The organism is Streptomyces sp. NPDC048664 (assembly GCF_040650555.1).
GTDB lineage: Bacteria > Actinomycetota > Actinomycetes > Streptomycetales > Streptomycetaceae > Streptomyces.
On the sequence record NZ_JBEZHK010000009.1, the window covers coordinates 170304 to 227051 of the forward strand.

Here is a 56748-nt window from a genome sequence, read left to right on the forward strand (position 1 = left end):
GCATATGCCGCGGCAGCGTGTGCCGTGTACCGCGCCGCCCCGGCGGCCCGGCCCCGGCCCGGGTGTTCCCTGGACAGCCCGGTCAGTACGAGAACCTCGCAGCCCGTCCCCCGCAGTCCCGTCACTTTGCACGTATCGAATGCCCTCCGGCCTCCGGCGGCCGTCAGCCTCCGGCTCGAACGGCCCGGACACCACCCGGATGTCATTCGACCAGCACGCAGCTCAAGGAGAGTCTTCGAGCGATGGCCGGTCCAGCGTTCCGCGCCGCCGCCGTCCGGGTGCGCGTCCCCGCCACCAGCGCCAACCTCGGCCCGGGCTTCGACGCCCTCGGCCTCGCGCTGGGGCTCTACGACGACGTCGTGGTCAGGGTGGCCGACTCCGGTCTGCACATCGACATCGCGGGGGAGGGCGACACGACACTCCCGCGCGACGAGAGCCACCTTCTCGTACGGTCCCTGCGCGCCGCCTTCGACGTGCTGGGCGGCCAGCCGCGCGGCCTGGAGATCGTGTGCGCCAACCGCATCCCGCACGGACGCGGCCTCGGCTCCTCCTCCGCCGCCATCTGCGCCGGAATCGTCGCCGCCCGCGCCGTGACCATAGGCGGCGAGAGCCGGATGGACGACGCGGCGCTGCTGGAACTCGCCACCGAGATCGAGGGCCATCCGGACAACGTCGCGGCCTGCCTCCTCGGCGGTTTCACCCTCTCCTGGATGGAGCGGGGCGCCGCCCGTGCGCTCCGTGTGGACCCCGCCGATTCCATCGTTCCGGTGGTTTTCGTGCCCGGGAAGCCGGTCCTGACCGAGACGGCGCGTGGACTGCTCCCGCGCGCCGTGCCGCACGTCGACGCCGCCGTCAACGCCGGGCGCGCCGCCCTGCTGGTGCAGGCGCTGACCCGGCACCCGGAACTGCTGCTGCCGGCCACCGAGGACCGCCTCCACCAGGAGTACCGCGCCCCGGCGATGCCGGAGAGCGCCGCGCTGGTGGAGCGTCTGCGCGGGGACGGGATCCCCGCCGTGATCTCCGGCGCGGGGCCCACGGTCCTGGCGCTGGCCGACCACCACAGCGCCGACAAGGTGGCCGATCTGGCGGGTGAGGGCTGGGCGGCCAACCGGCTCGACCTCGACGCCCAGGGAGCGTGCGTGCTGCCGCTCGCGCCCTGACACACGGTTGCCGGATTTCGAGAGGGGGAATGTTTGTTGGATCCGGTAGTGTTAATCTCAAGTCTGCACCCGGCCCCGCCATGGCGAGGTGCTTCACGTCCCCGTCCGGGACAACCAATTCTTCCGGGAGCCTCCCAAGCCGCATTGTGTTTCGTATCTCGTACCTGAGCAGTACGTCGTACGCGGACACTGTGCGGGTTGCAGAGCACGCTCCGGAATCGGCGTGACCGAGCCGCCTGACACATCACCACGTGCCACGGCTCCGGGAATCGTCAGTCACCAGATATCTCTTCCGCCGCTTTGGCGGACCACCGCCCCGGCTCGGTCCACACGCAACGGGACCGTAAGCCGGACAGCACAACCGGTCGCCGAGCCAGACAGGCCGACGTCCGCTCCAGGGAAGGACCCTTCGTGAGCGACACCACCGATCTGATGGGCGCACGTGTCGAGGAGACCGCTGCCGCGCCCGCCACGGACGCCGGCGCGCCTGCCACCGGTGCCGGCTCCCGGCGGCGCCGTGGTACCGGCCTTGAGGGCATGGTGCTGGCAGAGCTGCAGCAGGTCGCCTCGGGCCTCGGCATCAGGGGCACGGCGCGGATGCGCAAGAGCCAGCTGATCGAGGTCATCAAGGAGGCGCAGGCCGGCTCCTCGGGCGGCGCCGCACCGGCCAAGGACGAGGCCGGCGAGGCCAAGCCCAAGCGCCGTGCCACCTCCCGGGCCCGCACCGGTGACGATGCCGCGGCCGCGACCAAGGCCGACAAGGCGGTCGAACAGCCCGCGTCCCAGCAGCAGATCGAGATCCCCGGCCAGGGTGCCGGGGACGACAGCCCGACCGAGCGCCGTCGCCGCCGTGCCACCGCGGAGGCCGGCAGCCCCGAGGCCACCGCCGAGAGCAAGGGCGAGTCGAAGAGCGAGGCGAAGGCCGCGACGCAGGGCCAGGACCAGGCGCAGGGTGACGCCGAGGGCGGCGAGGGCCGCCGTCGCGACCGCCGCGACCGTGGCCGCGACCGCGACCGCCGGGGCGGCAAGGGCGACGAGCAGCAGGGCCAGGGCGGACAGCAGCGCCAGCAGCAGGGCCAGGGCCAGAGCCAGGGCGGCGGACGCCAGGACCGGCAGGACCGCCAGGACGACGACGACTTCGAGGGTGGCCGCCGGGGCCGTCGCGGGCGCTACCGCGACCGCCGGGGCCGTCGCGGCCGCGACGAGATCGCCCCCGAGCCGCAGGTCGCCGAGGACGACGTCCTGATCCCGGTCGCGGGCATCCTGGACATCCTCGACAACTACGCGTTCATCCGCACCTCGGGCTACCTGCCCGGCCCCAACGACGTGTACGTCTCCCTCGCCCAGGTCCGCAAGAACGGCCTGCGCAAGGGCGACCACGTCACCGGTGCGGTCCGCCAGCCGAAGGAGGGCGAGCGCCGCGAGAAGTTCAACGCCCTCGTCCGGCTGGACTCCGTCAACGGCATGGCGCCCGAACACGGCCGCGGCCGCCCGGAGTTCAACAAGCTGACGCCGCTCTACCCGCAGGACCGGCTCCGGCTGGAGACCGACCCGGGCGTGCTGACGACCCGCATCATCGACCTCGTGTCGCCGATCGGCAAGGGCCAGCGCGGTCTGATCGTGGCCCCGCCGAAGACCGGCAAGACCATGATCATGCAGGCCATCGCCAACGCGATCACGCACAACAACCCCGAGTGCCACCTGATGGTCGTCCTTGTCGACGAGCGTCCGGAAGAGGTCACCGACATGCAGCGGTCGGTCAAGGGCGAGGTCATCTCCTCGACCTTCGACCGCCCGGCCGAGGACCACACCACGGTCGCCGAGCTCGCCATCGAGCGGGCCAAGCGACTGGTGGAGCTGGGCCACGACGTCGTCGTGCTGCTGGACTCCATCACGCGTCTGGGCCGTGCCTACAACCTCGCCGCGCCCGCCTCCGGCCGCATCCTGTCCGGTGGTGTCGACTCGACGGCGCTGTACCCGCCGAAGCGCTTCTTCGGTGCGGCGCGCAACATCGAGGACGGCGGTTCGCTGACCATCCTCGCCACCGCGCTGGTGGACACCGGGTCCCGCATGGACGAGGTGATCTTCGAGGAGTTCAAGGGCACCGGCAACATGGAGCTCAAGCTCGACCGCAAGCTCGCCGACAAGCGGATCTTCCCCGCGGTGGACGTCGACGCGTCCGGCACGCGCAAGGAGGAGATCCTGCTCGGCAACGAGGAGCTCGCCGTCGTGTGGAAGCTGCGCCGGGTGCTGCACGCGCTGGACCAGCAGCAGGCCATCGAGCTGCTGCTCGACAAGATGAAGCAGACGAAGTCGAACGTCGAGTTCCTGATGCAGATCCAGAAGACGACGCCGACGCCGGGCAACGGGGACTGAGGTTCCCTCTCACCGCGAAAGGGCCGCTCCCGTAGGGGGCGGCCCTTTCGGCGTCCGCGGCGGCCCCGCGCCCCGGGGCGAGACCTTGGCCACAGGGGGTGGGCTTCATGGGGGCTCGGGGTGGGGGGAAAGTGCAGGTGGGTTCGGGGAGTGACCGTTTGTGGCGGTTTGGTTGCGCACCGCGGGGTTTGCATTGTGCAACCCTGGCTCCGGTTTCACCGTCTGAACGGACGGAGTGACCATGGACGCGGGGGGTACCCGCAGCGATGGACGAGAACTGAGGAGCACATGCCTGCCGACAGCACACCGGACGCCGGCATAGCCGACGAGGCCACGACGGGCGGCTCGGGCCGCCGAGCCAAGGGCTGCCGCCGCAAGCCCCCGAGCAAGGGGCGCAGAGCCGTCCGTGTCGCGGCCTGGACCGCCGCGGGCGTCGTCGTGCTCGGCGGCACCGGTGTCGGCTACCTGTACTTCAAGCTCAACGGCAACATCCACAGCGTCGACATCGACCAGGCGCTCGGCGCCCACCGGCCCACGAAGGCCGACAACGGATCCGAGAACATCCTGGTCCTCGGCTCGGACAGCCGCAGCGGCGGCAACAAGAAGCTGGGCGGAGGCACCGACGACGGCAGCGCCCGCTCCGACACGGCGATGGTCGTGCACCTCTACAAGGGCCACAAGCGGGCCAGTGTGGTCTCCATCCCGCGCGACACCCTCATCGACCGTCCCGAGTGCACGGATGCAAAGGGCGCGCAGCACCCGGCCCAGAGCCAGGTGATGTTCAACTCCGCCTACTCCACGGGCGGCGCCGCCTGTGCCGTGAAGACCGTCGAGTCGATGACCGGCGTCCGCATGGACCACTACCTCGAAGTCGACTTCAGCGGGTTCAAGCAGCTCATCGACGACCTCGGCGGGGTCCGGGTGACCACCACCAAGGACATCGACGACCCGAACAGCCATCTGAACCTGAAGTCCGGCGCGCACACGCTCGACGGCACCCAGGCGCTCGGCCTGGTCCGCACCCGGCACGGGGTGGGCGACGGCTCCGACCTCGGCCGGATCCAGCTCCAGCAGGCCTTCATCAAGGCCCTGGTCCACCAGGTCGAGCAGGTCGGCGTGCTGAGCAGCCCCACCAAGCTGTACGACCTCGCCGACACCGCCACCAAGTCCGTCACCACCGACTCCGACCTGGCCTCCGTCAAGGACCTGGCGTCGTTCGCGGGCGGCCTCAAGGGCATCAAGCCGTCCCACATGAACATGGTGACCATGCCGGTCGAGTACGACCCGTCCGACCCCAACCGCGTCATCGTCCAGCAGGAGAAGTCCCGGCTCGTCTGGAACGCCCTCAAGGACGACAGGCCGATCCCGGCGAGTGCCGTCAAGGGCGCCGCGACGGGCGAGGCCAAGGGCGTGGTGGAGACGTCCTGACCGGGCCGGCGGGGGCCCGGCGACGGCGTCGGGAATAGTTCACCCGTGCCCCCCGTTTTGGGGGATACGGCCAGTCCTGGCAGACTGGTACGTCGGCTCCGGTTCACGCGCCCGCATCCCGCGGCTGCGACCCGGCGCCCTCCCGAAATCTAGGAGACACCTTGAAGCGCGACATCCACCCCGAGTACGTCGAGACGCAGGTCAGCTGCACCTGTGGCGCGTCGTTCACCACCCGTAGCACCATCGACTCCGGCACCATCCGTGCCGAGGTCTGCTCCGAGTGCCACCCGTTCTACACGGGCAAGCAGAAGATCCTCGACACCGGTGGCCGTGTGGCCCGCTTCGAGGCCCGCTTCGGCAAGGCTGCCGCTGCCAAGAAGTAGCGAGCCCACAGCGCCGGTCCCCGGTGCTCCCCCTTCACGCACCGAAGCGGGGACACCGGGACCGGCGCTTTGCGGTGCAGCCACTTTTCGTCGTACATACGTCCTCATGCCCCGGCCGGGCGGGGGACATCCCATGGGAGCCGGAGATGTTCGAGGCGGTCGAGGAACTGATCGGTGAGCACGCCGATCTGGAGAAGAAGCTCGCGGACCCGTCGGTCCACGCCGACCAGGCCAACGCGCGCAAGCTGAACAAGCGCTACGCCGAGCTCAGCCCGATCGTCGCGACCTACCGCTCCTGGAAGCAGGCCGGCGACGACATCGAGACCGCCCGCGAACTGGCCGCCGACGACCCGGACTTCGCCGCCGAGGTCAAGGACCTGGAGAAGGAGCGCGAGGCGCTCACCGAGAAGCTGCGCCTCCTGCTGGTCCCGCGCGACCCCAGCGACGACAAGGACGTCATCCTGGAGGTCAAGGCGGGCGCGGGCGGCGACGAGTCGGCCCTGTTCGCCGGCGACCTGCTGCGCATGTACCTGCGCTACGCCGAGCGGGTCGGCTGGAAGACCGAGATCATCGACTCCACCGAGTCCGAGCTCGGCGGCTACAAGGACGTCCAGGTCGCCGTGAAGACCCGCGGCACGACCGAGCCCGGCCAGGGCGTGTGGGCGCGCCTGAAGTACGAGGGCGGCGTGCACCGGGTGCAGCGCGTGCCCGCGACGGAGTCCCAGGGCCGTATCCACACCTCCGCTGCCGGCGTGCTCGTCACGCCCGAGGCGGAGGAGGTCGACGTCGAGATCAACCCGAACGACCTGCGCATCGACGTCTACCGCTCCTCGGGCCCCGGCGGCCAGTCCGTCAACACGACCGACTCCGCGGTGCGCATCACGCACGTCCCGACCGGTGTCGTCGCCTCCTGCCAGAACGAGAAGAGCCAGCTGCAGAACAAGCAGCAGGCGATGCGTATCCTGCGCTCCAGGCTGCTGGCCGCGGCGCAGGAGGAGGCGGAGAAGGAGGCCGCCGACGCCCGGCGCAGCCAGGTCCGCACGGTGGACCGCTCCGAGAAGATCCGGACCTACAACTTCCCGGAGAACCGCATCTCCGACCACCGCGTCGGCTTCAAGGCCTACAACCTGGACCAGGTCCTCGACGGCGACCTCGACGCCGTGATCCAGGCCTGCGTCGACGCGGACTCGGCCGCCAAACTCGCGGCCGCGTAAGTCACGTGCCCGACGGGGCACGAACGGCACGAACCGCACAGACACAATCGGAGGACCAGCGTGCAGCAGAACATCGGGGGGCGCCCCCCGAGCTCCCGCAGCGTGCTGCTCGCGGAGGTGGCCCAGGCCACCCAGCGGCTGGCCGACGCCGGTGTGCCCTCGCCGCGCAACGACGCGGAGGAGCTCGCCGCGTTCGTGCACGGCGTCAAGCGGGGCCAGCTGCACACCGTGCGGGACGCCGACTTCGACGCCCGCTACTGGGAGGTCGTCGCCCGCCGCGAGGCACGCGAACCGCTCCAGCACATCACCGGACGCGCCTACTTCCGCTATCTGGAGCTGGAGGTGGGCCCCGGGGTGTTCGTACCGCGCCCGGAGACCGAGTCGGTCGTCGGCTGGGCGATAGACGCGGTGCGCGCGATGGACGTCGTGGAGCCGCTGATCGTCGACCTGTGCACGGGCTCGGGCGCCATCGCGCTCGCCCTGGCGCAGGAGGTGCCGCGCTCCCGCGTGCACGCCGTGGAGCTGTCCGAGGACGCCCTGCGCTGGACCCGCCGGAACATGGACGGCTCCCGGGTCGACCTGCGCCAGGGAGACGCCCTCATGGCCTTCCCCGACCTGGACGGCCAGGTCGACCTGGTGATCTCCAATCCGCCGTACATCCCGCTGACCGAGTGGGAGTACGTCGCTCCCGAGGCCCGGGACCACGACCCGGAGCTGGCCCTGTTCTCCGGCGAGGACGGCCTGGAGCTCATCCGGGGCCTGGAGCGCACCGCGCACCGGCTGCTGCGCCCCGGCGGTGTCGTCGTGGTCGAGCACGCCGACACCCAGGGCGGCCAGGTGCCCTGGATCTTCACCGAGGAGCGGGGCTGGGCCGACGCGGCCGACCACCCCGACCTGAACAACCGCCCGCGCTTCGCCACCGCCCGCAAGGCGTTGCCGTGAGCAGCCCGAAGAGCCGCGTTCCGCAGCGGTACACCGAGCATCACCCCAGGCAGTGCACGCAGCAGTACAGGTACGAGGAGGCCAGCTGAAGATGGCACGGCGATACGACACCAACGACGCGACCGACCGTGTGACCGGTCTGCGCGAAGCCGCCTCCGCCGTCCGCCGTGGCGAACTCGTGGTGCTGCCGACCGACACCGTGTACGGCATCGGCGCCGACGCGTTCTCCTCGGAGGCCGTGGCCGACCTGCTCGCCGCCAAGGGCCGGGGCCGCAACATGCCCACGCCCGTCCTCATCGGCTCCCCGAACACCCTGCACGGCCTGGTCACGGACTTCTCCGAGATGGCCTGGGAGCTGGTCGACGCGTTCTGGCCTGGCGCCCTCACCCTCGTCGCACGGCACCAGCCGTCCCTCCAGTGGGACCTCGGGGACACCCGGGGCACCGTCGCCGTGCGGATGCCGTTGCACCCGGTCGCCATCGAGCTGCTGAACGAGTTCGGCCCGATGGCCGTCTCCTCCGCGAACCTCACCGGGCACCCGGCGCCGGAGGACTGCGACGCCGCGCAGGAGATGCTCGGCGACTCCGTCTCCGTCTACCTCGACGGCGGCCCGACCCCCGGCAACGTGCCGTCCTCGATCGTGGACGTCACCGGCAAGGTGCCGGTCCTGCTGCGCCAGGGCGCCCTGTCCGCCGAGGAGCTGCGCAAGGTCGTGCCCGATCTTGAGGTGGCCAGTTGACAGCCCCTGACGCCTCCCGGCTCTCGCAGGGGGGACCCCCATGCGCGGCATAGGCAGCGGGGACCGGACGGGCTTCCCGGTGGTCTCCGGGACGCCGGCCCCGGGCGGTGACACCTTCCGCATCCTCCATGTCAGCACCGGCAACGTGTGCCGCTCGCCCATCACCGAGCGGCTGACCCGGCATGCCCTGGCGGACCGGCTCGGCGACCCGCTGTGGGGCGGGCTGATCGTGGAGAGCGCGGGCACCTGGGGGCACGAGGGCGCGCCCATGGAGGCGAACGCGGAGGCGGTCCTCGCCGACTTCGGCGCGGACGCGTCCGGCTTCACCGGACGGGAACTCCTGGACGAGCACGTCATCCGCGCCGACCTGGTGCTGACCGCGACCCGCGACCACCGCGCCCAGGTCGTCTCCATGGGCCACTCGGCGGGTCTGCGCACCTTCACCCTGAAGGAGTTCACCCGGCTGGTGCGCGCCATAGACCCCGCCACGCTGCCCCCGCTGGAGGACGGCGTGGTCGCCCGCGCCCGGGCCCTGGTGCGGGCCGCCGCGGCGCTGCGCGGCTGGCTGCTGGCGCCGACGGCCGAGGCCGACGAGGTGTTCGACCCCTACGGGGCGCCGCTGACGTTCTTCCGTTCGATCGGGGGCGAGATCCACCAGGCGCTCGATCCGGTGGTCACTGCGCTGACCGGCGTACCCGCCCGCACCTGAGTTCCGGGCGGCGCACGGGCGGCGGGCCTACATTGGACGTACGTTCCCCGACGCCCGGAGCCCACCATGGCGGTCACCCCTACCCTCGACGAGGCCGGCGTACTGAGCCGGCAGGACCCGGAGCTGGCCGAGATCCTGCTCGGTGAACTCGACCGGCAGTCCACGACCCTCCAGCTGATCGCCGCCGAGAACTTCACCTCGCCGGCCGTGCTCGCCGCCCTCGGCTCCCCGCTCGCCAACAAGTACGCGGAGGGCTATCCCGGCGCCCGCTACCACGGCGGGTGCGAGATCGTGGACGTCGCCGAGCGTCTCGCGGTGGACCGGGCCAAGGCGCTGTTCGGCGCCGAGCACGCGAATGTGCAGTCGCACTCGGGTTCGTCCGCGGTGCTCGCCGCGTACGCCGTGCTGCTCAGGCCGGGCGACACGGTGCTGGCCCTCGGCCTGCCGCACGGCGGCCATCTCACGCACGGTTCGCCCGCCAACTTCTCCGGCCGCTGGTTCGACTTCGTCGGCTACGGGGTGGAGGCGGACTGCGGGCTCATCGACCACGAGCAGGTGCGCGCCATGGCCCGCACGCACCGGCCCAAGGCCATCGTGTGCGGCTCCATCGCCTATCCGCGCCACATCGACTACGCCTTCTTCCGCGAGGTGGCCGACGAGGTGGGCGCCTATCTCATCGCGGACGCGGCGCATCCGATGGGGCTGGTGGCCGGGGGAGCGGCACCGAGTCCGGTGCCGTACGCGGACATCGTGTGCGCCACCACCCACAAGGTGCTGCGCGGTCCGCGCGGCGGCATGATCCTGTGCGGCGGTGAACTGGCGGAGCGGGTGGACCGGGCCGTCTTCCCGTTCACCCAGGGCGGCGCCCAGATGCACAGCATCGCCGCTAAGGCCGTCGCGTTCGGCGAGGCGGCGACGGACGGCTTCGCCCGCTACACGCGCCAGGTGGTGGCCAACGCCCGCCGGCTCGCCGCGGCCTTCGGGGCGGCGGGGATGACGGTCGTCACCGGTGGCACGGACACCCATCTGCTGGTCGTCGACCCGGCACCGCTGGGTGTGGACGGCCGTGTCGCCCGCGGTCTGCTCGCGGCGGCCGGCATGGTCCTGGACACCTGCGCGCTGCCGCACGGCGACGCCCGGGGCCTGCGCCTGGGGACGGCGGCGGTGACCACGCAGGGCATGGCGGAGATGGAGATGGAGTACATCGCCGCCCTGGTCACGGCCGTGCTGCGCGGGGAGACGGAGGCGAGGACGGCGCGTGCGGAGGTGCGGGAGCTCACCGGGAGATTTCCGCCGTATCCCCTGTACACGCAGGGAGGGTAGCGCCGGGCCCCACCGTGCGGGGAACCAAGATGGCTACCCGTACGTCTTCATCCGTATGCGGGCGAAGCTAGGGTATGGGGCTATGGATGCCCAGCGAGACCTGTGGGGAAGCCTGTGCGTGAATACCTGCTGACGCTCTGCGTCACGGCCGCGGTGACGTACCTGCTGACAGGGCCGGTACGCAAGTTCGCGATCGTGGCCGGAGCCATGCCGGAGATCCGGGCCCGTGACGTGCATCGGGAACCGACTCCCCGGCTCGGCGGTATCGCCATGTTCTTCGGCCTGTGCGCGGGACTGCTGGTCGCCGACCACCTCAAGAACCTCAACGAGGTCTTCGCGAACTCCAACGAGCCGCGGGCCCTGCTGTCGGGGGCCGCGCTGATCTGGCTGATCGGTGTCCTCGACGACAAGTTCGAGATCGACGCCCTGATCAAGCTGGGCGGCCAGATGATCGCCGCGGGTGTGATGGTCATGCAGGGTCTGACGATCCTGTGGCTGCCGATCCCCGGCATCGGCACGGTTCTGCTCACCCCGTGGCAGGGCACCCTGCTGACGGTGGCGCTGGTCGTCATCACCATCAACGCGGTGAACTTCGTGGACGGCCTCGACGGGCTCGCCGCCGGGATGGTGTGCATCGCCTCGGGCGCGTTCTTCATGTACGCCTACCGGATCTGGTACGGCTACGGGCTCGAACCCGCGGCTCCCGCGACCCTGTTCTCGGCGATCCTGCTGGGCATGTGCCTGGGCTTCCTGCCGCACAACATGCATCCCGCGCGGATCTTCATGGGCGACTCGGGGTCGATGCTGATCGGGCTCGTCCTCGCCGCCGGCGCCATCTCGATCACGGGTCAGCTCGACCCGGACGCGATGAACCTCTTCTCGGGTTCGGAGCGTGCGACGGTCCACCAGACCGTCCCCGTCTACATCCCGCTGCTGCTTCCGCTGACGATCATCGCGGTCCCGGCCGCGGACTTCTTCCTCGCCATCCTGCGCCGCACCTGGCGCGGGCAGTCGCCGTTCGCGGCGGACCGCGGGCATCTGCACCACCGGCTCCTGGAGATCGGCCACTCGCACAGCCGGGCCGTGCTGATCATGTACTTCTGGTCGGCGCTCATCGCCTTCGGCACCCTCGCGTACTCCGTGAACTCGGCGCCCCTGCTGATCGTGCTCGGCGTCGTGGCCCTGAGCGCCGTCGGCCTCGTCCTGCTCCTGCTGCCGAGGTTCACCCCGCGCGCCCCGCGCTGGGCGGAGGCGTTCGTGCCGCCCCGCTACCGCCGCGGCGGCGTGGCCCGGTCCCTCGCGCGGGACGCGCACGAGGGCGTGGACGCGGAGGCGACCGAACGGGACCGGGAACCGGAGCCGGGGCAGCGCACCCCGGTCACCAGTGGTGCGCCGGCCGGCCCGGTGTCGCCCGCTGTCACCCGGGCCTCGGGGGTCAACGGCGCGACCGCTCTCGGGGCGCGCGCCCGTCTGGACCGGCGCGGAGCCGAGTCCTCGCGCTGAGGCGCAAGGTAAGAATCCGATCGTGGTGCCACCCACGCCCTGGGGTGCAAAGCGCCCTAATACCAGACAAGGCACCCGACGAAACGCACAGACGCGCACCGTCACTCTCATGTGTGACGGCACGCACACCCTCTAGGTAAAGACCGCATCAAATAGTTTGTGATACGGTTCACGAGAACCCCGGGGATAGAGCCGAGGAACCTCAGTGCGAGGATCTCTCGGCGGAGGATCTCGCTCCGCCCGGGACTACGCTCGTCCATGACGACACCCTGCCCCCTTGTGAAAGCGGAGTTGCCGCCATGCCGTCCAATGACGCCCGGAACCTTCTGCAGACCGCTGTGCCCACAGCTGCCGCCGGCGCGCTCGCCGTCGCCGTCTGCGGTGTGGTCGCGGGGGGCAAAGGGGCGCTCGGCGCGACCGTCGGCGTGGTGCTGGCCGTCCTGTTCATGGGGATCGGCCTGTATGTCCTGCAGTGGACGGCAAAAACGCTCCCGCAGTTGTTCCAGGCCATGGGGCTGATGCTGTACGTCGCCCAGCTCCTGCTGCTCCTGATCTTCGTGGCCCTCTTCAAGGACACCTCTCTCTTCAACCCGAAGTCGTTCGCGGTGACGCTCGTCGTCGCGACGGTCGTGTGGATGGCCGCGCAGGCACGTGCGCACATGAAGGCCAAGATCTTCTACATCGACCCCGACTCCGGCAAGAGCGGGACGCCCGAGAAGACAGGGTCCGCGTCGTGAGGGGTAGGGCCGGGATAAAGGCGTGTGAGAGATCCTGCTATCGTCCGGTGCCAACTGCGGCATCGCGGGCGCGGGCATCCGAGCTGACGCCTGCTCAAGCGCGAGGCTTGGTGCCCCCCAGCCGCCCCCACATCCGTATCACCAGTCCAGTGCCGACCCGCGGCTGCGCGCCGCGCCGACACAACGAGGTTGCCGTACCCATGCGTCACGCCGAAGGAGCCCGCGGTGAGTGCTGACCAGACCCAGCTCGCCTTTGACTGGAGCTGCCGCATCCTGTCCGACAACGGGTGTGGCTTTCCGGCTCCGGGCCTGCACTCCTTCCTCTTCAAGCCGCTCGCCACGGTGGGCGGGTTCGAGTTCAACAAGGTGATGCTGCTCGCGCTCATCACCACGGCGCTGGTCGTCACCTTCTTCTGGGCGGCGTTCGGCAATGCCAAGGTGGTCCCGGGCAAGCTCCAGCTCGCGGCCGAGGCCGGCTACGACTTCGTGCGCCGCGGCATCGTCTACGAGACGCTGGGCAAGAAGGAGGGCGAGAAGTACGTCCCGCTCGCGGTCTCGCTGTTCTTCTTCATCTGGATCATGAACATCTGGTCCGTGATCCCGCTGGCCCAGTTCCCGGTGTCCTCGGTCATCGCGTTCCCGGCCGTCCTCGCGGCGATCGTCTGGATCCTGTGGGTCTCGCTGACCTTCAAGCGGCACGGCTTCGTCGGCTTCTTCAAGAACGTCACGGGCTACGACAAGTCGCTCGGTGCCGTGCTGCCGCTGGTCATGGTCATCGAGTTCTTCTCGAACCTGTTCGTCCGCCCGTTCACGCACGCGGTGCGACTGTTCGCCAACATGTTCGCCGGTCACCTGATGCTGGTGATGTTCACCGTCGCCTCCTGGTACCTGATGAACAGCTACATGATCCCGGCCGCGGGCGTCTCGTTCGTGATGACCATGATCATGATCCTCTTCGAGCTCTTCGTGCAGGCCGTCCAGGCGTACGTCTTCGTGCTGCTGACCTGCTCGTACATCCAGGGCGCTCTCGCCGAGCACCACTGAGGCCCTGCACCACCCGCCCCGCAAACTCCCTGACGTCCGGTGGCCAACCCCCACCGGTCCATGAAAGAGAAGGAAGATCCGGCATGTCCGCTCTTGAGACCCTCGCCGCTGCCACCGGTGTCCACGGCTCCGTCGGCTCCATCGGTTACGGCCTCGCCGCCATCGGCCCCGGCGTCGGCGTCGGCATCATCTTCGGCAACGGCACCCAGGCGCTGGCCCGTCAGCCCGAGGCCGCCGGCCTGATCCGTGCCAACCAGATCCTGGGCTTCGCCTTCTGTGAGGCGCTCGCCCTCATCGGCATCGTCATGCCGTTCGTGTTCGGTAAGTAATCACCCCTTACCAACACGTATCGACGAAAGGCACTGATGTGATCGCCAACCTGGTACAGCTGGCGGCCGAGGAGACCGAGCAGAACCCGCTCGTTCCGGCCGGCCCCGAGCTGCTCGTCGGCACCATCGCCTTCGCCATCGTGTTCTTCTTCTTCTGGAAGAAGCTGCTCCCGAACATCAACAAGGTTCTGGAGGAGCGCCGCGCGGCGATCGAAGGCGGTATCGAAGAGGCCGACGCCATGAAGGTCGAGGCCCAGAGCGTGCTGGAGCAGTACAAGGCTCAGCTCGCCGAGGCCCGGCACGAGGCCGCACGGCTGCGCCAGGAGGCGCAGGAGCAGGGCGCCACTCTCATCGCCGAGATGCGGGCCGAGGGCCAGCGTCAGCGCGAGGAGATCGTGGCCGCCGGCCACACGCAGATCGAGGCCGACCGCAAGGCCGCCGCTCAGGCGCTGCGGCAGGACGTCGGCACCCTGGCCACGGAGCTGGCCGGCAAGCTGGTCGGTGAGTCCCTGGAGGACCACGCCCGCCAGAGCCGCGTCATCGACCGCTTCCTCGACGAGCTCGAGGAGAAGGCCGAGGCCGCGCGATGAACGGAGCGAGCCGCGAGGCCCTGGCAGCCGCCGTGGAGCGTCTGGACGCGCTGACGGACTCGACGTCCGTGAACGCGGCGCAGCTCGCCGACGAGCTGGCCGCCGTCACCGCGCTGCTCGACCGTGAGGCGTCGCTGCGCCGGGTCCTGACCGACCCGGCGCAGTCCGGGGAGGCCAAGGCCGCCCTGGTCCAGCGTCTGCTCGGCACCCAGGTCGGCGGTCAGACCGTGGACCTGGTCGCCGGCTCGGTGCGCTCGCGCTGGTCGCGGTCCCGCGACCTGGTGGACGCCCTGGAAGAGCTGGCGAACCTGGCCGACCTCACGGCGGCGCAGAAGGCGAACGCGCTGGACGACGTCGAGGACGAGCTGTTCCGGTTCGCCCGGATCGTCGCCTCGGACACCGGACTGCGCGCGGCGCTGACCGACCGTGCCGCGGGCGCCTCGGCCAAGGCCGAGCTGCTGCACCGGCTCCTCGGCACCCGTGCCAACGCGACGACCGAGCGTCTGGTCACGCGCCTGGTGACGGCGCCGCGGGGACGTAGCCTGGAAGCGGGACTCGAGTCCCTGTCCAAGCTCGCGGCCGCGCGCCGCGACCGCATGGTCGCCGTCGTCACCTCGGCCGTTCCGCTCAGTGACGGGCAGAAGCGGCGCCTCGGTGCCGCCCTGGCCAAGCTGTACGGCCGCCAGATGCACCTCAACCTCGACGTGGACCCCGAGGTCGTCGGCGGGATGCGGGTGCAGGTCGGTGACGAGGTCATCAACGGCTCGGTCGCGGACCGCCTTGAGGACGCGCACCGCCGCATGGCGAGCTAGCAGCAACTCCATACGTAGTACTACGGCCCGCGTTGGGCCGTGCAGAGGATTCACCTCGTTACATGGGGGGAGTCCCCCATCCCCCCAAGTGAAACTTCGGGCCCAACAAGGAGAGCAGGGAACCCAGATGGCGGAGCTCACGATCCGGCCGGAGGAGATCCGGGACGCGCTGGAGAACTTTGTCCAGTCGTACAAGCCGGACGCGGCCTCGCGCGAGGAGGTCGGTACGGTCACCCTTGCCGGCGACGGCATCGCGAAGGTCGAGGGTCTGCCCTCGGCCATGGCCAACGAACTGCTGAAGTTCGAGGACGGCACCCTCGGCCTCGCCCTCAACCTCGAGGAGCGCGAGATCGGTGCCATCGTCCTCGGTGAGTTCAGCGGCATCGAGGAGGGCCAGCCGGTGCACCGCACCGGTGAGGTGCTGTCCGTCGCCGTCGGCGAGGGCTACCTCGGCCGTGTCGTCGACCCGCTCGGCAACCCGATCGACGGCCTCGGCGAGATCGAGACGTCCGGCCGCCGCGCCCTTGAGCTGCAGGCTCCCACGGTCATGCAGCGCAAGTCGGTGCACGAGCCGATGGAGACGGGCTACAAGGCCGTCGACGCGATGACCCCGATCGGCCGCGGCCAGCGTCAGCTGATCATCGGCGACCGCCAGACCGGCAAGACCGCCCTGGCCGTCGACACGATCATCAACCAGCGCGACAACTGGCGCACCGGCGACCCGAAGAAGCAGGTCCGCTGCATCTACGTCGCCGTCGGCCAGAAGGGCTCCACCATCGCGTCGGTCCGCCGCGCGCTGGAGGAGAACGGCGCGCTGGAGTACACGACCATCGTCGCCGCCCCGGCGTCCGACCCGGCCGGCTTCAAGTACCTGGCGCCGTACACCGGTTCGGCCATCGGCCAGCAGTGGATGTACGAGGGCAAGCACGTCCTCATCATCTTCGACGACCTCTCGAAGCAGGCCGACGCCTACCGCGCCGTGTCCCTGCTGCTGCGCCGCCCGCCGGGCCGTGAGGCCTACCCGGGTGACGTCTTCTACCTGCACTCCCGTCTGCTGGAGCGCTGCGCCAAGCTCTCCGACGAGATGGGCGCGGGCTCGATGACCGGCCTGCCGATCGTGGAGACCAAGGCCAACGACGTCTCGGCGTTCATCCCGACCAACGTCATCTCCATCACCGACGGCCAGTGCTTCCTGGAGTCGGACCTCTTCAACGCCGGTCAGCGCCCCGCGCTGAACGTCGGTATCTCCGTCTCCCGGGTCGGTGGTTCCGCGCAGCACAAGGCGATGAAGCAGGTCTCCGGCCGTCTGCGTGTGGACCTCGCCCAGTTCCGTGAGCTGGAGGCGTTCGCCGCCTTCGGTTCCGACCTCGACGCCGCGTCGAAGTCGCAGCTGGACCGCGGTCAGCGCATGGTCGAGCTGCTGAAGCAGAACCAGTACGAGCCGATGTCGACCGAGAACCAGGTCGTCTCCGTCTGGGCCGGCACCACCGGCAAGATGGACGAGGTGCCGGTCGTGGACATCCGCCGCTTCGAGCGTGAGCTCCTGGAGTACCTGGGTCGGTCGCACCAGGGCCTCATGACCTCCATCAAGGAGGGCGGCAAGATGTCCGACGACACCCTCACGGCCGTCGCCGACGCCATCACCGAGTTCAAGAAGCAGTTCGAGACCTCGGACGGCAAGCTGCTCGGCGAGGACGTTCCTGCCGCTGCCGCCAAGTGACGTAAGGAAGGGACCTGACTCATGGGAGCCCAGCTCCGGGTCTACAAGCGTCGCATCCGATCCGTCACCGCGACCAAGAAGATCACGAAGGCGATGGAGATGATCGCCGCCTCGCGCGTCGTCAAGGCGCAGCGCAAGGTGGCGGCCTCCATGCCCTACGCGACCGAGCTCACGCGCGCGGTCACGGCGGTCGGCACCGGCTCGAACACCAAGCACCCGCTGACCACCCAGGCCGAGACGGTCACCCGGTCCGCCGTACTGCTCCTGACGAGCGACCGCGGTCTGGCCGGCGCCTTCAACTCCAACGCGATCAAGGCGGCGGAGCAGCTGACCGAGCGGCTGGAGCGCGAGGGCAAGCAGGTCGACACGTACATCGTCGGCCGTCGTGGAGTGGCCCACTACAACTTCCGTGAGCGCACGATCGCGGAATCGTGGACCGGCTTCACGGACGAGCCCACGTACGCGGACGCCAAGCAGGTCGCGGCTCCGCTCATCGAGGCCATCGAGAAGGAGACGGGACAGGGCGGCGTGGACGAACTCCACATCGTCTACACCGAGTTCGTCTCGATGATGACGCAGACGGCGCTCGGCGACCGACTGCTGCCGCTCAGCCTCGAGGAGGTGGCGCAGGAGACGTCCGGCAAGGACGAGATCCTGCCGCTGTACGACTTCGAGCCGTCGGCGGAGGACGTCCTCGACGCCCTGCTGCCGCGCTACGTGGAGAGCCGTATCTACAACGCGCTGCTCCAGTCGGCCGCTTCGAAGCACGCCGCCACGCGGCGCGCGATGAAGTCGGCCACTGACAACGCGGGCGAGCTGATCAACACGCTCTCCCGTCTCGCGAACGCGGCCCGCCAGGCCGAAATCACCCAGGAAATCAGCGAGATCGTCGGTGGCGCGAGCGCCCTGGCCGACGCGACCGCGGGGAGTGACCGATAATGACCACCACTGTTGAGACCGCGGCGGCCACGGGCCGCGTCGCCCGGGTCATCGGCCCGGTCGTCGACGTGGAGTTCCCCGTCGACGCGATGCCGGACATCTACAACGCCCTGCACGTCGAGGTCGCCGACCCGGCGAACGCGGGCGAGCGGAAGACGCTGACCCTGGAGGTCGCCCAGCACCTGGGTGACGGCCTGGTCCGCACCATCTCGATGCAGCCCACCGACGGTCTGGTCCGCCAGGCCGCCGTCACCGACACGGGTACGGGCATCACCGTCCCGGTCGGCGACTTCACCAAGGGCAAGGTGTTCAACACCCTCGGTGAGGTGCTGAACGTCGACGAGAAGTACGAGGGCGAGCGCTGGTCCATCCACCGCAAGGCCCCGCGCTTCGACGAGCTCGAGTCGAAGACCGAGATGTTCGAGACCGGCGTCAAGGTCATCGACCTGCTGACCCCGTACGTCAAGGGCGGCAAGATCGGTCTGTTCGGTGGTGCCGGCGTCGGCAAGACGGTGCTCATCCAGGAGATGATCTACCGCGTCGCCAACAACCACGACGGTGTCTCCGTGTTCGCCGGTGTCGGCGAGCGCACCCGTGAGGGCAACGACCTCATCGAGGAGATGGCCGACTCGGGCGTCATCGACAAGACCGCGCTGGTCTTCGGTCAGATGGACGAGCCCCCGGGCACCCGTCTGCGCGTGGCCCTCGCGGGTCTGACGATGGCGGAGTACTTCCGCGACGTCCAGAAGCAGGACGTGCTGTTCTTCATCGACAACATCTTCCGCTTCACGCAGGCCGGTTCCGAGGTCTCCACCCTGCTCGGCCGCATGCCCTCCGCGGTGGGCTACCAGCCGAACCTGGCCGACGAGATGGGCCTCCTCCAGGAGCGCATCACCTCGACCCGCGGTCACTCGATCACCTCGATGCAGGCGATCTACGTCCCCGCGGACGACCTGACCGACCCGGCCCCGGCCACCACGTTCGCCCACCTCGACGCGACGACGGTTCTCTCCCGTCCGATCTCCGAGAAGGGCATCTACCCGGCCGTGGACCCGCTGGACTCCACGTCCCGCATCCTGGACCCGCGCTACATCGCGGCGGATCACTACAACGCGGCCATGCGCGTCAAGACGATCCTCCAGAAGTACAAGGACCTCCAGGACATCATCGCGATCCTCGGTATCGACGAGCTCGGCGAGGAGGACAAGCTCGTCGTCCACCGTGCCCGTCGCGTGGAGCGCTTCCTGTCCCAGAACACCCACGTCGCCAAGCAGTTCACCGGCGTCGACGGGTCGGACGTCCCGCTGGACGAGTCGATCACGGCCTTCAACGCGATCATCGACGGCGAGTACGACCACTTCCCGGAGCAGGCGTTCTTCATGTGCGGTGGTATCGAGGACCTGAAGCAGAACGCGAAGGAACTGGGCGTCTCCTGACGCCGGTGCCATGACGGCGTGAGCGGAGGGGGACGAGACCGAGCCCGACGAGGGCCCGCGTCCCGTCCCCCTCTCCACACCGCCGCGCCCCCGCGGAGGGCAGACCTCCGCATCCCGGCCGACAGGCTGGGCGGGCCCGGGGCACATCGGTGCCCCGAGCCCTACTAGACTTATGACCCAACACCCGGCACAACCGCCGGGTGGTGACCCGAGGAGCCACCCTTGGCTGCTGAGCTGCACGTCGAGCTGGTCGCCGCCGACCGCCAGGTCTGGTCCGGCGAGGCCACCCTGGTCGTCGCGCGCACCACGTCCGGCGACATCGGCGTCATGCCCGGTCACCAGCCGCTGCTCGGTGTGCTGGAGTCGGGCCCGGTGACCATCCGTACGAGCGAGGGCGGGACGGTCGTCGCCGCTGTGCACGGCGGTTTCATCTCGTTCGCGGACAACAAGCTGTCGCTGCTGGCCGAGATCGCCGAGCTGTCGGACGAGATCGACGTCCAACGCGCGGAGCGGGCACTTGAGCGGGCGAAGTCGGAGGCCGACGCCTCCGCGGAGCGCCGCGCGGATGTCCGACTGCGTGCGGTGGCGTCGAGCTGACCAGAGCACGTACGCACATGACGTGACCCTCAGCCGCGGCTGGACCGGAGCGATCCGGACCAGCCGCGGCTGAGGCGAATCCGGATGTTTTTTCCGTTCCGTTACCTAGGAGACGAGGAGGTCGGTGCCGATGGTCCTCGCCCTGACTGTGTGCGGAATCGTCGTCGTGCTCGCGGCGGTGGCCCTGTTCGTCTTCGGCCTCAGGCGCCGGCTCATCCAGCGCTCCGGCGGCACCTTCGACTGCAGCCTGCGCTGGGACGTGACGGAGAGCGCCGACGCCGGCGGCAAGGGATGGAGCTACGGGGTCGCCCGCTACAACGGCGACCGCGTCGAGTGGTACCGGGTCTTCTCCTACGCCCCGCGCCCGCGCCGCCAGCTGGAGCGCTCGGCCATCGAGGTGTCGGGGCGGCGCGAGGCCGAGGGTGAGGAGGAGCTGGCGCTGCTCTCCGACGCGGTGATCCTCACCTGCCGGCACCGGGGCACGCGCCTGGAACTCGCCATGAGCGAGGACGCGCTGACCGGCTTCCTCGCCTGGCTGGAGGCGGCCCCGCCCGGCCAGCGGGTGAACGTGGCGTAGCCGCGCTCACCCGCCGAACGGACGTCGCCCACGGCGACACTCCCAGCCCTTAGGACAGGCCGCCGCTCAGGGCGCTCACCAGCTCGCCGTTGCCGGTGTCGCCGCTGAACTCCCAGAAGAAGGCGCCGCCCAGCCCCTGGCTCCTGGCCCACGCCATCTTCGTACCGATGGTGGCCGGGGTGTCGTAGGACCACCAGTTGCTTCCGCAGTGCGCGTACGCCGTGCCGGCGACGGTACCGGTGACCGGGCAGGACGTCTTGAGGACCTTGTAGTCCTCGATGCCCGGCTCGTAGGTGCCCGGTGCCGCGCCCGTGGCCGTGCCGCCGGGGGCGTCCTGGGTGACGCCGGTCCAGCCGCGGCCGTAGAAGCCGATTCCGATGAGCAGCTTGTTCGCGGGCACGCCCTGCGCCTTGTACCGGGCGATCGCGTCGGCGGTGGTGAAGCCGGCGGTCGGGATGCCGCTGTAGGAGGTGAGGGGGGAGTGCGGGGCCGTGGGGCCCTGCGGGCTGAAGGCGCCGAAGAAGTCGTACGTCATCACGTTGTACCAGTCGACGTAGCTCGCGGCCCCCGCGTAGTCGGTGGCGTCGATCTTGCCGCCGGCCGAGCCGTCGGCCGTGGTGGCGGCGGTGACCAGGAAGTGCGCGCCGAACTTGGCGCGCAGCGCGGCCATCAGGTTCTTGAAGGCGGCCGGGCCGCTGCTGTCGCAGGACAGGCCGCAGGCGTTGGGGTACTCCCAGTCGATGTCGATGCCGTCGAAGACGTCGGCCCAGCGGGAGTCCTTCACCAGGTCGTAGCAGGACTGGGCGAAGGCGGCGGGGTTCTTCGCGGCCTCACCGAAGCCACCGGACCAGGTCCAGCCGCCGAAGGACCACAGCACCTTGATGTTCGGGTATGCGGCCTTCAGCTCGCGCAGCTGGTTGAAGTTGCCGCGCAGCGGCTGGTCCCAGGTGTCGGCGACCCCGCTGACGGACTGGTCGGCGGTGAACGCCTTGTCGTAGTCGGCGTAGGAGTCGCCTATCGCGCACTTGCCGCCGGTCACGTTGCCGAAGGCGTAGTTGATGTGGGTGATCTTGGCGGCGGACCCGGACGTCACCACGTTCTTGACGTTGTAGCCCCGGCCGTAGATGCCCCACTCGGTGAAGTAGCCCAGCTTGACGGCGCCCGGGGACGTCGGCGGGGGCGTGGTCCCGCCCGTGGTGTGCACCGTGACGGCGCCGCTCGCCGGGCCCCGCTGGCCGGCGGTGTCCCTGGCCTGGACGGTGTACGAGTAGTCGGTGCCCGCGCTCAGCGCGGTGTCCGTGTACGAGGCCGACGTGACGGTGGCGACCTTGGCGCCGTCGCGCAGGACGTCGTAGTCCGTGACGCCCTTGTCGTCGCTCGCCGCGCTCCAGGACAGCTTCACGGAGGTGTCCGTGACGTCGGAGGCGGTCGGGGTGCCCGGGGCGGAGGGCGGGTTGTCGCCGGGCACCGTGGTGCCGCCGTCGCAGCTGCCGCCGTTGAGCGTGCAGTTGCCGGGCGAGCCGGAACCGGTGCCGTTGAACCCGAACGAGACGGAGGCGCCCGGGGCGAGCGTGCCGTTGTAGGACTTGTTCCTGGCCGTCCAGTGGGTGCCGGAGTGCGTCACGTCGGCGTCCCAGGCCGAGGTGACGGAGGTGCCGGACGGGAAGTCCCACTCGATGGTCCAGGAACCGAGCGCGGTGGAGCCGGAGTTGGTGACCGTCCACCTGCCCTCGAAGCCGGTTCCCCAGTCCTGGGTCTTGGCGTAGGTGGCGGTGGCGGCCGTGGCGGCGTGCGCCGGTGCGGCGAGGCCCACCAGTGAGGCGAGCGGGAGGAACAGGGCCGCGAGCGCGGCCGCGGCTCTGACGACGAAGCGCATGAGGCGCCTCCTTCGCGTGGGGGTGAAGGGGGAGTCGTGAGGGGCATGACTGAGCCTCCACGCCCACTCGCGGTGCCGCGAGAATAGAAAGGTCTGGACCAAGGGTCAAGAGGTCTGGACCAGAGTTCTCGCGTCGCGATTCGAGCCCAACTCCTCTGCCCGGTAACCGGGTTGATCGCCCCGCCGTGCACGCTCAGGAAGGGGCCGTACCCTGACCCGCACGAACCGGACCCGGGAGGGCGGATGGACGAGGCGGAGCGCGGCGGCGCGGTGCTCGTGGTGGACGACGACGCGGCCATCCGCCGCTCCCTGGAGCGGGGGCTGCGGCTGAGCGGCTTCCGGGTGCGGACCGCCGACAGCGGCCCGCAGGCGCTGGCCGCGATCGGGCGGACACCCCCGGACGTGCTCGTCCTCGACGTGTCGATGCCCGGCATGAGCGGCATCGACGTGTGCGCGCGGCTGCGTGCGGACGGCCAGGACCTGCCCGTGCTCATGCTGTCCGCCCTGGACGAGACCGCCGACCGCATAGCCGGGCTCCAGGCGGGCGGCGACGACTACCTGGTCAAGCCGTTCGCCCTGACCGAACTGGTGCTGCGGCTGCGCGCCCTGCTGCGCCGCAGACCGCCGGTGGACCGTCAGGTGCTGCGCGTGGCCGACCTCGTGATCGACCCGGCGGCCCGCACCGTCCACCGGGCGGGCCGACCGCTGGAGCTGACCCGGCGGGAGTTCGAACTCCTCGAGGTCCTCGCCCGCAACGCGGGGCTCGTCCTGACCCGCGACCAGCTGCTGGAGCGCGTGTGGGGCTACGACTTCGACGTACGCACCGACGCCGTCGACACCTTCGTCAGCTATCTGCGGCGCAAGCTGGAGACGGACGGCGCGACGCGCCTCGTGCACACCGTGCGCGGGGTGGGCTTCGTCCTGCGGGAGCCGTGATGAGACTGTCCACCCGGATAGGCCTTGCCGTCGGCCTCACCGTCCCGCTGCTCGTCCTCGCCTCCGGCTGGCTGCTGCTGCGCCTGGTCGCCCGCGACCTGCACCAGGAGGAGGACGCCCATCTGCGCCGGCAGGCCGCCGCCGTGCTCCCGGACGCCCGGTCCGTGCTGCGCGCCGCCGCCGCGAACCGGCCCGACGCCGAGGACAACCGGGAGCGGAAGCTCTACAGCGCGGCGCTCGACGTCGGCGTCCGCGTCGAGGGGCCGGTCGGGACCTTCCAGGGCGGGCCCCAGCCCCCCGCCACCGTCACCCTGCCCGCCCGGGCCCCCGCGCCCGTGACCGTGCGGGCCGCCGGACACGGCTGGCGGTCCCTGTCCCAGGACCTGTCCCTCAAGGTGAAGGGGTCCCGTGTCACGGGCACGCTCTGGGTCTTCCAGCCCGACACCGCCGACCGCACCCAGGTCGCGCTGGTACGCCGCCGCGTCGTCATGACCGCCCTGCTCGCCGCGCCCCTGTCCGGCCTGCTGGCCTGGGGCATGGCGACGGGCGCCACCGGCCCCCTGCGCCGCCTGGGGCGCCGCACCGCGGGCCTGGACCCGCGCACCAGCGCCGCCAGGCCGCTCCACGAGCCCACCGGCGTCCACGAGGTGGACGAGCTCGCGGCCACCCTCCACACGGTCCTCGCCCGCTACGACGAGCAGGCCGCCCGCACCGCGGAGGCCCTGGAGACGGCCCGCTCGTTCTCCGCCGCCGCCTCGCACGAACTGCGCACCCCGCTGATGAGCATCGGCACCAACCTCGACATCCTCGGCGACCATCCCGACCTGCCCGACCCGGACCGCGCGGAGGTGCTCACCGACCTGCGGCGCGAACACGCCCGGCTGCTCGGTCTGCTGGTGATGCTGCGGGACCTGGGCCGGGGCGACCTGGTCGAGGCGGAGGCCTTCGGCCGGGTCGACGTGGCCGAGACGGCGGACGCGGCCGTGGGCGAGGCCCGGCGCCGCGACCCGGGCGCCCGCGTCGCGCTGTACGCGGAACCGGGACTCGTCGTGCACGGCTGGGAGCCGGGACTACGGCTGCTCCTGGACAACCTCCTCGGCAACGCGCTGGCGCACGGACGCGACGCCCGGGGGCGGGCGGAGGTGGCGGTCGGGGTGCGGGGCACGGGCACCGAGGTGCGGATCGTCGTGGCCGACCGGGGCGCGGGGGTCGGGCCCGAGGCGCGTGCCTGGATCTTCGACCGGTTCCGGCGGGGCCCGGGCAGCGCGGGGTCGGGGCTCGGGCTGACCCTGGTCGCCCAGCAGGCGGCCCTGCACGGAGGGAGCGTCACGGTGGCGGACGGCCCGGACGGGGTGGGGGCGTGCTTCGAGGTACGGCTGCCCCGCTCCGGGGGGACGCTGCCGGACCGCAGGGACTGGCTGATCGCGACAGTAGGGGCGAACCGGTCACAAGGTTCCCACAAAGACGGTTCCTAGCCTGCGGAGGCGACGGACGGTCAGCAGGGCTGTCCAGGAACGGAGGATGCCCGGATGAACGCACGACGAGGACGGCGCGCCCTGTTCGCGAGCCTGGCCACGGCCGCGGTACTGGCGGCGGGCACCGGAGCGGCGGCGGCGGACGGCACGACCGCGACCGCCACCGGCACGCCGGCCGCGACCCCCACGGCCGGGCCCAAGGGCGACGGGGCGAAGGCGCTGTGCAAGCGGGTGCCGAAGATCGACCGGAGGATCGCCCGGGCGCTGAAGCGGCTCGACGCGGGTGTCACGGTGAAGGGCTCGGTCGCCCGGCTCCAGCAGCGCGTGGACAACGCGAAGCGGGAGGGCCACACCGAGATCGCCACCTTCCTCCAGGACCGGCTGACGCACCGCACGTCGCTGGTGACGACGCTTCAGCAGCGGCAGAAGGACCTGGCGGGCGTCAAGACGTGGTGCGCCGCGAACGACAACGGCAAGGACGGCAAGGACGGGAAGGAGGCGGGCTGATGCGCCGGTGGCGGTTCGTGCGGACGGCCGTTCCCGCGGTGGTCCTCCTGACGGGACTCACCGCGGGCTGCGGCCACGGCCACGCGGCGGCGGGCACCCCGTCGTCGTCCGCCACCCCGGCCTCGGCCGGCTCCGCCTCGGGGGCCGGTGACCTCGCCCGGATGCGGAAGGCGGTGGACGCCGCCGAGTCGGCCGCCGCCGCGGCGGACAGCGACGCCGCGCAGGACGACGACGCGCCCCGGAACGGCGGTCGCTGAGTCCAGGGCGCCGGGCCCCCGGAAAGGGGGCCCGGGGGCGGGGGAGCGCTGTCTCAGCGCTCCCCGCCCGGCACCCACAGCACGTCCCCGGTCTCCTTGTTGGCGTACCGGGCGAGGATGAACAGCAGGTCGGACAGCCGGTTCAGATAGGTGGCGGTGAGCGGGTTCATGACGTCGGCGTGCGCCTCCAGGGCGGCCCAGGTCGAGCGCTCGGCCCGGCGCACGACGGTGCACGCCTGGTGCAGCAGCGCGGCGCCGGGGGTGCCGCCGGGCAGGATGAACGAACGCAGCTTCTCCAGTTCCGCGAGGAAGCGGTCGCAGTCGGCCTCCAGCCGGTCGACGTAGAACTGCTCGACCCGCAGCGGCGGGAACTCGGGGTTCTCGGCCACCGGCGTCGACAGGTCCGCACCCACGTCGAACAGGTCGTTCTGCACCCGGGTGAGGACCTTGACCACCGGATCCCCGAGGGCGCCCAGCGCGATGGCGGTGCCCAGCACCGCGTTCGCCTCGTTGGCGTCGGCGTACGCGGCGATCCTCAGGTCGGTCTTCGGCACCCGGCTCATGTCGCCGAGGTGCGTCGTGCCCTTGTCGCCGGTCCGCGTGTAGATGCGCGTCAGATTGACCATGCGACCAGCGTAGTTAGCTCCGGGCCGTCCCGAAACGCACACGTGTCGACCGTCACGGTGAGCGTCGCGGCACCGAGGGAACGTTGGGCACGAAGGCCCCCAACTGCGCCGTCCGGGGCCGTGAGTGTTCGGTGGGCATGTGATGTCCGTCATGTGAGACGTGACGCGCGTTACTAACCGGCCACAGGGCCGCTCGCGGGCGTTAGGGTCCGGCCGAGAGGCATAACGTAGCGCGTCAGGGGAGTCGCACAGTGGCACGGAAGCTTGCCGTCATCGGAGCCGGACTCATGGGTTCGGGCATCGCCCAGGTATCGGCGCAGGCGGGCTGGGACGTCGTCCTGCGCGACGTCACCGACGCGGCGCTGACCCGGGGCACGGACGCCATCAAGGCCTCGTACGACAAGTTCGTGAGCAAGGGCCGGATGGAGGCCGGGGACGCGGAGGCGGCGCTCGCCCGGATCACCGCGACCACCGACCTCGACGCCGCCGCGGACGCGGACATCGTCGTCGAGGCCGTCTTCGAGAAGCTGGAGGTCAAGCACGAGATCTTCCGGGCGCTCGACAAGGTCGTCCGCGAGGACGCCGTGCTCGCGTCCAACACGTCCGCCATCCCGATCACGAAGATCGCGGCGGCCACCGCGCACCCCGAGCGGGTCGTCGGCGTGCACTTCTTCTCGCCGGTGCCGATGATGCAGCTGGTGGAGCTCGTGCGCGGCTACAAGACCAGCGACCAGACCCTGGCCACCGCCCGCGAGTTCGCCGAGTCGGTCGGCAAGACCTGCATCGTCGTCAACCGCGACGTGGCCGGCTTCGTGACGACCCGCCTCATCTCGGCGCTGGTCGTGGAGGCGACCAAGCTGTACGAGTCGGGTGTGGCCACCGCCGAGGACATCGACCTCGCCTGCAAGCTCGGCTTCGGCCACGCGATGGGACCGCTGGCCACGGCCGACCTCACGGGCGTCGACATCCTGCTGCACGCCACCGGGAACATCTACACCGAGTCCCAGGACGAGAAGTTCGCTCCGCCGGAGCTGATGCGCCGGATGGTGGACGCCGGTGACTTCGGGCGCAAGAGCGGGCAGGGCTTCTACACGTACTGACACCGTTCGCGCGGAACACGGCGGAACTCGGCGCGACACGTACGGCAATCGAAGCGGAACACGTAAGGGAACGGAAACCGCACGAGCCCCAGGGGATTCACCCCCTGGGGTGAATTCGGTATCGGTTCGCTCACGGACGGCAACCAGATCGCCCCCTGGGCAGTCAGAGGTTGCACAACCTCAACGCGGGGCACGACCGACGCACTCTCGGGGAGCACATATGTACATCAGGGGCGACCACGCCGAGCTGGTCGTCGGGGGCCGCCTCGACGTCCGCAGCGCGGCGGACGCCCGTACCGTCCTGCACACCGCCGTCGACGGTGGCGTGGGCGACCTGGTGCTGGACCTGTCCGCGCTGGACTCCTGGGACGCCACCGGACTCGGGGTGATCATGGGGGCCCACCGGCGGGCGGGCCGCTGCGGTCGGCGCCTGGTGCTGCGCGACGTGCCGGCGCAGATGCAGCGCCTGCTGGTCGCCACCCGGCTGCACCGGATCCTCGCCATCGAGGGCGGCATCGGAGTGGAGTCGCTGCCCCGCGTGTGAGCGGCGCGCACGGGTGCGGGCGGAGTCACGGGAGCGAACGTCGGCGAACCTTTCGTCGTGCGCAATCCTCATAAGAACGTGACCTCTCGGGCGGCACGGTACCCCGGCTTGCCAGGGATACTGTGCGAAGGTTTAGGGTTCCGCTGCCCGCAGCCCTGGACCCTGGAGCGGGCACCGGACCAGAAGCGACAGCGCTGTGAGCGGCAAGGCCGGGAGGGGCTCAGGCACACGACGCTTTTGGGGGCTAGGACCAATGGACCCGAACACCACGGGACCCGAGGAGTACGGCCGCGACGACGCGGGCGAGGCACCGCGCCAGCGCCCGCCGCGGGACCCCGCCGGCGGCTTCGGGCACCCGGCGTCCCCCCAGGCGCGCATCGTGCAGCTGGTCTCCGGTGACCTCCTGCTCACCGTCAACCCCGTCGACGGCAGCGAGATAGAGGCCTGCCCGCCCGGCCGGCTGCCCGCCCCGCCCGCGAAGTACACCGCCGAGGAGCGGGCCGAGCGCGCCCGCGCCGCGGCGCCGCCCGTGCCGCACGGACCCGCCCGCCCCGGCCTGCCGCTCCTGGAACGCCAGGAGGAGCGCGAACGGCTGGTACGGCTGCTGGCCCGAGGCCGCTCGGTCCGCCTCACCGGCCCCGGCGGCAGCGGGCGCAGCGCACTCCTGGACGTCGTCGCCGAGGACTGCTCGGATCTCGCGCCCGACGGCGTGGTCCGCCTCTCCGGCCACCGCCGCGGCCCCGGCGACCTGCTGCACGACCTGTTCACCACGGTCTTCAAGGCCCCCCTGCACCGCCCGGCACAAGAGGAACTCGCGGGGCACCTGCGCGAGATCGGCGCCGTCGTCGTCCTGGACGACCTCGAGTTCGGCGGCGCCGCCCTGGAGGAACTGCTGGACGCGACGCCCGAGTGCGCGTTCCTGCTCGCGGCCACGCCCGAGGTGCCCGCGCCCGCGGCCGACTCCCAGGTCGAAGAGGTCCTCCTCGGCGGGCTCGACCGCGCCGCGGGCCTGGACCTGCTGGAACGCGCCCTGGACCGCGACCTCACCGAGGACGAGGCGAACTGGGCGGGCGACCTCTGGTTCGAGTCCGAGGGGCTCCCGCTGCGCTTCCTCCAGGCCGGGGCGCTGCTGCGGGAACGCGACCGGCGGCGCGCCGACGCCGACGCCGTGGACGAGTACGGCGTCTTCCAGGACCTGCCCTCCGCGGCGCCCGTCGCCCTCGACAAGAGCATCACCCCGGCCTACGACGACGGGGTCAGGCCCGAGGTGCCGCTGCCCTCGCTCGCCGAGGCCGCCGCGCCGGCCCCGCTGCTCGCCTCCCGGCTGAGCACCTCGGCCCGCGAGACCCTCAAGTTCGCGGTGGCGCTCGGCGGTGAGGTGCCCCACCAGACGCATCTGCCCGCCCTCGTGGACGACACCCACGCGGACGCGGCGCTCGCCGAACTCGTCGGCTGCGCGCTGGTCTCCCCGGTCGGCCCCCGCTACCGGCTCGCCGCCGGGGTCCTGGCCCAGCTGGAGGCCGCCGGGTACGGCACCGGAGGCGGGAAGTACGCGCTCAAGGCCGTCCAGCACTACGCCTGGTGGGCCGCTCACCCCTCGGTGACACCGGACAGGGTCTGCGCGGAGGCCGACGCTGTCCTGGCCGCGCTGACCGCTCTGGCGCCGGTCACCACCCTGCCCGCCGAGGACGAGGAGAACCCCGCCGTACGGCTGGCCCGGCAGGCGGCCCCCGCGTTCGCCGCGGGTCTCGACTGGGGCGCGTGGGAGCGGACGCTGCGCGCCGGCGCGGAGGCATCCAAGCTCTGCGGCGAGGTCGTGGAGCAGGCGTACTTCCACCATGAGCTGGGCGTCCTCGCGCTGTGCGGGGGACGCCCCGAGCGGGCCCGCGCCGAGCTGGAGGCCTCCATCGGGCTGCGCGGCGCCCTCGCCGACAAGCGCGGCACCGTGGTCGGACGGCGCGCGCTGGCCCTGGTCGCCGACCGCTCCGGCGCGACACCGCCGGGCGCGGTGGCGCCGGCCGTGCCCGAGGCGGCGGCCGACGACCAGCCGGTGCCGCCCGTGCCCGCCCTGCCGCCCAGGGCCGCCGACACGGCGACCCTGGTCACCTCCCGGACCGAGGCGCGGCCCCCGAGCCCGGCGACGGGGTCGCGCGGCAAGGACGGCGCCACCCGGCGTCCCCTGGTGGCGGTGGGTGCCGGGGTGGTCGTGGTGGCCGTGCTCGGCACGGTCGTGGCGCTCGGGATGACGTCGGACCACAGCGGTGACGCCCCGTCCCGGAACGTCCAGGTGGACCCGTCCGCGAGCCAGGGCCTGGGCGGCGGCGGTCTGGACGCGAACACGGACCCGGGCGGGGAGGGAGGCGGCGGCGCGGCCACCACCGGCACCCCCACCACCCCGACGTCCACGGACCCGGGCCCGGACGGCACCTACGGCACGGCGGACGACACGGCGCCGAGCGGCGCCTCCGGCTCCCCGTCGAGCACGCCGTCGGACACGAGGCCGGCGACCCCGTCGAGGTCCCCGTCCGCGTCGCCGTCGACGTCCCCGTCGGCCTCGCCGTCCAAGCCCCCGACGCCCCCGTCCACGTCGCCGTCCGGCTCCACCAGCCCCTCACCCAGCACGTCGACGACCGCGCCGCCCGCCTCCACCGACACGGCGGGCGGCACGGCCCCGACGCGTTAGGGCCTGTCGCGAAAGGGGCGTCGTCGCCCGGAGCGCGGCCGCGCGGCGTCCGGTGCGTGCTCTCGGGTGCCGCCCGGAAGTTCTCGTACGGGACGTACGCGGGTTTTCGGGCGGTGCGGCGAGTGGGGTCCCCCTGCTCGCAGAGCTCGGGGGAGCGTGCCGGGCGTCGCGCGGCGGACGCCGCTTTCGCCACGGGCCCCAGGGTCTGTCCGACCTGGTCGGTCCGAGACCGCCCGCGTGGCGGTCTTGGGCCGTCGCGTCTCAGAACAACCGAAGCTTGTCGTCCTCGATGCCCCGCAGGGCGTTGTAGTCCAGTACCGCGCAGCCGATGCCGCGGTCGGTGGCCAGCACACGGGCCTGGGGCTTGATCTCCTGGGCGGCGAAGACGCCGCGCACCGGGGCGAGATGCGGGTCGCGGTTGAGCAGTTCGAGGTAGCGCGTGAGCTGCTCGACCCCGTCGATCTCGCCGCGCCGCTTGATCTCCACTGCCACGGTGGCGCCCTCGGCGTCGCGGCACAGGATGTCCACCGGGCCGATCGCCGTCATGTACTCGCGGCGGATGAGGGTGTAGCCCTCGCCGAGCGTCTCGATGCGGTCCGCCAGCAGTTCCTGGAGGTGCGCCTCCACACCGTCCTTGATCAGACCGGGATCCACACCGAGTTCGTGCGACGAGTCGTGGAGGATCTCCTCCATGGTGATGATCAGCTTCTCGCCCGCCTTGTTGACGACGGTCCAGACGCCTTCCTCGTCGCCCGCGCCCTCCTTCAGCGTGCAGGGCGGCGACATCCAGTTGAGGGGCTTGTAGGCGCGGTCGTCCGCGTGGATCGAGACGCTGCCGTCCGCTTTCACCAGGATCAGGCGGGGCGCGGTGGGCAGGTGGGCGGTGAGCCGGCCCGCGTAGTCGACGGAGCACCGGGCGATGACGAGACGCATGGGGCGCAACGCTACTCGACGCCGTGCCCCTGACGCGATTCGCCTCCTGCCGCGCCCCGGGGCGGGCGCTCGCCAGGTGATCTCTCGGCCGTTCCCGGGCGCCGGTGCCGACCCCCTCGGGGGGCGCCCCGCACCGCCTTCGCGCGCCCCCTGCGTCCGCCCCCGGCGCCCCTTCGGGGACGGGCGGTCGAAGCCCGTCGCGGGTGCGGTCGACGGGCTTCGGACGGGCCCCTCGGCGGCCCCTGGGAGGCTCCCGCATTTATCCGGGATGCCCCCGTTCGTCAATGGCTTGTTGTGTGCCTAATGGGAGTTCGCTATGTGCGCATTCTCCTGGTGCCGCCACCGGGCGTTCCCTACGGTAGTGAACGGGAGGTCGTGCGCCGTGTACGTAGCGTGTTCGATCGCGCGAGAACTCCCTGTCCCTGTCCGTGAACCCCTGATGTCCTGGGGTGCGAGAGGAGTACCCATGTCGCTCGACGTCTCACCGGCCCTACTCGAACAGGCCGAGCGAGGCGAGGTCGACGAAGCGGAATTCGTCGACTGCGTCCGGACCTCCCTGCCATACGCATGGGAGATGATCAGCTCCTTGGTGGCCCAGCTGAAGGTGGACGGCGGTGCTTTCGCCGACAACCAGACGCCCCCGCCCAACGAGCAGGCACGTGGACAGCTGCTGCGTGCGCTCGCGAGTGACGCGATACGCGGCGCCCTGCAACGGCACTTCGGCGTGCGCCTGGCCTTCCAGAACTGCCATCGGGTGGCGGTGTTCCCGCTGGACTCCTCGGTGGACGACAGGCTGGCACGCTTCACCTCGGTGCGGGCCCAGTTGCTCAACCAGTCGCCGGAACTGCGTGACTGCTGATACGCGCGACGCCGCCGCACAGCTTGCCGCTCCGTACGTGGGAGGTGCGATTCGTACCGGAGCGGCAGGCTCCCGGCGGCCGGCTCAGCGAAGCCGGGTGAGCACCTCGGTGCCCAGCCGCCACACGTTCTCCTCGGTGGCCGCGAGGTCGCCCGAGCCCTCGACGAGCAGGGCGAAGCGTTCGATCCCGGTGCGCTCCGCCGTGGCCGCGAGCCGGTCGGCGCACCCCTCCGGTGTGCCCACCGGGTGCAGCTCGCAGAGCAGTTCGGTGTAGGCCACGGGGTCGCGCATCGTGCGGACCCTTCCGTCCACCGTCACATGGGCGTCGAGGCCCTGCCTGAGCCAGCCGGGCATCGCCTTCGTCAGCGTCTCCACCGCGTCCTGGCGCCGGTCGGCGATCTGGCAGACGCCCGCCGAGACATGGCCGACGGAGGCGATCACCTCGCCCCCCACCCCGGCCTCGCGCGCGCACCGCCGCCACAGCGCGACGACGTCCGCCTTCTCCTCGTCCCCGATGTGCATGCCGAGCAGCATCGGCAGGCCCCGCTCGGCCGCCAGTCGTACGCTCGCCGGTGAGGTGCAGGCGACCACCACCTCCGGTCCCTCGGTCGGGGTGAGCGCCTCGCAGGGGCGCGGGACGACCGGGACCTCCCGGAAGGCGAACCGCGGGGACGACGCGGCGACGGACGGTTCGCGGAGCCAGCGCAGCAGCAGGTCGAGTGATTCCGGGAACCCCGTCTCGTACGCGCCGAGGCCCGCTCCGAAGACCTCCAGGTCCACCCAGGGCCCGCCGCGCCCCACGCCGAGCGAGAACCTGCCGTCCGAGGTGATGTGCAGCAGCGCGGCCTGCTCGCCCAGCGCCACCGGGTGGGTGCTGGGCAGGACGCTCACCGCCGTGCCCACCCGGATCCTGCGGGTGCGGCCCAGCAGTTGGGCGGCCAGCGTGATCGCCGACGGGCAGGTGCCGTACGGCACGAAGTGGTGCTCGGCCAGCCATACCGTGTCCAGGCCGGCCTCCTCGGCGACCTCCGCCGACCGCACCGCGCGGTGCAGCGCCTCCCCCTGGCCCTGTCCGGGAAACTGGGCCGCCAGTACAAAACTACCTACACGCATCGCATTTCCTGCTTTCCTGGCTCCGACAGGGAGCTCCCCCGACAGGCATAACTGTCTGACATGTGCCTAAGTCACGGCCTGACAGCGAGATTTGCGGATTGTCTGTCGAATCAGCCGACAGGGGACGTTTCGGACGCGGTGGGTGACAGCCGGGTACCCGTGCGCACGCGGCGTAGGCTGGGGAGGGTCCGTGCAGCCGTCGTAGCCCCGTGAGGTGTTCCGTGTCCCCGCGCCGCAACCGAGTGAAGGGCGCCGGCTCGTCCGGCCGGGCCGCGGGTGACGACGAGGACCGCTCCCGCTACGGCGGCTGGCAGTTCACCGAGGAATGGCAGGGCGAGCAGTGGAGCGTGCGCCATGTGGCGGGCGCCGCCGCCCAGGGCAAGACCTATCGCTGCCCCGGCTGCGACCAGGTGATCGCCTCCGGAGTCCCGCACGTGGTGGCCTGGCCCGAGCACGGCGGTGTGGACGACCGGCGGCACTGGCACAAGGCGTGCTGGAACGCGAAGGACCGCCGCACCACGCGGGTGCAGCGGTCCCGTAACGCGCCGAGATTCTGAGGGCCGGGGCGGGACTCGCGCGGACCGCGGATCCCGGACGGCCTCACACGTCCCGCTTCTCCAACAGCAGCCAGGCGCCCGCGAAGGCCGCCGCCACCAGGCCGAGGGCGATCCACAGGGGATCCCAGCCCGAGGGGCCCGTGTCGGTGAGCGAGCCGGAGTAGAAGACGCTGAGCTGGTTCGGGATCGAGTACTCCAGCAGGAACTTGCGGATCGAGTCCAGCGACTCCGCGACCATGAAGATGGCCACCACCAGCGGGGCCAGCACCAGCCCGATCATCAGGGTGATGGCACCCGCCGAGTGCCGCAGGATCGAGCCGACGACGAGCGCGAGCACACCGAGCAGCGCGATGTAGAGGCTGATGCCGACCGTGCCCTTGAACCAGTCCGACCCGGTGGGGGACTTGGCGCCGTGGCCGCTGAGCAGCCCCATGTCGATGAACGCGACGAGCGTGGCGGACACGAAGGTGACGGCGAACGTCAGGAGGAAGAACACGATCGACTTCGCCGCGAGCACACGGGTGCGGCTCGGGCAGGCGGTCATCGTGGTCCGGATCATTCCGGTCCCGTACTCCGACGCGGTGGTGAGCACGCCCAGCGTGTTCACGCAGATGCTGCCCAGCATGAGCCCGAACAGGCCGATGCCCAGCGGGTTGCTGCCCCGGATGCTCTCCGGGTGGCTCGCGAAGACCAGCCCGAGCAGCAGTCCGAGGCCGAACACCAGCAGGACGAACACTCCGAGCGTCCACAGCGTGGAGCGCAGCGAACGGATCTTCGTCCACTCGGAGGCGATGGCGTGCCCGAGATGGGCCTGGGTGACCGGGATCGGCGAGGTGTAGGTCGGGTACGCGGAACCGGGCGTCTGCTGCCAGGCGGGTGCGGCGGCCTGCGGCATCGGGGGCTGGGGCGTGCTCATCGGGCGTCCTCGGACGTGGTCGGGGCGGGGGCGCTCGCCTTGTCGAGCGGCGTCGAGGGCTCGGGAGCGGCGGCGGGGGCGGGCGGCGCGGCCTGCTGCGCGTACGGGTTCGGCTGACCCGCGGCGGGAGCACCGGGCGCGCCGGGAGTGCCGTACGGACCCGGTGCGGCCTGCCCGGGCTGAGGGGGCATCGCGAACGGTTGACCGCCCTGCTGGGGCGGCGGCGGGGCGTACCAGCCCGGTTGGCCCTGCCCCGGAACCGGCATCGGAGGCTGGGCGCCGGGCGGCAGCGGCTGCATCAGTCCGGCCTTCTGGTCGATGGTGGAGCGGTAGTCCACCGCGCCCTGCGTCATCCGCATGTACGCCTCCTCCAGGGATGCCTGGTGGGGCGACAGCTCCCACAGCCGTACGTCGGCCTCGTGCGCGATGTCGCTGATGCGGGGCAGGGCCAGCCCGGTGATCCGCAGCGCCCCGTCCTGCTCGGGCAGGACGTGCCCGCCCGCCTCGGTGAGCGCGGAGGTCAGCTTCTCCCGCTGCTGCGGCTCGGTGTCGGGGGTGCGGACCCGGGCGAAGTCCGCGGAGTTCGCGGAGATGAAGTCCTTGACGCTCATGTCGGCCATCAGCTGCCCGCGCCCGATCACGATCAGGTGCTCGGCGGTGAGCGCCATCTCGCTCATGAGGTGCGAGGAGACGAAGACCGTACGGCCCTCCGCCGCGAGCGCCTTCATCAGGTTGCGCACCCAGAGGATGCCCTCGGGGTCCAGTCCGTTGACCGGCTCGTCGAACAGGAGCACCTGGGGGTCGCCGAGCAGCGCGGCGGCGATGCCGAGCCGCTGGCCCATGCCGAGCGAGAAGCCCTTGGAGCGCTTGCGCGCCACGTCCTGGAGGCCGACCACGCCGAGGACCTCGTCCACCCGGCGGGCCGGGATGCCCGAGAGCTGGGCGAGGGAGAGGAGGTGATTGCGCGCGGTGCGCCCGCCGTGCACGGCCTTGGCGTCCAGCAGCGCGCCGACCTGGCGCGGGGCGTTCGGAAGCCTGCGGAACGGATGGCCGCCGATCGTCACGTGCCCCGCGGTGGGGTTGTCCAGGCCGAGGATCATCCGCATGGTCGTCGACTTACCCGAGCCGTTGGGCCCGAGGAAGCCGGTGACGGTACCCGGCCGCACCTGGAAGGAAAGGTTGTACACGGCTGTCTTGGCGCCGTAGCGCTTCGTCAGGCCGACTGCCTCGATCATTCTCCGCACCCATCGAAAGGTTCAGGACGTCGGGGCGCACACTGCCCCCGTAAGGGTTAGGAGGATATCCGGGCGCTGACGGTTCCGCTCAAGAGTTCGTAAAGGGCGGCGGGTCGTGATCGGGATCGGGTCAGGCGTCCCGTTCGCGGAGCAGCAGATAGCCCCCTGCCAGCACCACGAGCACCCACAGCAGCATGATGCCGAGACCGCCCCAGGGCCCGTACGGCGTGTCCTCGCCGGCCTGCGGCGGCAGCACCCGAAGGATCCTGCTGCCCGCCTGGTCGGGCAGGAACCGGCCGATCTTCTTGGTCGCGGAGACGTTGCCCAGGATGTTCGAGATCAGGAAGAAGAACGGCATCAGGATGCCGAGCGAGAGCATCGGTGAGCGCAGCATCGTCGCGACCCCCATCGAGAACACCGCGATGAGCGTCATGTACAGCCCGCCCCCGATGACCGCGCGCAGCACTCCGGGGTCGCCGAGGCTCGCGCCGTGCGCGCCGAGCATGGCCTGTCCGAGGAAGAACGCCAGGAAGCTGGTGACCAGGCCGACGGCCAGGGACAGCGCGGTGGCCACCGTGACCTTCCCGAGCAGGAACGCGCCGCGCCGCGGGACCGCGGCCAGCGAGGTGCGGATCATGCCGGTGCTGTACTCGTTCGACACGACGAGCACCCCGAACACGATCATCGCGAGCTGGCCGAGGCTCATGCCAGCGAAGCTGGTGAACGTCGGATCGATGCCGAACCGGCCGTCCGCCCCCGCGCTGTCGAACTCGCGCCGGGTCAGTGCCGAGATCAGCATGCCGAGCGCGACCGTGACGATCAGCGCGATGGACAGCGTCCACACCGTGGACGCGACCGACCGGATCTTGGTCCATTCCGATCTGAGGACTGCGGCCGCCGCCATGGTCTCAGGATCCCTTCTTCCAGTCGGCGCCCCATTCCTGGCGCGGAGCGGGCCGCGCCCAGGGGTCGTCCGGCGCGTCGGTGTGCGCGTGGTACTCCACCGACTGCGCCGTCAGCCGCATGAACGCCTCCTCGAGCGAGGCCTGTTGCGTGCTGAGCTCATGCAGCACGAGCTGGTGCCGGGCGGCCAGCTCACCGATCGGTTCGGCCTTGCCGCCGTCCACCTCCAGCGCCCCGTTGCCCGCCTCCACCACCGTGATGCCCGCCTGGTGCAGGACGTCGAGCAGCCGTTCCCGCTGAGGGGAGCGGACCCGGACGTACGACCGCGAGTTGCGCGCGATGAAGTCGGCCATGGAGGTGTCCGCGAGCAGCCGGCCCTGGCCGATCACCACGAGGTGCTCGGCGGTGAGCGCCATCTCGCTCATGAGGTGGCTGGAGACGAACACGGTCCGCCCCTGCGCCGCCAGGGACTTCATCAGCGTACGGATCCAGTGGATGCCCTCCGGGTCGAGGCCGTTGACCGGCTCGTCGAACATCAGGATCCGCGGGTCGCCGAGCAGCGCCCCGGCGATGCCGAGCCGCTGGCCCATGCCGAGGGAGAAGCCCTTGGTCTTCTTGCGGGCGACCGAGGTCAGCCCCACGGTGTCGAGGACCTGGTGCACCCGGGAGGAGGGGATGCCGTTGCTCTGCGCCAGGCACAGCAGATGGTGGTAGGCGCTGCGCCCGCCGTGCGTCGACTTGGCGTCCAGGAGGGCCCCGATGTACGTCAGCGGATCGCCCAGCTGGTCGTAGTGCCTGCCGTCGATGCGGACGTCACCGGAGGTGGGGTGATCGAGCCCGAGCACCATGCGCATCGTGGTCGACTTGCCCGCGCCGTTCGGGCCGAGGAAGCCCGTGACGACACCCGGTCTCACGGTGAAGCTCAGGTCGTCGACCGCCACCTTCTCGCCGTACCGCTTGGTCAGCCCCTCCAGCTCGATCATGCGGCCACGGTAGATGCGCCCGAAGCCCCCCGCCACCGCAGTGGCAGAGGGCTTCGCGGATGTTCTCGCGCCGTACTCCCGGCGTTACCGCCGGGTGCCGCGGGCGCCTTCGGGCCTCAGCGCGTCTGCTGCGCGGGGACACCGCGGGTGACCGGCTCGTCCTCGGCGGGGGAGCCCGCGGCGGCGACCGCGGCACCCGTGAGCGTCGCGAGCATCTCGCGGACGTTCGTGAGCTGCGCGTTGATGGAGTCGCGACGGTTCGTCAGCGCCGCCAGCTCGCGCTCGGACTCCGAGCGGATGCGGTCGGCCTTGGCGTTGGCGTCGGCCACGATGTCCTCGGCCTGGCGCTGGGCCGTCTCCACCGTCTGGCGGGCGCGGCGCTCGGCGTCCGTGCGCAGCTTCTCGGCCTCCAGGCGCAGCTGCTCGGCACGGTGCTCGATCTCGGCGAGGCGCTTCTCCGCCTTGGCCTGACGGGAGGCCAGGTCGCGCTCGGACTGGTCCCGGCGCTTGGCCAGGTTCGTCTCGAAGTCGGCGGCGGCCTGAGCGGCCTTGGCGCGGGTCTCCTCGAAGAGGGCGTCCGCCTCCTCGCGCTTGGACTGCGCGTCCTTCTGGGCGTCCGAGCGCAGCTGGGCGGCATCGCCCTGGGCCTTGTCGACGATCCGGGAGCCTTCGTCCTCCGCCTTGGCCTTGCGCTCGGCGGCGAACGACTCCGCGTCGTTGCGCACCTGCTGGGCGGCGGACTCGGCGAGCTCACGGTGCTGCTCGGCGGCGCGGCGGGCCTCCTCGCGCAGGTCCTTGGCCTCTTCCTCGGCGAGGCGCAGGATCTTCTCGACCCGAGCGCCGAGACCCGCGTACGACGGCTCCGCGTCGGTCACCGCGGCCTGGGCGTTCTGCGTCTCGAGGTGGAGCTCCTCGATGCGCTTCTCCAAGGCGGTGATACGGGAAAGTGCACTGTCACGGTCGGAGACGAGCTTGGAGATCCGTTCGTCCACCTGAGCGCGGTCGTACCCACGCCGCACAAGCTCGAAGCCGTAGGGGGAAGTGTCGCTCATGGGGTTCCTGTCGAAAGAGACCGGTGAGGTGATAGGGGAATCCTAGGGGCCGATGCGGCGTGTCATCGAGCGGATACGTGTTTGATCTGGAGAATGACACTCCTTTCGGGTGGCTGACCTCGGGAGGGCTTGCCAGGACGCGGATCACCTCCTGGCAAGCACAGAATCGGCCCCTACGGCTACCCCTCTGACGTCTTGCCACCCGAACGGGGCGGACCCACGGTGGCACCGGCCTTGACGCCGCCGTCCTTGCCGGCGCCGGGGGTCTCGAAGGATTCCAGAGCCTCCAGGACGTCCTGGACCCGCGAGATCTCCACGTTGATGTCCTCGCGGCGGCGCACCAGGATCTCCAGCTCCCGCTTGCCCTCCTCGACGGCCTCGCGAGCCTCGCCGATGGCCTCGGCCTTGATCTTCTCGGCCTCGGCGACCAGGGTGGCCTTCTTCTGCTCGGCCTCCTTCAGCAGCCCCTCGGCCTTCTTCACCGCGGCGATGCGGACCTTGCCCGCCTCCGAGTTGGCCTCGGAGACCAGATCCTTCGCCTGGGCCCTGGACGTGGCGAGCTGCTCCTCGGCGGCCTTGACGAGCGCGTCGCACCGCTCGCCCGCCGTCTTCATCGCCTCGGCGGACTCGCGGCGCGCCCGCTCGTGCAGTTCCTCGATCTCCCGTGTCATACGGTCGCGCAGCTCCTCGGCCCGCTCCCGGATCTGGGTGGCGTCGCGGCGCGCGCCCACGAGCAGCTCGTCGGCCTCCTTGCGGGACCGCTCCACCAGCGAGTTGCGCTCGACGGTCGCCTCGGAGACCAGCCGGTCGGCCTCGGCGCGCGCGGCGCCCACCATCGTGTCGGCCTGCCTTTCGGCGTCGGCCGTCGTCGTGCGTGCCGTCGCCTGCGCCTCCGCGATCAGCTTGTCGGCCTCGGCCGCGGTCTCCGTGATGAGGGTGTCGACCTGCTCGGCCGCCTCGGAGCGCCGCTTGTTGGCGTCCCCGCGCGCCTCGTCCAGGGTGCGCTCGGCCTCCTCGCGGGCGGCGGTCAGGAGCCGCTCCGCCTCCGCCTCGGCGTCGGCCTTGACCCGCTCGGACTCGGTGTGGATCCGCTCGGCCTGCCGGCGCGCGGAGCCGACGGTCTCGGCCGCCTCGGCCCGAAGCCGCTCGGCCTCGCCGACCGCCTCGGTCACGATCCGCTCGGACTCGGCCGCGGTCTCGGTGGTGAGCCGCTCCGCCTCGCTGCGGGCCTCGCCGATGAGGGCGTCCGCCTGCGCGGCCGCGTCCGACCGGATGCGGTTGGCGTCCTCCCGCGCGTCGGCACGGGTGCGCGAGGCGTCCTGCTCCGCCGTGGCGATGGTGTCGGAGGCCTCCGTCCGCACCCGCTGGGCGTGCTCGGACGCCTCCGAGCGGACCCGCTCGGACTCGGCGGCGGCCTCCGCCATCGCACGCTCCGCGAGCGACTTCGAGGTCTCCGCCTCCTCGGCGGCCTCCCGCCGCAGCCGGCTCGCGTCCTCGGAGGCGCGCTCGCGCTCGGCATAGGCGTCGGAGCGGACGCGGTCCGCCTCGTCCTGCGCCTCCGTGCGCGTGCGCTCCGCCGCGTGCTCGGCGGCCGAACGCAGCCCGGTGATCTCCTCCTGCGCCTGCTCGTGCAGCCCGGACACGGAGTCCCGCACCTGCTGTGCGTGCTGCTCGGCCGCCGACACCATCTCGGTGGCCCGGCGATCGGCCTCCTCCACCAGGCGTACGGCCTCGGCCTGGGCTTCCTCGACCCGGGCGCGCGCCACCGCGAGCAGTTCCTCGCTCTGCTCCCGGGCCCGCTCGCGCTCCTGGTCGGCGTCCTGGCGCGCGGAACCGAGCAGTTCCTCCGCCTCGCGGCGGCGGCGTGCGGCCTCCTCCTGGGCGGCGGCGAGCGTCTCGGTGGCCTCCGCGCCCAGCCGCTCCGCGGCCGACTGCGCCTCGGCCCGCACGCGGTCCGCGGTGTCCTGGGCCTCCGTCTTGAGCCGCTCGGCCTCGGCCGCGGCGTCCGAGCGCAGCCGTACGGCGACGGCCTCGCCCTCGGCACGGGAGGCGGACGCGTCGGCGGCGGCCTCGGTGCGCAGCCGGTCCGCCTCGGTCTCGGCCTGCGACTGCAGGGTACGGATCCGCTCGGCGGCCTCCGAGCGCAGCCGGTCGCTCTCCTCCACGGCCTCGCGGCGGATCCGCTCGGCCTCGGCGCGGGCCTCGTCCAGGGCCTGCTCGGCGGAGGCGAGCCGCTGCTCGGCCTCGCTCTGGAGCCGGGTCAGCTCCTCGGCGGCCTCCGCGCGGCGGGCCTCGACGGCACGCTCGGTGTCCTCGCGCAGGGTGCGGGCCGCCTGCTCCGCCTCCTCCTTGAGCGCCTCGGAGCGCTCGACGGACTCGTCGCGGTGCCGCTCGGCCTCCTGACGGGTGCGCTCCAGGGTCTCCTCGGCCTGGCGGCGCAGCGTCGAGGCGCGCTCGATGGCCTCGGTGCGCACCTTCTCGCTGTCCGCGGTGGCCGACGAACGCATCTCGTCCGCGTCGGCCTTGGCCCGGGCGAGCAGCTCCTCGGCGGTGCGCGCGCCCTCCTCGATCTGCTGGACGGCCTCCTTGCGCGCCTCGGCCCGGATCTTCTCGCCCTCGGCGACCGCCTCGGCGCGCAGGCTCTCGGCCTCCCCGCGCAGCCGGCGGGCCTCCTCCTGGAGCTCGACCGTCTTGGCCCGGTACTCCTTGGTGTCGTCCTTGGCCGTGCCCTTGAGCTCCTCGGCGATGTCGTGCGCCTCGGCGCGCAGCCGGTCCGCCTCGGTCTCAGCCTCCGTGCGGATCCGCTCCGCCTCCTCGGCGGCGGCCTTGGTGGTCGCCTTGGCGTCCTCCGACGCCTTGGTGAGCACCTCCTCGGCGGTGCGCGCCGTCTTGGCGAGCTGGGAGGCGGTCTCCTCGGCCGTGACGTTCCGCGCCTTCTCGGCGGCCTCGGCGAGGATCTTCTCCGCCTCGGCCTTGGCGTCCGCGACGGCCTGCTCGGCCTCGGCCCTGGTGCTCTCGGCCTCCTTGGTGGCCTCGCCGACCAGCCGGGCGACCTGCTCCTTGGCGGTGCGGGTGCGCTGCTCGTTGGTCGACTCGGCGGAGCTGAGCGCCTTGGCGGCGGCCTCCTTCGCCTCGGCCACGACCTTGTCGGCCTCGGTACGCGCCTCGCGCAGCGCCGTCTCGGCCTCGGCCATCCGCTGCTCGGCGGCCCGGCTCAGCTCGGTGGACTGCCGGCGGGCGGTGTCCGCCTCGCTCGCGGAGGTGGAGCGCAGCTGCTCGGCGTGCTCGGTGGCCTCCTGGGCCTGGGTGGACGCGGCGTTCAGCAGCCGCTCGGCGTCCGTGCGGGCCCGGCGCAGGATCTGGTCGGCCTCGGCACGGGCGGCCTCGGAGTCGTCCTGGAGCCGCTGCCGGGCCTCGGTCGTGATCCGCTCCGCCTCGGTGCGGGCGGCGGCGAGCGCCTGCTCGGCCTCGGCACGCGACTCGTCGACGAGGCGACGGGCCTGCGTCTCCGAGCGGGCACGCAGCTGCTCGGCCCACGCCACGTTCTCGTTGACGTGCGACTCGACGGTCTGGCGGCGCTCGGCCAGCTCCTGGTCGAGCTGCTGGCGCCGGGTGACCGCCTCGGAGTGCAGCTCCGCCTGGAGCCGAGCGGCCTGCTCGGCGTGCTCCTGGAGGATCCGCTGGGTCTGGGCGCGCGCCTGGCTCAGCTCGCGCTCGGCATCCGCGCGCAGCTGGTCCGCCTGCACCTGCGCGGTACGGAGCATCTGCTCCGCCTGATAGCCGATGTCGGCCCCGTCGTAGGCGGGACGGGTCATCAGGGTGCGGCGCGCCTCATGCAGCTTGGCCCGCAGCACCTCGACCTGGTAGCCGAGATCCTCGGCGTGCTGGATCGCCTTTTCCCGCTCGGTCTTCAGCCGCTCCATCTCGGCCTCGAACCGAGAGAGGTGGTCGACGTCAGCCGCCGGCTCTCGCTCCTGGCGTTCGTAGCCCCGCACTCCGCGGTCCCATCCGTCCCCTGGTCGCAAGCTTCTCCCAACGAGCTCCGTCCATCCGCCCGGACGGGGCCCCCGGGGAATGGTGTCAGATCGAAGGCGGACCATGGGCTCGCGCCCACCCGCTCGTCCCCCCGAAACCCGGACCCCGGCCTCGGATCCCGTGCTCGGACGGGACCCGGTCGCCCTGCTGGAGCGGCGACCGCTCCCAACCCTACCGGCCCTTATGTACGGGAGTCAGTGCTCAGGCGACTCAACCGCCGCCGATGTGACCAGTTCTGTGAGAACACCGTGGCAGTCCTTGGGGTGCAGGAAGGTGATGCGCGACCCCATGGAGCCGGTCCGCGGCTCCTCGTACAGCACGCGGACGCCCTTGTCCTTGATCGCGGCGGCGTCCTGGTCGACGTCCGCGGTGCCGAAGGCGATGTGGTGCACGCCCTCGCCGTTCTTGGCGAGCCACTTCGCCACCGTGGAGTCCTCGCGGATGGGTTCGAGCAGTTGCAGGTAGGAGGCGCCGCCGTCGCCCGTGTCGTTGATCTTCAGCATGGCCTCGCGGACGCCTTGCTCCTCGTTGACCTCGGTGTGGAACACGGAGAAGCCGTAGGTCGAGGTGTAGAACTCGACGGTCTTCTCGAGGTCGAAGCAGGCGATCCCGATGTGGTCGATTCGCGTCAGCATGGTGTTAGTGCACAGCTCCGGAGGTGGTTACGCAACGTGCGCGCGATCACACCGACGGCTTGATGACGGGGCGCTCCACCGCTCAGTACATTCGAGGTAAACCCTCGTTCACTCCTCGGCTGTGCAGGCCGGTAAGGGGATCGCAGCTCATGTCTGGAACGAACAGCACGACCTCCGTCATCGTCGCGGGTGCGCGCACCCCGATGGGACGGCTGCTCGGTTCGCTGAAGTCCTTCTCCGGAGCCGACCTCGGTGGCTTCGCCATCAAGGCCGCCCTCGACCGTGCGGGGATCGGCGGTGACCAGGTGCAGTACGTGATCATGGGGCAGGTGCTGCAGGCCGGGGCCGGGCAGATCCCGGCGCGTCAGGCGGCGGTCAAGGCCGGCATTCCGATGAACGTACCGGCGCTGACCATCAACAAGGTGTGCCTCTCGGGTCTCGACGCCATCGCGCTCGCCGACCAGCTCATCCGCGCGGGTGAGTTCGACGTGGTCGTCGCGGGCGGCCAGGAATCCATGACCAACGCTCCCCACCTGCTGCCGAAGTCCCGGGACGGCTTCAAGTACGGCTCGGTCCAGATGCTCGACGCGATGGCCCACGACGGCCTGACCGACGCCTTCGAGGGCGTCGCCATGGGCGAGTCCACCGAGAAGCACAACACCCGCCTCGGCATCAAGCGCGAGGAGCAGGACGAGATCGCCGCGCTGTCCCACCAGCGTGCCGCCGCCGCCCAGAAGAACGGCCTGTTCGAGGCGGAGATCACCCCGGTGGAGGTGCCGCAGCGCAAGGGCGAGCCGGTCCTGTTCAGCAAGGACGAGGGCATCCGCGGTGACACCACCGCCGAGTCGCTCGGCAGGCTGCGCCCGGCCTTCAGCAAGGACGGCACGATCACGGCCGGCTCCTCCTCGCAGATCTCCGACGGCGCCGCCGCGGTGGTCGTGATGAGCAAGGCCAAGGCGCAGGAACTGGGCCTGGAGTGGATCGCGGAGATCGGTGCCCACGGCAACGTGGCCGGCCCGGACAACTCGCTCCAGTCGCAGCCCTCGAACGCGATCGCGCACGCCCTGAAGAAGGAGGGCCTGCAGGTCGCGGATCTCGATCTGATCGAGATCAACGAGGCGTTCGCGGCGGTCGCGGTGCAGTCAATGAAGGACCTTGGAGTTTCCACCGAAAAGGTGAACGTCAACGGCGGTGCCATCGCCCTCGGTCACCCGATCGGCATGTCCGGCGCGCGGCTGGTGCTCCACCTGGCGCTGGAGCTGAAGCGGCGCGGCGGCGGTGTCGGCGCGGCCGCCCTGTGCGGTGGCGGCGGCCAGGGCGACGCGCTGATCGTCCGCGTGCCCAAGGCCTGAACGGTGCCCCTGTACCTCGTCCCCACCCGAACGGAGCTGTGATGCAGGACGTCTCCTCGCTGGTCGCCCAGGCCAGGGAAGGCCGGCCCCGGGCCGTGGCCCGGCTGATCTCGCTGGTCGAGGGGGCGTCCCCGCAGCTCAGGGAGGTCATGGCGACGCTCGCTCCGCTGACCGGCGGGGCGTACGTGGTGGGCCTGACGGGCTCGCCCGGCGTGGGCAAGTCCACGTCGACCTCGGCGCTCGTGAGCGCCTACCGCAAGCAGGGCAAGCGGGTCGGCGTCCTCGCCGTCGACCCGTCCTCGCCGTTCTCGGGCGGGGCCCTGCTCGGTGACCGGGTCCGGATGTCGGACCACGCGTCCGACCCGGGTGTGTACATCCGCTCGATGGCCACGCGCGGCCATCTGGGCGGCCTCGCCTGGGCCGCCCCGCAGGCGATCCGCGTGCTGGACGCGGCGGGCTGCGACGTGATCCTGGTGGAGACCGTGGGTGTCGGTCAGTCGGAGGTCGAGATCGCCTCCCAGGCCGACACCTCGGTGGTCCTGCTGGCCCCCGGGATGGGCGACGGCATCCAGGCCGCGAAGGCGGGCATCCTGGAGATCGGTGACGTCTACGTCGTCAACAAGGCCGACCGCGACGGGGCGGACGCGACCGCGCGCGAGCTGAACCACATGCTCGGGCTCGGCGAGTCCCGCGCCCCCGGGGACTGGCGCCCGCCCATCGTGAAGACGGTCGCGGCGCGCGGGGAGGGCGTGGACGAGGTGGTGGAGGCGCTGGAGAAGCACCGGGCGTGGATGGAGGAGCACGGGGTTCTCACGCAGCGCCGGCGGGCGCGGGCCGCGCACGAGGTGGAGACCATCGCGGTGACGGCTCTGCGGGAGCGCATCGGCGACCTGCATGGCGACAGCCGCCTCGGCGCGCTCGCGGAGCGGATCGTGTCGGGCCGGCTGGACCCGTACCGCGCGGCGGACGAACTGGTCGCGGAACTGACCCACGCGTGAGGGGGGCGCCGTCTTTTGCGCAGTTCCCCGCGCCCCTGATCAGGGGGCTTGCGGCGCGTTGTCGTGCGCGGGTGAGTCGTGGTTGCCCGCGCAGTTCCCCGCGCCCCCAAAAAAGCGCACGCTGATCCGCACTGGACCGCGGACCTCAGGCACCGCGAGGAACGGCGCGACCAGCCACGACCCACCGGCAGGGGACCATGCACCTCAACTCCCCCGATCAGGGGCGCGAGAAACGGCGCGAGCAACCACGACGCACCCGCACCGGACCGCGGACCTCAGGTGCCCTGATCAGGGGCGCGGGGAACGGCGCGAAACCCACGACGCACCCGCACCGGACCGCGGACCTCAAGTCCCCCGATCAGGGGCGCGGGGAACTGCGCGGAACGATCGGCCCCCGAGCGGAGCGCTACGGCTTGCCCCGCTGCCCCCTCAGATGCTCCGCGATCGGCAGCAGCGACTTCTCCAGGCGCTCCAGATCGTCGGGCGACAGCAGGTCGATGAAGTGGCGCCGCACCGAGGCGACATGGTGCGGCGCGACCTTCTGCATCGTCTCCAGCCCGTGCTCCGTGAGGACCGCGTACAGCCCCCGCCGGTCGGACTCGCAGTTCTCCCGCCGTACCAGGTCCGCGTTCTCCATCCGCGTGATCTGGTGCGAGAGCCGGCTCTTGGACTGAAGGGTCGCGGCCGCGAGGTCGCTCATGCGCATGCGCATGCCCTCCGACTCCGAGAGGTTCACGAGGATCTCGTAGTCGTTCATCGTCAGGCCGAACGGCTGCAGATCCTTCTCGAGCTGGTACGTCAACAGCCTGTTGACCTCCAGGTGGGTGCGCCAGGCGCACTGCTCCGCATCGGTCAGCCAGCGCGTGGCCGTCTCGGTCTCCATGAATGAAGTCTACCTAAAAGGTTGAAAGGCGTACTAGTGAGGGGTTGCGTGACTGTGCGCACACGTTCGATGTCACACTCCGCAGACTACCGCTCACAACCCGAAGCGACGCTGGAGGTCCCCCAGCTGTCCGGGAAGGCGCGGTGCCCCCGGCTGCGCCCCGTGGGGACCGGACGCCCCGCCGGCCGGCACCCCCGGCTCCTGCGGAACGGCTCCCGTGAGCTGCTCGGCCATCAGGGTCTCCGAGGACTGGAGCAGCACCGTGCCCGCCCCGACGAACTCGAACTGGTGCTCCTCCCCGGAGGCCCCGCCGAGCCCCGTCATCGCACGTAGACCGCCCCATACGCCGGTCAGGTACCCGTGGTCGTAGTGGTGGCACGGGGAGGGGCAGTCGGCCCAGCCGACCAGGGCCTGCGGGTCGACCCGGATGGGGGGCTCCATGAACACCACCGGGCCGTTGGACGCGGCCACGAACTTCCCGGTTCCGATCAGGGTCAGAAAGCCGGGGATGATCGACTGCTTCAGCGACAGACTTGGCTGAAAAGCGAGCAGATTGCCGGAGCGAATGGTCAGATTGCCCTCGTCCAGGTCATAGGAATTGACGTCGAAGGCCCGGTCCGCGAGCAGCATCTTGCCCGAGCCCTCCGCCACCACCCAGTCGGCGGCGTGCAGTGGCGAATGGAACGACGTCCGCACGATCCGGTCGAGGCGGCCGTGTCCGACGCCGTTGAACTCCATCGAGCCGTAGTAGGCGATCATCTTTCCCTTCTGCAGGAACCACCGGCTCCCCTTGAGCTCCACGCAGAAGGTGTACTTGTTCACGTTGTCGTCGCACGGCAGGGTCATCGGGTCGTGGACGACCGGGCCGCTGCCCGGGTAGGCGGTCACAGTTTCTCCTCCGAGGCCTGGACGTACACCGCTCCGCTGCCGGTCAGCTCCAGCTGGAACGCCTCGCCGGAACCGCGGCCCACCATGTCGCGCCAGCCGAGCGCCGTGGAGAGCTTGTTGCGCACGTCGCCGTGATGGGCGACATACGCCTGGGGGTCGACGTGCACCGGGTGCTGCGGGGTGATCGGCACCTCGAAGACCCCGCCGTGCGCCATCACGGCGACCGCGCCGTGCCCCGTGAGGGTGGTCGTGAACAGGCCCTGGCCCGTCACCTGGCCGCGGACCAGGCCCATGACGCCGCCCTGCGAACCCATGAACATCGTCCCCTGCTGGAGGGTGCCCTCGAAGGCGAGCAGGCGGTCCGCCTCGACGTACAGGGTGTCGCCGGTCAGCGCGATCACCTGGATGTGGTGGCCGCCGTGCCCGAACAGCACCGTGCCGCTGCCCTCGACGGTCATCAGCGGCGTCGCCTCGTTCGCCACGCGGCGCCCGATCATCGACATGACCCCGCCCTGGCCGCCCTGGACGTTGGGGGTGAAGGAGACGTCGCCCTTGTAGGCGAGCATCGCGCCCCGCTGGCTGAACAGCCGCTGCCCCGGCACGACCGTCGCCTCGATCATCTTCGAGTTCACCTCGCGGAAGGCCATGTCACACATCCCCCGCGATCGTGTTGCGCTCGCTCGGCTGCACGTACACCAGACCGTCCCCCTCGAAGCGGATCTGGAAGGCCTCGCCGCCGCCCTCGCCGAGGACGGTGCGGAAGGTCACACCCGACTGGAACGACTGCCGCAGGTCCCCCTGGTGCGCGATGTACGCCCCCGGGTCGACGGTCAGCGGGTACGAGGCGCTCACCCGCAGCACCACCGCCGGGCCGTCGGACATGATCGCCGCCTGCCCCCGGCCCTCCACGGTCGTGGTGAACAGGCCGTTGCCCTGCGAGGCGCCGCGCAGCCCGGTGAACGTCGTCCCCGTGCGCAGCCCGGCGTCGGTGGCGAGCAGATTGCTCGACTCGACGTACAGCTTGTCCCCCTCGAGGCGCACGAGGTTGATCTCACTGGCCCGGTCCGCGAACCAGCACGTCCCGTGCCCCTTCACCTCCATCACGGTCATCTGCTCACCGGTGAGCCGCCGGGTGACCATTCCCCGGAGCCCCTCACCGCCCCCGGTGAGCTTCTTGAAGGCCATCTGCCCGTCGTACGCGACCATGGAGCCGTTCTTCGCCTTCACGGCGTCCCCGGTCATGTCGACGGCCAGCACCTTGCTGCCTTGGAGTCGGAACATCGCCACGGGGCGAAGGTACGGCAGGGTGGGCGTGGCGGACAGGGCCGCGCGGCGGACACGCCCCGCGGGGAGCACCCCCGTGCCCCGTCCGCCCCGGGCCTGATGCCACAATGGGCGGGCGCTTGTGCGCGCGTTCACAAACCGGTGGACGTCAGCGAATCTCCCACCCGAACCACCCGAAGGTGCCCCGTGGACATAAAGACCGCCACCGCCCTGCGCCGGCTTCGCCTGATCTCGGCCCCCGAGGCCGTCTCCTTCCTGCTCCTGCTGATCTGCTCGGTCCTCAAGCGCACGACGGACTTCAACGCGGTGCCCGTCATGGGCATGATCCACGGGATCCTCTTCGTCCTGTACGTGGTCTTCTGGGCGGACGCCTGGAACCGCACCAAGTGGTCCCCGCGGACCGCCGCCCTCTACTTCGTGCTTTCCGTGCTGCCGACCGGCGGCTTCTTCGCGGAGCGGAAGCTGCGCCGCGAGGCCGAGAGCGCGGTCATCGCCGCGCGCGCCCGCAAGGAAGGCGTGGTGGGCGCGTGATCGTCGCCTTCTCCGTCACACCGCTGGGCGTCGGCGAGGACGTGGGGGAGTACGTCGCCGACGCGGTCAAGGTCGTCCGCGCGTCGGGCCTGCCGAACCGCACGGACGCCATGTTCACCTCCGTCGAGGGCGAGTGGGACGAGGTGATGGACGTCGTCAAGCGGGCCGTGGCGGCGGTCGAGGCACGCGCCCCGCGCGTGTCCCTGGTCCTGAAGGCGGACATCCGCCCGGCCGTGACCGACGGCCTCACCTCCAAGGTGGAGACGGTGGAGCGGCACCTGTCCGGCGGGTGAGCGTCGCCTTCCCGCCGAGGCGCGGAGATGCCCGGCGCCGCTGAAGTCCCTGCCCCGCACCACCACACCCAGCGGCTCCGCGTCCGGCACTTCCTGGAGCACCCCCCCACGCCGTACCTGGCGTGGACAGCAGCGGCATGCGGGCGACCTCGAACCCTTACCGCGACGGGCCGCCGTCACGTGGTGGCGTGCGAGAGGGCACAATGCACTCGACCGGACACAGGGGGACGGGGGTGGAGAGGTCATGCGGACCGGCCTGGAGCTGAAGGCGGACGGCGACGGCTTCGCGGCGCGGCTCAGCCCGCACGCGGCGGGAGCCCTCCGCGAGGCGCTGAGTTACGCGCAAGCCTCCTCGGACGCCTCCCTCGCGGTGCTGCTCGGCAGCGGCCGGGCCGTGGTCGAAGGGCTCCTGGAGCGGTTGCGGGGTCCGCACACGCAGCCGCTGGAGCTGCGGTGCACGCCCGAAGAGCTGCACACACTGCTCAGCGCGCTGACGCACGCGCCCACGCAGTTCGTCTCGCCCGACGGCCTTTTCTTCCAGGAGCCCTTCGCCATCCGGCTGGGCTTCTTCCGGGAGAACTTCGACGCCTTGGCGCGGGCCATCAGCAATGCCGTGTTCCACGCGTTCGAGGTGCGCTCATGAGGACGTACATCAGGCTGCGGCGCGACGCGCAGGACATCGTCGCGCGCGTCACCCCGTACCAGGCCGATGTCCTCCACCGGGTACTGACGCTGCTGGCCGGCCGCGACACCGCGCACACCGCCCTGGCCGTGCGGGTCGGCGCGGACCGGGAGGCGGTGAGCGGACTGGCCGCCCGGTTCGCCGGCGCGCACGACCGGTCCTTCGACATGCCGCTCACCGTGGCGGAACTGCACGTCTTGCACAGCGCGCTGACCGCCGCCCCGCTGCTGTGTGTGGAGAAGCCGGACCGCCTCTTCTCGGCACAGAGGTTCCACGAGCTGACGGGCAGCTACCGGGAACACTGCGACGAGCTGGCGCTCAGCCTCGCGCGGGAGGCCGCCAGCCTCTGAGGCGCCGTGCCGGAGCCAGCGGGCCCCACGGTCATTCCCGGGAACAACCGCGATCCCCGAGAGGACGCATGATCGAATTCTCCTTCGAGCCCCGAGCGGACGACGTGTCGTGGTCGCCGCGATGGCGGCCGGGAACGACAGAGCTGAACGGCTCGGACTTCTGCCTGAAGTACTTCAAGGCGGACCGGAGGCTCGTCATCCACGGCACGGATCTCAGCGTGCGTATCGCGGGTGAACCCGTTGTCGACTTCGCGCTGCTGCTGGACTACGCGACGCGCACCCTCGAGACCTCGACCGAGGTGACGGTCGAGGCCAGCCTGACCCAGCACAAGTACTCCCTGCGCAGGGACCGGGACAGCGTCACGCTGACGACCCAATGGCCGCAGGGCCGGGTCAGCCTCAGCTGGGACGAGCTACGGCACCTGACCGAGCAGGCGAAGAGTGACGCGGTACGGCTGATCACCACAGCCCACCCGGCACTGCGCGACAACCAGTGGCTGCGGCAGACGGTGGGGTCGCCCCCGATCGCCTAGCGGAGAGGCGCGGAGCCCTGCGGCACCCGTGCAGGGCCGGGGCGGGACAGCACAGCTGTCCCGCCCCTTCCCCTTTTCCGACCGACCGATGGGCGAGACAGGGCTGACCACCATATGACCGCCCGGTAAGGTCGAGCCCGTGCCCAAGCCGCTCAGTCTGTCCTTCGATCCCATCGCCCGCGCCGGTGAACACTGGGCGCAGCGCTGGGGTGCCGTGCCCTCCATGGCCGCCATCACCTCGATCATGCGGGCGCAGCAGATCCTGCTGGCCGAGGTGGACGCGGTCGTCAAACCGTACGGTCTGACGTTCGCGCGGTACGAGGCACTCGTTCTGCTGACGTTCTCCAAGGCGGGCGAGCTGCCCATGTCCAAGATCGGGGAGCGGCTGATGGTGCACCCGACCTCGGTCACCAACACCGTCGACCGCCTGGTGACGTCCGGCCTGGTCGCCAAGCGCCCCAACCCCAACGACGGCCGCGGCACCCTCGCCTCCATCACCGACAAGGGCCGCGAGGTCTGCGAGGCGGCCACCCGCGACCTCATGGCGATGGACTTCGGGCTCGGGGCGTACGACGCCGAGGAGTGCGCGGAGATCTTCGCCATGCTGCGCCCGCTGCGGGTCGCCGCCGGGGACTTCGACGCCGGGTGACGGGCCGGGTGGCGCCCGCGCCCGCGGCGCCGGGGGTGCGCGGTGATCGCCCGGAACCGGCGGTTACGCTCGGACCCATGAAAAAGAGCGTGCTGACCCGCTACCGCGTGATGGCCTACGTCACCGGTGTCCTGCTGGTCCTGCTGACCCTCGGCGTGATCGCCAAGTACGTGCTGGACATGAACGGCGCCGCCGACTTCACCCGCGTGATCGGTATCGCCCACGGCTGGCTGTACGTGATCTACCTGGTCCTCGCCTTCGACCTCGGCTCCAAGGCGAAATGGCCGGTCGGCAAGCAGCTGTGGGTCCTGCTGGCGGGCACGATCCCGACGGCCGCCTTCTTCGTGGAGCGCAAGGTCACCCGCGAGCTGGAGGCGCGCGTCGAGGGCGCCGCGCCGGTGGCGGCCGAAGCGTAGGTCACACCGCCGTACGACACTCGTACGGCGGTCACCCATCGACATTTACTTGGACGTCCTAGTAAATTCGAGGGTATGGACGCTCACGCCATCGAGGAAGGCCGCCGACGCTGGCAGGCCCGCTATGACGCCGCACGCACGCGTGAGGCCGACTTCACCACGCTCTCCGGGGATCCCGTGGAGCCGGTCTACGGCCCGAGGCCGGGGGACACCTACGAGGGCTTCGAGCGGATCGGCTGGCCGGGGGAGTACCCCTTCACCCGCGGCCTGTATCCGACCGGCTACCGGGGGCGGACCTGGACCATCCGGCAGTTCGCCGGGTTCGGCAACGCCGAGCAGACCAACGAGCGCTACAAGATGATCCTGGACGCCGGCGGCGGCGGCCTCAGCGTCGCCTTCGACATGCCCACGCTCATGGGTCGCGACTCCGACGAACCGCGCTCGCTCGGCGAGGTCGGGCACTGCGGGGTGGCGATCGACTCGGCCGCGGACATGGAGGTCCTGTTCAAGGACATCCCGCTCGGCGACGTCACCACCTCGATGACGATCAGCGGCCCGGCCGTCCCCGTCTTCTGCATGTACCTGGTCGCCGCCGAGCGGCAGGGCGTCGACCCGGGCGTGCTCAACGGCACGCTCCAGACCGACATCTTCAAGGAGTACATCGCCCAGAAGGAGTGGCTCTTCCAGCCGGAGCCGCATCTGCGCCTGATCGGCGACCTGATGGAGCACTGCGCGGCCGGCATCCCCGCCTACAAGCCGCTGTCCGTCTCCGGCTACCACATCCGCGAGGCGGGCGCGACGGCCGCGCAGGAGCTGGCCTACACGCTGGCGGACGGCTTCGGCTATGTGGAGCTGGGGCTCAGCCGCGGGCTCGACGTGGACGTCTTCGCGCCCGGCCTGTCGTTCTTCTTCGACGCGCACCTCGACTTCTTCGAGGAGATCGCCAAGTTCCGCGCGGCGCGCCGCATCTGGGCGCGCTGGCTGCGGGACGTGTACGGCGCGAAGACCGACAAGGCCCAGTGGCTGCGCTTCCACACGCAGACCGCCGGTGTCTCCCTGACCGCGCAGCAGCCGTACAACAACGTGGTGCGTACGGCGGTGGAGGCGCTGTCGGCGGTGCTCGGCGGCACCAACTCGCTGCACACCAACGCGCTGGACGAGACGCTGGCACTGCCCAGCGAGCAGGCGGCGGAGATCGCGCTGCGCACCCAGCAGGTGCTGATGGAGGAGACCGGCGTCGCCAACGTCGCCGACCCGCTGGGCGGTTCGTGGTACGTCGAGCAGCTGACGGACCGCATCGAGGCGGACGCCGAGAAGATCTTCGAGCAGATCAGGGAGCGGGGCCTCAGGGCCCACCCGGACGGGCGGCACCCCATCGGCCCGATGACCTCCGGCATCCTGCGCGGCATCGAGGACGGCTGGTTCACGGGCGAGATCGCGGAGTCGGCCTTCCGCTTCCAGCAGTCGCTGGAGAAGGGCGACAAGAGGGTCGTCGGAGTGAACGTGGCCACCGGTTCGGTGACCGGGGACCTGGAGATCCTGCGGGTGAGCCACGAGGTGGAGCGGGAGCAGGTCCGGGTGCTCGCGGCGCGCAAGGCCGCGCGGGACGAGGCCGCGGTGCGTTCCGCGCTCGACGGGATGCTGGCCGCCGCCCGCGACGGCTCCAACATGATCGGGCCGATGCTGGACGCGGTGCGCGCGGAGGCGACGCTCGGGGAGATCTGCGGGGTGCTGCGGGACGAGTGGGGGGTGTACACGGAGCCCGCCGGCTTCTGACGGAGGTTCACACACGTGCGGTCCACCGGCCCTTCGGGGCGGTGGACCGCACGTTTGCGTATGTGATGTCGCTCTCATGGTCACCCTGTGTGAGAGATGTGGTGAAGGCGTGGAGAGGGGGCGGGAGTTGGCTCCGCTCGGTAAACACGCGGGTGGCGCGGTGCGCCTGGGCCACGCCGCCCCTTCCGTGCCGTGACCCCTGGTAACCGGCGAAGGTAAAGGCCACTTGAAGGGCAGGTCAACGGTATGCCTATGGTGTCTGCGGCATCCGGCGGGACCTGACCAGTCCGCTGCGTCGCGACGCCGATCTCGCAGGCACGCTCGGGGGAGTGCCACCTATCCGCATGCAATGCGCCGGTCCTGGTCGCCGTGTGTCCACTCCCCTTGGTGTGCCGTCTCCGTCACCACTCCCAAGGGGGAAGCAGTGCGCATATCAACGCGGTTGGGCAGACCGCCGCGCGGAACGCGAAGACTGCGGCAACGCTTCACGGCTGCGACCGTCCTCGCGGTGTCGACCTCCGTCGTCGCGGGCCTGATCTCGGCCTCTCCCGTGTCCGCCGCACCGCGGGCCGACGAACCGGACACCGGCTTCTACCGCAACAGCGTCGGCGAGCAGATCCGGCTGGACCGCTGCACCGCGGGTGTCGCCCTGCACATCGGCGGCCCGGCCATGAAGGCCAAGGCGATCGAGGGCCTGACCGGCACCGACGCCCAGCTTCAGGCGGTCATCGGAACTCCGGCCAGCTACTACGCCCAGATGGGCGACGCGATGGTCACCGACCGGGATTCCGCGTCGGACTACCTCAAGAACTCGCGGGCACGCAAGGACGCCCTCGAAGCCGCGAACAAGGTCTACGCCCAGTCGTCCTTCAGCGACGACATCACCCTCCACGCGCCGGAGTTCGACAAGTCCATCACCGACTTCACGCTCGGTGCGCGCCGTGAACTCCTCAACCAGTTCGGGCAGGACGGCCACGTCGTCCCCGGCAAGGCCGTCATCGACAAGGCCGCGGCGCTCGCCGAGACGAACAGGGGCAAGGACTCCTGGAACGACCAGGCGTTCGACGACATGCTCAAGGACGCGGGCAAGTCGGACTACCGCGCGACGACAGCCAGCGACCTCGCCTACTACCTGCGCCATGGTGACTACCCCGCCACGGCCCCCGAAGCGGGCAGCGCCGAGTTCCGTGTGGAGGTCGAGGCACTCAAGGGCGCCTTCGGCGCCTGCGACAGCCTCAACCCGGTCGACGCCCGCCGGGTCATGAACCAGGTCGTGCTGACCGCGGGCGCGGAGTGGGAGCAGGAGTACGCCTCCCAGGCCACCCAGCGCGCCACGATCATCAAGGCCGAGTCCGCCGCGTCCAAGGCGGCCGTCGACTCCACCGACGCCATGATCGACTCTGTCGGGCAGGCGTGGCTCGCCGAGCAGATCCTGCTGTGGCAGAAGTACTGGGCCGACAAGCCGGCCAACGACATCCTGCGCCCGGCCAAGAGCGTCTTCGACAAGGCCGGAAAGGACCTGACGAAGGCCCGCACCAACGCCGCCGCGGCCGCCGACAAGGCGGTCAAGCTGGCGGCCGCCGCGAAGACCGCCGCCACGGGCGCGGACACCGCGCAGAACGACGCCTACAAGACCGCCGACTCCCGGCACGAGCCGCGCGGTCGCGGTCTGCTGTACGCGCAGCAGTCCGTCCAGGTGGCAAAGGCGTCCGCCGCCGCGGCCGAGGCGACCTCCCAGGCCGCTCAGGCGGCCTCCAACGCGGCCAAGGCCACCGCGAAGGACACGGCCACCCTGCTCAAGCTGGCGCAGACCAAGGCGCACGCGGTGAACACCGAGTTCCGCCGGGTCGCCGCCGAGGAGGCCGCGCGGCAGGCGAAGAGCGCCGCGGACTCCGCCGAGGCCTATGCCGCCAAGGCCGCCGCGAACGCGACCACGGCGAAGAACGCGCAGAAGACCGCCACCGACCAGAAGGAGATCGCCCGCCAGCAGGCCGACAACGCGGCGGCGAAGGCGGCCACCGCGGAGGTCGAGCGGGCCAACGCCGCCGCCTACCGTGCCACCGCGGCCTCCGAACGGTCGAAGGCCGACGCCTCCGAGCGCAAGGCCCAGGACTTCAAGAACGCGGCGAGCAGTGCGCGCGGCGACGCCGACAGCGCGGCGGGTACCGCGTCCGACAAGCGGATCGCCGCCGAACAGGCCGAGGCGGACGCCGAGTACGCCCGTGACAAGGCGTACGAGGCGGAGCGGCAGAAGAAGGCCTACGAGGCCCGGGCCGCCGCCCTGGAGTCGGCCGCCGCGGCCGCTCAGGGCACGGCCGCCGCCGGGGACG

At 71.1% G+C, this 56748-nt stretch carries 54 protein-coding genes and 1 pseudogene (1 of these 55 cut by a window edge); 40 read left to right on the top strand and 15 right to left on the bottom strand.

Going from position 1 to position 56748, the window contains the following annotated elements; translation table 11 throughout:
- Positions 1–242: 242 nt before the first annotated feature.
- From thrB to AB0C59_RS12975, 20 genes are all read left to right on the top strand, one after another.
- Complete coding sequence (thrB, locus tag AB0C59_RS12880) at positions 243–1160, top strand: homoserine kinase (protein WP_363003610.1); 918 nt, start codon at positions 243–245, stop codon at positions 1158–1160.
- A 411-nt stretch (positions 1161–1571) separates the two neighbouring features.
- Complete coding sequence (gene rho, locus AB0C59_RS12885) at positions 1572–3536, top strand: transcription termination factor Rho (protein WP_363003612.1); 1965 nt, start codon at positions 1572–1574, stop codon at positions 3534–3536.
- Positions 3537–3824: 288 nt separating this feature from the next.
- A complete protein-coding gene (locus AB0C59_RS12890) occupies positions 3825–4964 on the top strand; it encodes an LCP family protein (RefSeq protein WP_363003614.1) in 1140 nt (379 codons plus the stop codon).
- 161 nt (positions 4965–5125) lie between these two features.
- Positions 5126–5347: a 50S ribosomal protein L31 gene (rpmE, locus tag AB0C59_RS12895; protein ID WP_018535357.1), complete on the top strand. Its 222-nt coding sequence runs from the start codon at positions 5126–5128 to the stop codon at positions 5345–5347.
- Between the two features lie 146 nt (positions 5348–5493).
- On the top strand, positions 5494–6561 hold the full coding sequence (prfA, locus tag AB0C59_RS12900) for a peptide chain release factor 1 (protein ID WP_363003616.1): 1068 nt from the start codon (positions 5494–5496) through the stop codon (positions 6559–6561).
- Positions 6562–6663: 102 nt separating this feature from the next.
- Positions 6664–7503, top strand: coding sequence for a peptide chain release factor N(5)-glutamine methyltransferase (gene prmC / locus AB0C59_RS12905; protein WP_363003757.1), 840 nt, complete (start codon positions 6664–6666; stop codon positions 7501–7503).
- A 91-nt stretch (positions 7504–7594) separates the two neighbouring features.
- The gene (locus AB0C59_RS12910) at positions 7595–8242 is read left to right on the top strand and encodes an L-threonylcarbamoyladenylate synthase (RefSeq protein ID WP_363003618.1); all 648 of its coding nucleotides are present in this window, start codon (positions 7595–7597) and stop codon (positions 8240–8242) included.
- A gap of 40 nt (positions 8243–8282) precedes the next feature.
- Positions 8283–8951, top strand: coding sequence for a protein-tyrosine-phosphatase (locus AB0C59_RS12915; RefSeq protein WP_363003619.1), 669 nt, complete (start codon positions 8283–8285; stop codon positions 8949–8951).
- Between the two features lie 66 nt (positions 8952–9017).
- Positions 9018–10274, top strand: coding sequence for a serine hydroxymethyltransferase (gene glyA, locus AB0C59_RS12920; protein ID WP_363003621.1), 1257 nt, complete (start codon positions 9018–9020; stop codon positions 10272–10274).
- A 114-nt stretch (positions 10275–10388) separates the two neighbouring features.
- Complete coding sequence (locus tag AB0C59_RS12925) at positions 10389–11777, top strand: MraY family glycosyltransferase (protein WP_363003623.1); 1389 nt, start codon at positions 10389–10391, stop codon at positions 11775–11777.
- A gap of 299 nt (positions 11778–12076) precedes the next feature.
- On the top strand, positions 12077–12514 hold the full coding sequence (locus AB0C59_RS12930) for a hypothetical protein (protein WP_363003625.1): 438 nt from the start codon (positions 12077–12079) through the stop codon (positions 12512–12514).
- A gap of 273 nt (positions 12515–12787) precedes the next feature.
- Positions 12788–13558: a F0F1 ATP synthase subunit A gene (gene atpB / locus AB0C59_RS12935; RefSeq protein WP_363003759.1), complete on the top strand. Its 771-nt coding sequence runs from the start codon at positions 12788–12790 to the stop codon at positions 13556–13558.
- Between the two features lie 83 nt (positions 13559–13641).
- Complete coding sequence (locus AB0C59_RS12940; protein ID WP_363003627.1) at positions 13642–13887, top strand: F0F1 ATP synthase subunit C; 246 nt, start codon at positions 13642–13644, stop codon at positions 13885–13887.
- Positions 13888–13925: 38 nt separating this feature from the next.
- Positions 13926–14477, top strand: coding sequence for a F0F1 ATP synthase subunit B (locus tag AB0C59_RS12945; protein ID WP_363003629.1), 552 nt, complete (start codon positions 13926–13928; stop codon positions 14475–14477).
- Positions 14474–15289 (top strand): F0F1 ATP synthase subunit delta, encoded by an 816-nt coding sequence (locus AB0C59_RS12950; RefSeq protein WP_363003631.1) that lies wholly within the window; start codon positions 14474–14476, stop codon positions 15287–15289. The genes AB0C59_RS12945 and AB0C59_RS12950 overlap by 4 nt, the downstream gene beginning before the upstream one ends.
- A gap of 127 nt (positions 15290–15416) precedes the next feature.
- Positions 15417–17009: a F0F1 ATP synthase subunit alpha gene (gene atpA / locus AB0C59_RS12955; RefSeq protein WP_363003633.1), complete on the top strand. Its 1593-nt coding sequence runs from the start codon at positions 15417–15419 to the stop codon at positions 17007–17009.
- Positions 17010–17030: 21 nt separating this feature from the next.
- Positions 17031–17948: a F0F1 ATP synthase subunit gamma gene (locus AB0C59_RS12960; RefSeq protein WP_363003635.1), complete on the top strand. Its 918-nt coding sequence runs from the start codon at positions 17031–17033 to the stop codon at positions 17946–17948.
- A complete protein-coding gene (gene atpD / locus AB0C59_RS12965) occupies positions 17948–19384 on the top strand; it encodes a F0F1 ATP synthase subunit beta (RefSeq protein WP_363003637.1) in 1437 nt (478 codons plus the stop codon). The genes AB0C59_RS12960 and atpD overlap by 1 nt, the downstream gene beginning before the upstream one ends.
- Positions 19385–19606: 222 nt before the next feature.
- Complete coding sequence (locus AB0C59_RS12970) at positions 19607–19981, top strand: F0F1 ATP synthase subunit epsilon (RefSeq protein ID WP_363003639.1); 375 nt, start codon at positions 19607–19609, stop codon at positions 19979–19981.
- Positions 19982–20111: 130 nt separating this feature from the next.
- Entirely contained in the window at positions 20112–20558 is a 447-nt protein-coding gene (locus AB0C59_RS12975; protein ID WP_363003641.1) for a DUF2550 domain-containing protein, read from the top strand.
- 49 nt (positions 20559–20607) lie between these two features.
- Here the strand turns inward: AB0C59_RS12975 and AB0C59_RS12980 are convergent, their stop codons facing one another.
- The gene (locus tag AB0C59_RS12980; RefSeq protein ID WP_363003643.1) at positions 20608–22434 is read right to left on the bottom strand and encodes a glycoside hydrolase family 18 chitinase; all 1827 of its coding nucleotides are present in this window, start codon (positions 22432–22434) and stop codon (positions 20608–20610) included.
- Positions 22435–22677: 243 nt separating this feature from the next.
- Here AB0C59_RS12980 and AB0C59_RS12985 point away from each other — a divergent pair, with 243 nt between their 5' ends.
- From AB0C59_RS12985 to AB0C59_RS13000, 4 genes are read left to right on the top strand one after another with little or no spacing between them, the layout of a single operon-like run.
- On the top strand, positions 22678–23370 hold the full coding sequence (locus AB0C59_RS12985; protein ID WP_363003645.1) for a response regulator transcription factor: 693 nt from the start codon (positions 22678–22680) through the stop codon (positions 23368–23370).
- Positions 23370–24845, top strand: coding sequence for a HAMP domain-containing sensor histidine kinase (locus tag AB0C59_RS12990; RefSeq protein ID WP_363003646.1), 1476 nt, complete (start codon positions 23370–23372; stop codon positions 24843–24845). Before AB0C59_RS12985 ends, AB0C59_RS12990 begins: the two co-directional genes overlap by 1 nt.
- Before the next feature lie 54 nt (positions 24846–24899).
- The gene (locus AB0C59_RS12995) at positions 24900–25352 is read left to right on the top strand and encodes a hypothetical protein (RefSeq protein ID WP_363003648.1); all 453 of its coding nucleotides are present in this window, start codon (positions 24900–24902) and stop codon (positions 25350–25352) included.
- A complete protein-coding gene (locus AB0C59_RS13000; protein WP_363003650.1) occupies positions 25352–25609 on the top strand; it encodes a hypothetical protein in 258 nt (85 codons plus the stop codon). Before AB0C59_RS12995 ends, AB0C59_RS13000 begins: the two co-directional genes overlap by 1 nt.
- Positions 25610–25662: 53 nt before the next feature.
- On the opposite strand, the gene AB0C59_RS13005 is transcribed toward AB0C59_RS13000, so the two are convergent.
- Positions 25663–26235: a cob(I)yrinic acid a,c-diamide adenosyltransferase gene (locus AB0C59_RS13005; RefSeq protein WP_363003651.1), complete on the bottom strand. Its 573-nt coding sequence runs from the start codon at positions 26233–26235 to the stop codon at positions 25663–25665.
- 251 nt (positions 26236–26486) lie between these two features.
- Here AB0C59_RS13005 and AB0C59_RS13010 point away from each other — a divergent pair, with 251 nt between their 5' ends.
- The 3 genes and pseudogenes from AB0C59_RS13010 to AB0C59_RS13020 all read left to right on the top strand — a co-directional run.
- Complete coding sequence (locus AB0C59_RS13010; RefSeq protein WP_363003653.1) at positions 26487–27335, top strand: 3-hydroxyacyl-CoA dehydrogenase family protein; 849 nt, start codon at positions 26487–26489, stop codon at positions 27333–27335.
- Positions 27336–27555: 220 nt separating this feature from the next.
- Positions 27556–27879 carry an STAS domain-containing protein gene (locus tag AB0C59_RS13015; protein WP_363003655.1) on the top strand — a complete coding sequence of 108 codons (324 nt, stop codon included), beginning with the start codon at positions 27556–27558 and terminating at the stop codon, positions 27877–27879.
- Positions 27880–28132: 253 nt separating this feature from the next.
- Positions 28133–30556 (top strand): annotated as a pseudogene (locus tag AB0C59_RS13020) (ATP-binding protein); the annotation flags it as partial.
- A 267-nt stretch (positions 30557–30823) separates the two neighbouring features.
- On the opposite strand, the gene nucS reads toward AB0C59_RS13020, so the two are convergent.
- Positions 30824–31495 carry an endonuclease NucS gene (gene nucS / locus AB0C59_RS13025; RefSeq protein ID WP_363003657.1) on the bottom strand — a complete coding sequence of 224 codons (672 nt, stop codon included), beginning with the start codon at positions 31493–31495 and terminating at the stop codon, positions 30824–30826.
- Positions 31496–31961: 466 nt separating this feature from the next.
- Here nucS and AB0C59_RS13030 point away from each other — a divergent pair, with 466 nt between their 5' ends.
- Positions 31962–32354 (top strand): SCO5389 family protein, encoded by a 393-nt coding sequence (locus tag AB0C59_RS13030; protein ID WP_363003659.1) that lies wholly within the window; start codon positions 31962–31964, stop codon positions 32352–32354.
- An 84-nt stretch (positions 32355–32438) separates the two neighbouring features.
- Here AB0C59_RS13030 and AB0C59_RS13035 read toward each other — a convergent pair whose 3' ends face one another.
- Entirely contained in the window at positions 32439–33467 is a 1029-nt protein-coding gene (locus tag AB0C59_RS13035; protein ID WP_363003661.1) for an LLM class flavin-dependent oxidoreductase, read from the bottom strand.
- Positions 33468–33688: 221 nt separating this feature from the next.
- On the opposite strand from AB0C59_RS13035, the gene AB0C59_RS13040 reads away from it, so the two are divergent.
- Positions 33689–34024, top strand: a complete 336-nt coding sequence (locus AB0C59_RS13040; RefSeq protein WP_363003663.1) for an ATP/GTP-binding protein — start codon at positions 33689–33691, stop codon at positions 34022–34024.
- Between the two features lie 43 nt (positions 34025–34067).
- Here AB0C59_RS13040 and AB0C59_RS13045 read toward each other — a convergent pair whose 3' ends face one another.
- The 7 genes from AB0C59_RS13045 to mce all read right to left on the bottom strand — a co-directional run bounded on the left by AB0C59_RS13045 (position 34068) and on the right by mce (position 43783).
- Positions 34068–34940, bottom strand: coding sequence for an ABC transporter permease (locus AB0C59_RS13045; protein ID WP_363003665.1), 873 nt, complete (start codon positions 34938–34940; stop codon positions 34068–34070).
- The gene (locus AB0C59_RS13050; RefSeq protein ID WP_363003666.1) at positions 34937–36175 is read right to left on the bottom strand and encodes an ABC transporter ATP-binding protein; all 1239 of its coding nucleotides are present in this window, start codon (positions 36173–36175) and stop codon (positions 34937–34939) included. Before AB0C59_RS13050 ends, AB0C59_RS13045 begins: the two co-directional genes overlap by 4 nt.
- A gap of 130 nt (positions 36176–36305) precedes the next feature.
- A complete protein-coding gene (locus tag AB0C59_RS13055; protein ID WP_363003668.1) occupies positions 36306–37079 on the bottom strand; it encodes an ABC transporter permease in 774 nt (257 codons plus the stop codon).
- 4 nt (positions 37080–37083) lie between these two features.
- Positions 37084–38061 carry an ABC transporter ATP-binding protein gene (locus tag AB0C59_RS13060; protein ID WP_363003670.1) on the bottom strand — a complete coding sequence of 326 codons (978 nt, stop codon included), beginning with the start codon at positions 38059–38061 and terminating at the stop codon, positions 37084–37086.
- A 116-nt stretch (positions 38062–38177) separates the two neighbouring features.
- A complete protein-coding gene (locus tag AB0C59_RS13065) occupies positions 38178–39113 on the bottom strand; it encodes a cellulose-binding protein (RefSeq protein WP_363003672.1) in 936 nt (311 codons plus the stop codon).
- Between the two features lie 179 nt (positions 39114–39292).
- The gene (scy, locus tag AB0C59_RS13070) at positions 39293–43108 is read right to left on the bottom strand and encodes a polarized growth protein Scy (RefSeq protein ID WP_363003674.1); all 3816 of its coding nucleotides are present in this window, start codon (positions 43106–43108) and stop codon (positions 39293–39295) included.
- A 234-nt stretch (positions 43109–43342) separates the two neighbouring features.
- Positions 43343–43783 carry a methylmalonyl-CoA epimerase gene (gene mce, locus AB0C59_RS13075; RefSeq protein ID WP_363003676.1) on the bottom strand — a complete coding sequence of 147 codons (441 nt, stop codon included), beginning with the start codon at positions 43781–43783 and terminating at the stop codon, positions 43343–43345.
- Positions 43784–43932: 149 nt separating this feature from the next.
- Here mce and AB0C59_RS13080 point away from each other — a divergent pair, with 149 nt between their 5' ends.
- Together AB0C59_RS13080 and meaB are read left to right on the top strand one after the other, a co-directional pair.
- The gene (locus AB0C59_RS13080; RefSeq protein ID WP_363003678.1) at positions 43933–45135 is read left to right on the top strand and encodes an acetyl-CoA C-acetyltransferase; all 1203 of its coding nucleotides are present in this window, start codon (positions 43933–43935) and stop codon (positions 45133–45135) included.
- A gap of 41 nt (positions 45136–45176) precedes the next feature.
- Positions 45177–46133, top strand: a complete 957-nt coding sequence (meaB, locus tag AB0C59_RS13085) for a methylmalonyl Co-A mutase-associated GTPase MeaB (RefSeq protein ID WP_363003680.1) — start codon at positions 45177–45179, stop codon at positions 46131–46133.
- 406 nt (positions 46134–46539) lie between these two features.
- On the opposite strand, the gene AB0C59_RS13090 is transcribed toward meaB, so the two are convergent.
- From AB0C59_RS13090 to AB0C59_RS13105, 4 genes are all read right to left on the bottom strand, one after another.
- Complete coding sequence (locus tag AB0C59_RS13090) at positions 46540–47016, bottom strand: MarR family transcriptional regulator (protein ID WP_363003682.1); 477 nt, start codon at positions 47014–47016, stop codon at positions 46540–46542.
- A gap of 93 nt (positions 47017–47109) precedes the next feature.
- Entirely contained in the window at positions 47110–47904 is a 795-nt protein-coding gene (locus AB0C59_RS13095; RefSeq protein ID WP_363003684.1) for an AIM24 family protein, read from the bottom strand.
- Positions 47901–48551, bottom strand: coding sequence for an AIM24 family protein (locus AB0C59_RS13100; protein ID WP_363003686.1), 651 nt, complete (start codon positions 48549–48551; stop codon positions 47901–47903). The genes AB0C59_RS13095 and AB0C59_RS13100 overlap by 4 nt, the downstream gene beginning before the upstream one ends.
- Position 48552: 1 nt before the next feature.
- The gene (locus AB0C59_RS13105; RefSeq protein WP_363003761.1) at positions 48553–49185 is read right to left on the bottom strand and encodes an AIM24 family protein; all 633 of its coding nucleotides are present in this window, start codon (positions 49183–49185) and stop codon (positions 48553–48555) included.
- A 189-nt stretch (positions 49186–49374) separates the two neighbouring features.
- Between AB0C59_RS13105 and AB0C59_RS13110 the strand changes: the two genes are divergently transcribed.
- The 9 genes from AB0C59_RS13110 to AB0C59_RS13150 all read left to right on the top strand — a co-directional run.
- The gene (locus AB0C59_RS13110) at positions 49375–49719 is read left to right on the top strand and encodes a DUF3817 domain-containing protein (protein ID WP_363003688.1); all 345 of its coding nucleotides are present in this window, start codon (positions 49375–49377) and stop codon (positions 49717–49719) included.
- A complete protein-coding gene (locus AB0C59_RS13115; RefSeq protein WP_363003690.1) occupies positions 49716–50012 on the top strand; it encodes an MTH1187 family thiamine-binding protein in 297 nt (98 codons plus the stop codon). Before AB0C59_RS13110 ends, AB0C59_RS13115 begins: the two co-directional genes overlap by 4 nt.
- Positions 50013–50256: 244 nt before the next feature.
- On the top strand, positions 50257–50655 hold the full coding sequence (locus AB0C59_RS13120; RefSeq protein WP_363003692.1) for a hypothetical protein: 399 nt from the start codon (positions 50257–50259) through the stop codon (positions 50653–50655).
- Complete coding sequence (locus AB0C59_RS13125; protein ID WP_363003694.1) at positions 50652–51044, top strand: hypothetical protein; 393 nt, start codon at positions 50652–50654, stop codon at positions 51042–51044. Before AB0C59_RS13120 ends, AB0C59_RS13125 begins: the two co-directional genes overlap by 4 nt.
- A gap of 68 nt (positions 51045–51112) precedes the next feature.
- Entirely contained in the window at positions 51113–51577 is a 465-nt protein-coding gene (locus tag AB0C59_RS13130; RefSeq protein ID WP_363003696.1) for a hypothetical protein, read from the top strand.
- Positions 51578–51716: 139 nt separating this feature from the next.
- On the top strand, positions 51717–52226 hold the full coding sequence (locus AB0C59_RS13135) for a MarR family transcriptional regulator (RefSeq protein WP_363003698.1): 510 nt from the start codon (positions 51717–51719) through the stop codon (positions 52224–52226).
- Between the two features lie 77 nt (positions 52227–52303).
- Positions 52304–52642 carry a DUF3817 domain-containing protein gene (locus AB0C59_RS13140; protein WP_363003699.1) on the top strand — a complete coding sequence of 113 codons (339 nt, stop codon included), beginning with the start codon at positions 52304–52306 and terminating at the stop codon, positions 52640–52642.
- A gap of 75 nt (positions 52643–52717) precedes the next feature.
- Complete coding sequence (locus AB0C59_RS13145; protein WP_363003701.1) at positions 52718–54418, top strand: methylmalonyl-CoA mutase family protein; 1701 nt, start codon at positions 52718–52720, stop codon at positions 54416–54418.
- 508 nt (positions 54419–54926) lie between these two features.
- Positions 54927–56748, top strand: partial view of a hypothetical protein gene (locus AB0C59_RS13150; RefSeq protein WP_363003703.1) — the 5' end (the start) only. The gene runs 1997 nt beyond the window's last position; only the first 1822 of its 3819 coding nucleotides appear in the window; it begins with the start codon at positions 54927–54929; its stop codon lies off the right edge, out of view.

Excerpts from the sequence above, each read along its gene's own strand:
- thrB (WP_363003610.1), top strand. The coding sequence starts at position 243 with ATGGCCGGTCCAGCGTTCCGCGCCGCCGCCGTCCGGGTGCGCGTCCCC.
- AB0C59_RS12890 (WP_363003614.1), top strand. The coding sequence starts at position 3,825 with ATGCCTGCCGACAGCACACCGGACGCCGGCATAGCCGACGAGGCCACG.
- prfA (WP_363003616.1), top strand. The coding sequence starts at position 5,494 with ATGTTCGAGGCGGTCGAGGAACTGATCGGTGAGCACGCCGATCTGGAG.
- AB0C59_RS12910 (WP_363003618.1), top strand. The coding sequence starts at position 7,595 with ATGGCACGGCGATACGACACCAACGACGCGACCGACCGTGTGACCGGT.
- AB0C59_RS12915 (WP_363003619.1), top strand. The coding sequence starts at position 8,283 with ATGCGCGGCATAGGCAGCGGGGACCGGACGGGCTTCCCGGTGGTCTCC.
- glyA (WP_363003621.1), top strand. The coding sequence starts at position 9,018 with ATGGCGGTCACCCCTACCCTCGACGAGGCCGGCGTACTGAGCCGGCAG.
- AB0C59_RS12930 (WP_363003625.1), top strand. The coding sequence starts at position 12,077 with ATGCCGTCCAATGACGCCCGGAACCTTCTGCAGACCGCTGTGCCCACA.
- AB0C59_RS12940 (WP_363003627.1), top strand. The coding sequence starts at position 13,642 with ATGTCCGCTCTTGAGACCCTCGCCGCTGCCACCGGTGTCCACGGCTCC.
- AB0C59_RS12950 (WP_363003631.1), top strand. The coding sequence starts at position 14,474 with ATGAACGGAGCGAGCCGCGAGGCCCTGGCAGCCGCCGTGGAGCGTCTG.
- atpA (WP_363003633.1), top strand. The coding sequence starts at position 15,417 with ATGGCGGAGCTCACGATCCGGCCGGAGGAGATCCGGGACGCGCTGGAG.
- AB0C59_RS12960 (WP_363003635.1), top strand. The coding sequence starts at position 17,031 with ATGGGAGCCCAGCTCCGGGTCTACAAGCGTCGCATCCGATCCGTCACC.
- atpD (WP_363003637.1), top strand. The coding sequence starts at position 17,948 with ATGACCACCACTGTTGAGACCGCGGCGGCCACGGGCCGCGTCGCCCGG.
- AB0C59_RS12975 (WP_363003641.1), top strand. The coding sequence starts at position 20,112 with ATGGTCCTCGCCCTGACTGTGTGCGGAATCGTCGTCGTGCTCGCGGCG.
- AB0C59_RS12980 (WP_363003643.1), bottom strand. The coding sequence starts at position 22,434 with ATGCGCTTCGTCGTCAGAGCCGCGGCCGCGCTCGCGGCCCTGTTCCTC.
- AB0C59_RS12985 (WP_363003645.1), top strand. The coding sequence starts at position 22,678 with ATGGACGAGGCGGAGCGCGGCGGCGCGGTGCTCGTGGTGGACGACGAC.
- AB0C59_RS12990 (WP_363003646.1), top strand. The coding sequence starts at position 23,370 with ATGAGACTGTCCACCCGGATAGGCCTTGCCGTCGGCCTCACCGTCCCG.
- AB0C59_RS12995 (WP_363003648.1), top strand. The coding sequence starts at position 24,900 with ATGAACGCACGACGAGGACGGCGCGCCCTGTTCGCGAGCCTGGCCACG.
- AB0C59_RS13000 (WP_363003650.1), top strand. The coding sequence starts at position 25,352 with ATGCGCCGGTGGCGGTTCGTGCGGACGGCCGTTCCCGCGGTGGTCCTC.
- AB0C59_RS13005 (WP_363003651.1), bottom strand. The coding sequence starts at position 26,235 with ATGGTCAATCTGACGCGCATCTACACGCGGACCGGCGACAAGGGCACG.
- AB0C59_RS13015 (WP_363003655.1), top strand. The coding sequence starts at position 27,556 with ATGTACATCAGGGGCGACCACGCCGAGCTGGTCGTCGGGGGCCGCCTC.
- nucS (WP_363003657.1), bottom strand. The coding sequence starts at position 31,495 with ATGCGTCTCGTCATCGCCCGGTGCTCCGTCGACTACGCGGGCCGGCTC.
- AB0C59_RS13030 (WP_363003659.1), top strand. The coding sequence starts at position 31,962 with ATGTCGCTCGACGTCTCACCGGCCCTACTCGAACAGGCCGAGCGAGGC.
- AB0C59_RS13035 (WP_363003661.1), bottom strand. The coding sequence starts at position 33,467 with ATGCGTGTAGGTAGTTTTGTACTGGCGGCCCAGTTTCCCGGACAGGGC.
- AB0C59_RS13045 (WP_363003665.1), bottom strand. The coding sequence starts at position 34,940 with ATGAGCACGCCCCAGCCCCCGATGCCGCAGGCCGCCGCACCCGCCTGG.
- AB0C59_RS13050 (WP_363003666.1), bottom strand. The coding sequence starts at position 36,175 with ATGATCGAGGCAGTCGGCCTGACGAAGCGCTACGGCGCCAAGACAGCC.
- AB0C59_RS13055 (WP_363003668.1), bottom strand. The coding sequence starts at position 37,079 with ATGGCGGCGGCCGCAGTCCTCAGATCGGAATGGACCAAGATCCGGTCG.
- AB0C59_RS13060 (WP_363003670.1), bottom strand. The coding sequence starts at position 38,061 with ATGATCGAGCTGGAGGGGCTGACCAAGCGGTACGGCGAGAAGGTGGCG.
- AB0C59_RS13065 (WP_363003672.1), bottom strand. The coding sequence starts at position 39,113 with ATGAGCGACACTTCCCCCTACGGCTTCGAGCTTGTGCGGCGTGGGTAC.
- mce (WP_363003676.1), bottom strand. The coding sequence starts at position 43,783 with ATGCTGACGCGAATCGACCACATCGGGATCGCCTGCTTCGACCTCGAG.
- AB0C59_RS13080 (WP_363003678.1), top strand. The coding sequence starts at position 43,933 with ATGTCTGGAACGAACAGCACGACCTCCGTCATCGTCGCGGGTGCGCGC.
- meaB (WP_363003680.1), top strand. The coding sequence starts at position 45,177 with ATGCAGGACGTCTCCTCGCTGGTCGCCCAGGCCAGGGAAGGCCGGCCC.
- AB0C59_RS13090 (WP_363003682.1), bottom strand. The coding sequence starts at position 47,016 with ATGGAGACCGAGACGGCCACGCGCTGGCTGACCGATGCGGAGCAGTGC.
- AB0C59_RS13100 (WP_363003686.1), bottom strand. The coding sequence starts at position 48,551 with ATGGCCTTCCGCGAGGTGAACTCGAAGATGATCGAGGCGACGGTCGTG.
- AB0C59_RS13105 (WP_363003761.1), bottom strand. The coding sequence starts at position 49,185 with ATGTTCCGACTCCAAGGCAGCAAGGTGCTGGCCGTCGACATGACCGGG.
- AB0C59_RS13120 (WP_363003692.1), top strand. The coding sequence starts at position 50,257 with ATGCGGACCGGCCTGGAGCTGAAGGCGGACGGCGACGGCTTCGCGGCG.
- AB0C59_RS13125 (WP_363003694.1), top strand. The coding sequence starts at position 50,652 with ATGAGGACGTACATCAGGCTGCGGCGCGACGCGCAGGACATCGTCGCG.
- AB0C59_RS13130 (WP_363003696.1), top strand. The coding sequence starts at position 51,113 with ATGATCGAATTCTCCTTCGAGCCCCGAGCGGACGACGTGTCGTGGTCG.
- AB0C59_RS13140 (WP_363003699.1), top strand. The coding sequence starts at position 52,304 with ATGAAAAAGAGCGTGCTGACCCGCTACCGCGTGATGGCCTACGTCACC.
- AB0C59_RS13145 (WP_363003701.1), top strand. The coding sequence starts at position 52,718 with ATGGACGCTCACGCCATCGAGGAAGGCCGCCGACGCTGGCAGGCCCGC.